General features: G+C 57.0%; 52 protein-coding genes and 1 pseudogene (1 of these 53 running past the window's edge). 20 read left to right on the forward strand and 33 right to left on the reverse strand.

Going from position 1 to position 57259, the window contains the following annotated elements:
* Window positions 1-22: 22 nt before the first annotated feature.
* Window positions 23-607 (reverse strand): DUF308 domain-containing protein, encoded by a 585-nt coding sequence (locus tag K7H94_RS19295; RefSeq protein ID WP_222952287.1) that lies wholly within the window; start codon window positions 605-607, stop codon window positions 23-25.
* A gap of 419 nt (window positions 608-1026) precedes the next feature.
* On the reverse strand, window positions 1027-1950 hold the full coding sequence (locus tag K7H94_RS19300) for a LysR family transcriptional regulator (protein ID WP_058758897.1): 924 nt from the start codon (window positions 1948-1950) through the stop codon (window positions 1027-1029).
* A gap of 359 nt (window positions 1951-2309) precedes the next feature.
* On the opposite strand from K7H94_RS19300, the gene K7H94_RS19305 reads away from it, so the two are divergent.
* Window positions 2310-2996, forward strand: a complete 687-nt coding sequence (locus tag K7H94_RS19305) for an SDR family NAD(P)-dependent oxidoreductase (RefSeq protein ID WP_058758874.1) — start codon at window positions 2310-2312, stop codon at window positions 2994-2996.
* A gap of 298 nt (window positions 2997-3294) precedes the next feature.
* Here the strand turns inward: K7H94_RS19305 and K7H94_RS19310 are convergent, their stop codons facing one another.
* The 3 genes from K7H94_RS19310 to K7H94_RS19320 all read right to left on the reverse strand — a co-directional run bounded on the left by K7H94_RS19310 (window position 3295) and on the right by K7H94_RS19320 (window position 5432).
* The gene (locus K7H94_RS19310; protein ID WP_058758873.1) at window positions 3295-4011 is read right to left on the reverse strand and encodes an SDR family oxidoreductase; all 717 of its coding nucleotides are present in this window, start codon (window positions 4009-4011) and stop codon (window positions 3295-3297) included.
* Between the two features lie 54 nt (window positions 4012-4065).
* Window positions 4066-4734, reverse strand: a complete 669-nt coding sequence (locus K7H94_RS19315; RefSeq protein ID WP_058758872.1) for a peroxiredoxin-like family protein — start codon at window positions 4732-4734, stop codon at window positions 4066-4068.
* 65 nt (window positions 4735-4799) lie between these two features.
* Window positions 4800-5432 carry a glutathione S-transferase family protein gene (locus tag K7H94_RS19320; protein ID WP_058758896.1) on the reverse strand — a complete coding sequence of 211 codons (633 nt, stop codon included), beginning with the start codon at window positions 5430-5432 and terminating at the stop codon, window positions 4800-4802.
* A gap of 122 nt (window positions 5433-5554) precedes the next feature.
* Here K7H94_RS19320 and K7H94_RS19325 point away from each other — a divergent pair, with 122 nt between their 5' ends.
* The 3 genes from K7H94_RS19325 (at window position 5555) to K7H94_RS19335 (ending at window position 8559) form a co-directional block, all read left to right on the forward strand.
* The gene (locus K7H94_RS19325) at window positions 5555-6442 is read left to right on the forward strand and encodes a LysR family transcriptional regulator (RefSeq protein WP_058758871.1); all 888 of its coding nucleotides are present in this window, start codon (window positions 5555-5557) and stop codon (window positions 6440-6442) included.
* Between the two features lie 116 nt (window positions 6443-6558).
* Window positions 6559-7326 (forward strand): enoyl-CoA hydratase/isomerase family protein, encoded by a 768-nt coding sequence (locus K7H94_RS19330; RefSeq protein WP_058758870.1) that lies wholly within the window; start codon window positions 6559-6561, stop codon window positions 7324-7326.
* A gap of 96 nt (window positions 7327-7422) precedes the next feature.
* The gene (locus K7H94_RS19335; protein ID WP_058758869.1) at window positions 7423-8559 is read left to right on the forward strand and encodes an alkene reductase; all 1137 of its coding nucleotides are present in this window, start codon (window positions 7423-7425) and stop codon (window positions 8557-8559) included.
* Between the two features lie 448 nt (window positions 8560-9007).
* Here the strand turns inward: K7H94_RS19335 and K7H94_RS19340 are convergent, their stop codons facing one another.
* Together K7H94_RS19340 and K7H94_RS19345 are read right to left on the reverse strand one after the other, a co-directional pair.
* Window positions 9008-9388, reverse strand: a complete 381-nt coding sequence (locus K7H94_RS19340) for a SecDF P1 head subdomain-containing protein (RefSeq protein ID WP_222952288.1) — start codon at window positions 9386-9388, stop codon at window positions 9008-9010.
* An 816-nt stretch (window positions 9389-10204) separates the two neighbouring features.
* Window positions 10205-10882 (reverse strand): helix-turn-helix transcriptional regulator, encoded by a 678-nt coding sequence (locus tag K7H94_RS19345; RefSeq protein ID WP_245001432.1) that lies wholly within the window; start codon window positions 10880-10882, stop codon window positions 10205-10207.
* Window positions 10883-11121: 239 nt separating this feature from the next.
* Here K7H94_RS19345 and K7H94_RS19350 point away from each other — a divergent pair, with 239 nt between their 5' ends.
* Window positions 11122-12201 (forward strand): zinc-binding dehydrogenase, encoded by a 1080-nt coding sequence (locus tag K7H94_RS19350; RefSeq protein ID WP_222952289.1) that lies wholly within the window; start codon window positions 11122-11124, stop codon window positions 12199-12201.
* A 111-nt stretch (window positions 12202-12312) separates the two neighbouring features.
* On the opposite strand, the gene K7H94_RS19355 is transcribed toward K7H94_RS19350, so the two are convergent.
* The 5 genes from K7H94_RS19355 to K7H94_RS19375 form a co-directional block, all read right to left on the reverse strand.
* Window positions 12313-12540 carry a YgdI/YgdR family lipoprotein gene (locus K7H94_RS19355; RefSeq protein ID WP_021508704.1) on the reverse strand — a complete coding sequence of 76 codons (228 nt, stop codon included), beginning with the start codon at window positions 12538-12540 and terminating at the stop codon, window positions 12313-12315.
* Between the two features lie 22 nt (window positions 12541-12562).
* Window positions 12563-12790 (reverse strand): YgdI/YgdR family lipoprotein, encoded by a 228-nt coding sequence (locus K7H94_RS19360; RefSeq protein WP_021508703.1) that lies wholly within the window; start codon window positions 12788-12790, stop codon window positions 12563-12565.
* Between the two features lie 187 nt (window positions 12791-12977).
* Entirely contained in the window at window positions 12978-13232 is a 255-nt protein-coding gene (locus K7H94_RS19365; protein WP_125310694.1) for a biofilm development regulator YmgB/AriR family protein, read from the reverse strand.
* A gap of 18 nt (window positions 13233-13250) precedes the next feature.
* Entirely contained in the window at window positions 13251-13454 is a 204-nt protein-coding gene (locus K7H94_RS19370) for a hypothetical protein (RefSeq protein WP_021508701.1), read from the reverse strand.
* Between the two features lie 142 nt (window positions 13455-13596).
* The gene (locus K7H94_RS19375) at window positions 13597-14214 is read right to left on the reverse strand and encodes a TetR/AcrR family transcriptional regulator (protein WP_058775115.1); all 618 of its coding nucleotides are present in this window, start codon (window positions 14212-14214) and stop codon (window positions 13597-13599) included.
* Between the two features lie 188 nt (window positions 14215-14402).
* On the opposite strand from K7H94_RS19375, the gene K7H94_RS19380 reads away from it, so the two are divergent.
* Together K7H94_RS19380 and K7H94_RS19385 are read left to right on the forward strand one after the other, a co-directional pair.
* Window positions 14403-15131, forward strand: coding sequence for a YoaK family protein (locus tag K7H94_RS19380; RefSeq protein WP_010615793.1), 729 nt, complete (start codon window positions 14403-14405; stop codon window positions 15129-15131).
* Window positions 15132-15142: 11 nt separating this feature from the next.
* Window positions 15143-15715: a pyridoxamine 5'-phosphate oxidase family protein gene (locus tag K7H94_RS19385; RefSeq protein WP_222952290.1), complete on the forward strand. Its 573-nt coding sequence runs from the start codon at window positions 15143-15145 to the stop codon at window positions 15713-15715.
* A 3-nt stretch (window positions 15716-15718) separates the two neighbouring features.
* Here the strand turns inward: K7H94_RS19385 and K7H94_RS19390 are convergent, their stop codons facing one another.
* The 5 genes from K7H94_RS19390 to treZ all read right to left on the reverse strand — a co-directional run bounded on the left by K7H94_RS19390 (window position 15719) and on the right by treZ (window position 25471).
* Complete coding sequence (locus K7H94_RS19390) at window positions 15719-16915, reverse strand: MFS transporter (RefSeq protein WP_222952291.1); 1197 nt, start codon at window positions 16913-16915, stop codon at window positions 15719-15721.
* Window positions 16916-17102: 187 nt separating this feature from the next.
* On the reverse strand, window positions 17103-18746 hold the full coding sequence (locus K7H94_RS19395; protein ID WP_141496084.1) for a methyl-accepting chemotaxis protein: 1644 nt from the start codon (window positions 18744-18746) through the stop codon (window positions 17103-17105).
* A gap of 313 nt (window positions 18747-19059) precedes the next feature.
* Window positions 19060-21135 carry a glycogen debranching protein GlgX gene (gene glgX / locus K7H94_RS19400; protein WP_104093542.1) on the reverse strand — a complete coding sequence of 692 codons (2076 nt, stop codon included), beginning with the start codon at window positions 21133-21135 and terminating at the stop codon, window positions 19060-19062.
* A gap of 59 nt (window positions 21136-21194) precedes the next feature.
* Complete coding sequence (gene treY / locus K7H94_RS19405) at window positions 21195-23690, reverse strand: malto-oligosyltrehalose synthase (protein ID WP_222952292.1); 2496 nt, start codon at window positions 23688-23690, stop codon at window positions 21195-21197.
* On the reverse strand, window positions 23687-25471 hold the full coding sequence (treZ, locus tag K7H94_RS19410; RefSeq protein WP_222952293.1) for a malto-oligosyltrehalose trehalohydrolase: 1785 nt from the start codon (window positions 25469-25471) through the stop codon (window positions 23687-23689). Before treZ ends, treY begins: the two co-directional genes overlap by 4 nt.
* A gap of 328 nt (window positions 25472-25799) precedes the next feature.
* Between treZ and K7H94_RS19415 the strand changes: the two genes are divergently transcribed.
* Window positions 25800-26009 carry a CsbD family protein gene (locus K7H94_RS19415; protein WP_021509571.1) on the forward strand — a complete coding sequence of 70 codons (210 nt, stop codon included), beginning with the start codon at window positions 25800-25802 and terminating at the stop codon, window positions 26007-26009.
* A 224-nt stretch (window positions 26010-26233) separates the two neighbouring features.
* Here K7H94_RS19415 and K7H94_RS23325 read toward each other — a convergent pair whose 3' ends face one another.
* The 4 genes and pseudogenes from K7H94_RS23325 to K7H94_RS19430 all read right to left on the reverse strand — a co-directional run bounded on the left by K7H94_RS23325 (window position 26234) and on the right by K7H94_RS19430 (window position 30110).
* Window positions 26234-26782, reverse strand: a complete 549-nt coding sequence (locus K7H94_RS23325; RefSeq protein ID WP_420874738.1) for an MFS transporter — start codon at window positions 26780-26782, stop codon at window positions 26234-26236.
* A 57-nt stretch (window positions 26783-26839) separates the two neighbouring features.
* Window positions 26840-27517 (reverse strand): annotated as a pseudogene (locus tag K7H94_RS23330) (MFS transporter); the annotation flags it as partial.
* A gap of 135 nt (window positions 27518-27652) precedes the next feature.
* Window positions 27653-29086 (reverse strand): glycine betaine/L-proline transporter ProP, encoded by a 1434-nt coding sequence (gene proP / locus K7H94_RS19425; protein WP_222952295.1) that lies wholly within the window; start codon window positions 29084-29086, stop codon window positions 27653-27655.
* A gap of 484 nt (window positions 29087-29570) precedes the next feature.
* Entirely contained in the window at window positions 29571-30110 is a 540-nt protein-coding gene (locus K7H94_RS19430; protein WP_150059093.1) for a nuclear transport factor 2 family protein, read from the reverse strand.
* Between the two features lie 120 nt (window positions 30111-30230).
* On the opposite strand from K7H94_RS19430, the gene K7H94_RS19435 reads away from it, so the two are divergent.
* The 4 genes from K7H94_RS19435 (at window position 30231) to K7H94_RS19450 (ending at window position 34694) form a co-directional block, all read left to right on the forward strand.
* Window positions 30231-31124 carry a LysR family transcriptional regulator gene (locus K7H94_RS19435; protein ID WP_222952296.1) on the forward strand — a complete coding sequence of 298 codons (894 nt, stop codon included), beginning with the start codon at window positions 30231-30233 and terminating at the stop codon, window positions 31122-31124.
* Between the two features lie 230 nt (window positions 31125-31354).
* Window positions 31355-32674: an MFS transporter gene (locus tag K7H94_RS19440; RefSeq protein WP_222952297.1), complete on the forward strand. Its 1320-nt coding sequence runs from the start codon at window positions 31355-31357 to the stop codon at window positions 32672-32674.
* 1 nt (window position 32675) lies between these two features.
* Window positions 32676-33869: an enolase C-terminal domain-like protein gene (locus K7H94_RS19445; protein ID WP_222952298.1), complete on the forward strand. Its 1194-nt coding sequence runs from the start codon at window positions 32676-32678 to the stop codon at window positions 33867-33869.
* 126 nt (window positions 33870-33995) lie between these two features.
* On the forward strand, window positions 33996-34694 hold the full coding sequence (locus tag K7H94_RS19450; RefSeq protein ID WP_058758854.1) for a GntR family transcriptional regulator: 699 nt from the start codon (window positions 33996-33998) through the stop codon (window positions 34692-34694).
* A 39-nt stretch (window positions 34695-34733) separates the two neighbouring features.
* Here the strand turns inward: K7H94_RS19450 and K7H94_RS19455 are convergent, their stop codons facing one another.
* Window positions 34734-35309, reverse strand: a complete 576-nt coding sequence (locus tag K7H94_RS19455) for a TetR/AcrR family transcriptional regulator (protein ID WP_222952299.1) — start codon at window positions 35307-35309, stop codon at window positions 34734-34736.
* An 88-nt stretch (window positions 35310-35397) separates the two neighbouring features.
* Between K7H94_RS19455 and bdcA the strand changes: the two genes are divergently transcribed.
* Window positions 35398-36111 carry an SDR family oxidoreductase gene (gene bdcA, locus K7H94_RS19460; protein ID WP_222952300.1) on the forward strand — a complete coding sequence of 238 codons (714 nt, stop codon included), beginning with the start codon at window positions 35398-35400 and terminating at the stop codon, window positions 36109-36111.
* Window positions 36112-36113: 2 nt separating this feature from the next.
* On the opposite strand, the gene K7H94_RS19465 is transcribed toward bdcA, so the two are convergent.
* The 4 genes from K7H94_RS19465 to gcvA all read right to left on the reverse strand — a co-directional run bounded on the left by K7H94_RS19465 (window position 36114) and on the right by gcvA (window position 39251).
* Window positions 36114-36359, reverse strand: a complete 246-nt coding sequence (locus tag K7H94_RS19465; RefSeq protein ID WP_159377511.1) for a hypothetical protein — start codon at window positions 36357-36359, stop codon at window positions 36114-36116.
* A gap of 173 nt (window positions 36360-36532) precedes the next feature.
* On the reverse strand, window positions 36533-37423 hold the full coding sequence (locus K7H94_RS19470) for an oxidoreductase (RefSeq protein ID WP_222952301.1): 891 nt from the start codon (window positions 37421-37423) through the stop codon (window positions 36533-36535).
* 19 nt (window positions 37424-37442) lie between these two features.
* Window positions 37443-38270, reverse strand: coding sequence for a DMT family transporter (locus tag K7H94_RS19475; protein WP_104093550.1), 828 nt, complete (start codon window positions 38268-38270; stop codon window positions 37443-37445).
* Window positions 38271-38345: 75 nt separating this feature from the next.
* Window positions 38346-39251, reverse strand: coding sequence for a transcriptional regulator GcvA (gcvA, locus tag K7H94_RS19480; RefSeq protein ID WP_222952302.1), 906 nt, complete (start codon window positions 39249-39251; stop codon window positions 38346-38348).
* Window positions 39252-39523: 272 nt separating this feature from the next.
* On the opposite strand from gcvA, the gene K7H94_RS19485 reads away from it, so the two are divergent.
* Window positions 39524-40225, forward strand: a complete 702-nt coding sequence (locus K7H94_RS19485; RefSeq protein ID WP_136548303.1) for an OBAP family protein — start codon at window positions 39524-39526, stop codon at window positions 40223-40225.
* Window positions 40226-40239: 14 nt separating this feature from the next.
* Here the strand turns inward: K7H94_RS19485 and K7H94_RS19490 are convergent, their stop codons facing one another.
* From K7H94_RS19490 to K7H94_RS19505, 4 genes are read right to left on the reverse strand one after another with little or no spacing between them, the layout of a single operon-like run.
* Window positions 40240-41019: an SDR family oxidoreductase gene (locus tag K7H94_RS19490; protein WP_141496072.1), complete on the reverse strand. Its 780-nt coding sequence runs from the start codon at window positions 41017-41019 to the stop codon at window positions 40240-40242.
* A gap of 10 nt (window positions 41020-41029) precedes the next feature.
* Window positions 41030-42109 carry a M24 family metallopeptidase gene (locus K7H94_RS19495; RefSeq protein ID WP_222952303.1) on the reverse strand — a complete coding sequence of 360 codons (1080 nt, stop codon included), beginning with the start codon at window positions 42107-42109 and terminating at the stop codon, window positions 41030-41032.
* A complete protein-coding gene (locus K7H94_RS19500; RefSeq protein WP_222952304.1) occupies window positions 42102-43745 on the reverse strand; it encodes a GMC family oxidoreductase in 1644 nt (547 codons plus the stop codon). The genes K7H94_RS19495 and K7H94_RS19500 overlap by 8 nt, the downstream gene beginning before the upstream one ends.
* Window positions 43746-43755: 10 nt before the next feature.
* Window positions 43756-45075: an MFS transporter gene (locus K7H94_RS19505; protein WP_222952305.1), complete on the reverse strand. Its 1320-nt coding sequence runs from the start codon at window positions 45073-45075 to the stop codon at window positions 43756-43758.
* Between the two features lie 207 nt (window positions 45076-45282).
* On the opposite strand from K7H94_RS19505, the gene K7H94_RS19510 reads away from it, so the two are divergent.
* The gene (locus tag K7H94_RS19510) at window positions 45283-46455 is read left to right on the forward strand and encodes an ROK family protein (protein WP_222952306.1); all 1173 of its coding nucleotides are present in this window, start codon (window positions 45283-45285) and stop codon (window positions 46453-46455) included.
* A gap of 102 nt (window positions 46456-46557) precedes the next feature.
* The gene (locus K7H94_RS19515; protein WP_159377504.1) at window positions 46558-47994 is read left to right on the forward strand and encodes a sugar porter family MFS transporter; all 1437 of its coding nucleotides are present in this window, start codon (window positions 46558-46560) and stop codon (window positions 47992-47994) included.
* A gap of 61 nt (window positions 47995-48055) precedes the next feature.
* Here the strand turns inward: K7H94_RS19515 and K7H94_RS19520 are convergent, their stop codons facing one another.
* A complete protein-coding gene (locus tag K7H94_RS19520; protein WP_222952307.1) occupies window positions 48056-48805 on the reverse strand; it encodes an SDR family oxidoreductase in 750 nt (249 codons plus the stop codon).
* A gap of 143 nt (window positions 48806-48948) precedes the next feature.
* On the opposite strand from K7H94_RS19520, the gene K7H94_RS19525 reads away from it, so the two are divergent.
* Window positions 48949-49854, forward strand: a complete 906-nt coding sequence (locus K7H94_RS19525) for a LysR family transcriptional regulator (protein ID WP_222952383.1) — start codon at window positions 48949-48951, stop codon at window positions 49852-49854.
* 213 nt (window positions 49855-50067) lie between these two features.
* Window positions 50068-50931: a DMT family transporter gene (locus tag K7H94_RS19530; RefSeq protein ID WP_222952308.1), complete on the forward strand. Its 864-nt coding sequence runs from the start codon at window positions 50068-50070 to the stop codon at window positions 50929-50931.
* 29 nt (window positions 50932-50960) lie between these two features.
* On the opposite strand, the gene K7H94_RS19535 is transcribed toward K7H94_RS19530, so the two are convergent.
* Window positions 50961-52775, reverse strand: coding sequence for a glycoside hydrolase family 15 protein (locus tag K7H94_RS19535; protein ID WP_222952309.1), 1815 nt, complete (start codon window positions 52773-52775; stop codon window positions 50961-50963).
* A gap of 74 nt (window positions 52776-52849) precedes the next feature.
* Window positions 52850-53743 carry an SDR family oxidoreductase gene (locus K7H94_RS19540; RefSeq protein WP_058770520.1) on the reverse strand — a complete coding sequence of 298 codons (894 nt, stop codon included), beginning with the start codon at window positions 53741-53743 and terminating at the stop codon, window positions 52850-52852.
* 303 nt (window positions 53744-54046) lie between these two features.
* Here K7H94_RS19540 and fdhF point away from each other — a divergent pair, with 303 nt between their 5' ends.
* Together fdhF and K7H94_RS19550 are read left to right on the forward strand one after the other, a co-directional pair.
* Window positions 54047-57019: a formate dehydrogenase subunit alpha gene (gene fdhF / locus K7H94_RS19545; protein WP_222952310.1), complete on the forward strand. Its 2973-nt coding sequence runs from the start codon at window positions 54047-54049 to the stop codon at window positions 57017-57019.
* Window positions 57019-57259 carry the beginning of a DUF1641 domain-containing protein gene (locus K7H94_RS19550; RefSeq protein ID WP_222952311.1) on the forward strand. It continues 245 nt past the right edge of the window, so the window shows 241 of its 486 coding nt (coding positions 1-241); its start codon is at window positions 57019-57021; its stop codon lies off the right edge, out of view. Before fdhF ends, K7H94_RS19550 begins: the two co-directional genes overlap by 1 nt.

Raw genomic sequence — 57259 nt, forward strand, 5'->3', positions numbered from 1 at the left:
GCAGGAATAAATAGCAAAGAAATCAGCGCATAGCAACTTTAGCATTATCTCTGCTATTTTTAATTAGTAATGAAATTGCTGCTATAAGGAAATAAAATACACCGAACGCCGCATAGGGAACAACGGTTGTCACACCCAGGGAGATATCACTGCTGGCCTGATTGAACATAAATAGACCGGCCAGGCAGGATTGTGCACCACTTAAAATCATTGGCCATTGACCATTAGACGTTTTCCAGCGGCGGGCTGAAGCTAAAAGTTGCAACACGCCGGAAAAAATGGCCCATACGCCAAATACTTTAATGGTCGTACTGATGCCAGCGAAGAGTGACCCGATAATGGCCAGCGAGACAATAACGCTCACAATAAAATTAAATTTTTGCGGGGGATTTTGACGCAACCCTCCAGAACGTCGTGCATCAATAAAGTTGGCCAGCGCATCCCAGGCCGGATACAAAACAAAAAGAATGGCAGCCAGCGTTGGGTTACCTTTACCGATAGAGATAGCCAGCAAAATCCAGATTACAGATCCAGCTGCGCGTATAAAGAAATAGGTTTGCAGCCACTTATTTTGTGTATTACTTAACTGATCAGAACGGGATGTCATAATATCTCTCCGGTTTAAGTAACGTCGGCTTCAATTTTTGAGTGCCGGATCTAAGCGTTGCCACGTTTAGCATATACCCACTAGGCTACCTACTAAATGGTAGGCTGTCAAATTACGTTTTTGTTCTTTTGCGGCGTAGTTCAATGAATTGAATTTACTCATGAAACTTTGGCTTCCACTGCAAATCAACATCGAAGCCACCCGGTTCAGAAAGTGTCGGCGCATTTCTTTCAGGTAGCATAATGCCAGCGTGAGGTATTAAAGCAGTAATATAGACAGGATCGTTGCCGCGCGGAAAATTCAATGTTTCCTCCTGCGGAAGGCCAGCCTACTTTGACGTCGCTAAATCCACCTTTAATCTTGCGGCTTCTTACCGGGACCGGACTGTTGCCCTATCGTCACTCCGTTGCAGACATGCATCAGGTTCGGATAACAGGTTCGGTGACAATCGCTGAAACAAAATTCAGAAAAGCAGATATTTTTGCCGGCAGATAGGTGCGTGAAGGGTAGAGTGCATAAAGCGGAAACCTTTCGTCGGGCCACTCCGGAAACAAATCAACCAGTTTACCCTCTGCTAATAGCTGCTCAGCACCCAATTCCATAATCTGCGCTATGCCATACCCTGCAAGACAGGTGCCGTGCAGGGTACCGACATTGTTTACAATTAGCTGTCCCTGTAAATTTAGCGATTTGATCTCATTTCCGCGCTGGAATTCCCAGGTGAAAAGCTTGCCCGTTTCAGGTGAACGAAACTGAATGCATGTATGACGAGGTGAGGAAAGTTCGTCTGGTGACATGGGTTTGCCATGCTCTGTAATATATGCAGGCGAAGCAACTGTGAGAATACGGGTGTCCAGAAGCTTACGTGCAACCAGCGTTGACGACCGATGTTCGCCAAAGCGAATGGCCAGGTCAAACCCCTCTGCAACTAAATCGCCCAACTCTTCACGCGTGGAGAGTTCAACCTGTAAGTCAGGATGTTGCTTTAAAAACTGTCCTAACCGTGGGCCAAGTATCAGCCTCGAAAAAAACGGATGAACATTGACCCGCAGACGGCCACGAACGGAATTGCGACCATCAATCGCACACGCAGTAGCCTCCTCAAGCCCCGCCAGTAAGGGGACGATTTGCGTATAAAATCGCTGCCCCTCGTCCGTTAACGCGATAGATCGGGTGGTTCGCTCAAACAGCCGGATACCCAGACGATTTTCCAGCCTGACAATTGCCCGGCTGACACCTGAAGGTGACATATCCAATGCTTCCGCTGCTGTGGCGAAACTTCCCCCTTTCACCACAGCGGTTAATACTCCCATACCCTTTAGCATCCGCTCGTCAAATGCCATGCTTGCACCTCTATACAAATTCAGAAAGAGAAGTTTTTGCCTCGAAGGCTGAGCATTTTCCCCTCTCTTCTCGTTCAAACAGGTTAGCAGCCTGAACGCCATCGTTTAATGACTTTTTGTCACTTGAGTTATGACGTTCATGATATGGATTAACGAATCACGAGACCATAAACTTTTTTTTCATCCTCTCAAGCTTTCCGGTAAATGTTCACTTTCATGAATATCCTGCAGGTCAGGCCTGCTCAGGACATGAGGGTTTTAAAGCATTTAATACCCGGCCTTAACAGGCATGTAATAAAGGTGGCAGAGCCAGGCTGGCCTGAGAAAGAAATGATTACTGCACAACCCGAGGTATATCTATGCTGGAAAATAAATCTACCGCGTTAATTATTGGAGCCAGTCGCGGTCTGGGGCTGGGAATGACAGAACGGTTTCTGGAACGTAGCTGGCAGGTGATTGCTACTGAGCGCAACGGCGCTTCCCGCTCCCACCTTCGCGAGCTCGCCGGGCGTAATTCTCTGTTATCTGTTGAAACGCTCGACATGACCAGCGATGAGTCTCTAAAAACCCTGAGCGGCAGGCTGACGGGAAGAACACTGGATCTACTTTTGGTGAATGCCGGAACGGCCGGGTCGCCCGATGAATCATTCGCTCAGCGTTTACTCACTGTCATGCTTACCAATGTAGCGGGGGCCATGTCGGCATTACATATTTTTTCACCTCTGGTTCGGGCAGACGGGGTGGTTGCTGTCATGTCATCAGAACTGGCTAGTATTGCGGATAATGTGCAGGGAGGATGGGAGCCTTATCGATCCAGTAAATCAGCACTGAATCAGTCAATGCGAAGTTTTATCGCTGAAAATCCACAGGTGCCCTGGTCACTCACGGCGGTCGCGCCGGGGTGGGTTCGGACTGAAATGGGCGGTCCGGATGCGCTACTGGATGTCGAAACCAGCACTCGCGGCGTGACAGACATGCTCATGACACGCTTTAATCAGCGAGGTATTGCTTTCCTCAATTACCAGGGCAAAACGCTGCCATGGTAAGTTTGAGCGCTGGTTAATGACGCAAGCTGCCTGATGTGTAAACGCCGGGGAACTTTCAACGGCAGTCTTTCATCAGATCGTCTGTTGCACCGCGCTCTGTTCCTGACCGGAACATCTTTTGTCATCCCTGCGCTTTGTGGGGTTACCCGAATGCATGACGCGCATGATTAAACAGTGAAAACAGGCATAAATGTCCGCTTCCCACCTGAGCCAGAGCTGATACGCCTGGTTTTCAGGCGCGGACATTTAACTGCCGCTACAGGAGCCACAGGAAAGTAAATCCGCGATGACTGTCGCGTTAAAAAAGCTGCTGACCCACTGATGCCCCGCCATCGACAAAGAGGGTCTGGCCGGTTATAAAGCCGGCATCCTGTGACATCAGAAAAGCAATAGTAGCCGCAATTTCGTCTGGCTTGCCAAATCGCCTCATTGGTACTCCCCTGAGATAGCGCTCTTCACCTGCGCTGCCTGGCGGGTTATTCGCCCGAAAAAGCTCTGTTTCAGTCGGCCCCGGTGCCACCGCGTTCACCGTAATACCTGTCTGAGCGAGTTCCAGTGCCCAGTTACGGGTGAAGCTGATCAGAGACGCTTTTGCAGCGGCATAAGCTGTCCGTTCAACACTGCCAAGCACCGTCAGGCTGGAAATATTGATGATTCGCCCCCAGCCCCGGTCTTTCATGCCAGCGAGAATGGCCTGTGTTCCCTGTACAGCGGGATAGAGATTGACGCGTATAACGTCTTCGAAAGTCGCTAAATCTATATCGCCGAGACGCTGAGGTTTAACCAGACCCACATTGTTGACGATCCCGTCAAATGCGAATCGCTGACTTAACTCTTCGAAAGTCTGTTGTGTCTGCCTGGCGTTGGAAAGATCTGCGCTGATTAAGGTGCCTGGGAAATCGTCCCGGGAACCTCGTGCTATACCGACCACCTCATGACCTGCCCCGGCGAGACGGCGGGCAAGCGCCAGCCCGATGCCTTTGCTGGCGCCTGTGATTAAAAATGTTCTCTTCATTTTTGACTCCTGTTAATTCGCTCCGGCATTTTTTTGCGAGAGGTCACGATGATTTCACATGCTGCGGATGCGACGCAGTGAGGGCAGCATCTCTTCCGGCTCCGGCCGGCGCGTATAGTCGGGATTCACTTCAGCATAAATAATCGTGCCTTCCTGATCGATGACATAGCGGGCAGGCATAGGAAGCGTCCAGCTCTCATCTCCGTTGAAAATAGGCAGGTCGTTCTTCAGTCCTTTGTACAGTTCAATCAGATAATCCGGCAGGTTAAAACGCAGCCCAAAGGCATCCGCCACGCTGTTGTGTGGGTCAGATAGAATCGGAAAGCTGAGGTTATTGTGACGCATGGATTTACGGCTGTTAGCCGTCGTCTGGGGGGAGAGGGCGACAAGTGCTGCGCCCAGCGCCTGAAATGTGGGAAGCGCTTGATTGAGCGCCTGCAGTTCCATATTGCAATAAGGGCACCAGACGCCACGGTAGAAACTCAGCACAAGTGGACCTTTTGACAGCAATCCGGCAGAGGAAACGGCATGGCCCTGCGGATCGTTTAACGTAAACAGAGGCGCCTTATCTCCCGCCTTAAGCGCATGCGTAGCGGCGCCGGACTGAATCAGTTCATCCGTCGCGCGGCGCATAATTTCCGCCACCGGTTGAGGGATATTATAGGGGGGCTTACCTGCTTCAAAATCCGCCTTAAAAGCGTCAAGCTTTGCCTGCAGCATCATGATGTTTTCTCTGAAAAGTTATTTAGGGTGATCTCTTAATTTCCGGGCGGCTTTACAACAGTCACTTACCGGGGGACAAGCGCGTTAATGCGTTCTGTGGCGCGCTGTACGGCGGGACGGTTAATCATTTCATCAAACCAGCGAGCCACATTTGGTGTGTTTTCAAAACTGACCCCGGCAAACTCCCGACGCCACAGCCAGCCGAAGTGCGCAATATCAGCAATGCTGTATTCCTTTCCGGCAACAAACTGGCGGTCAGCCAGAAGGGTATCCAGCACCTTAAGGGTGCGGTCTGCTTCTGTAGTGAAACGCTGAATTGCCAGCGGCTGTGGTTCGGATGCCTGACGCTGGAAAAAACCTGCCTGACCGAAAGCCGGTCCCAGTCCTGAAGCATGAAAGAACAGCTGCTCAAATACCCGTGACCTGGCCGGGCCTGAAGCGGGTAAAAGCTTCCCCGTTTTTTCAGCAAGATAGATAAGGATGGCGGCCGACTCCGTCAGTACCAGCGGCTCAGATAAGGCGTCAGTATCAACAAGCACAGGGACTTTGCCGTTGGGGTTTAAGGCCAGAAATTCAGCTGACTTCTGTTCCCCTTTACGAACGTTCACCGGGTGTAAAACATATTCAAAACCGAGTTCTTCGAGTGCGACAGGCACCTTGATGCTGTTAGGCGTGGCGAAAGCATAAATATCAATCATGATCATTTCCTGCTGAGAGGTTTGCCGGGCCAGCCCCGGCAAGCTGAAAATGATAATGGCTGGCATGAGACAGGAATGGTAGATATGCTCAACGGATAACATCTATTCTTCAGAGGAATAAAATGGATCGCTTTCAGGCAATGGCCACTTTCATTCGGGTTGTGGATACAGGCTCCTTCTCTGCAACTGCCAGACAGCTAAACGTGGGCCAGCCTGCGGTCTCCAAAATTGTTGCTCAGCTGGAGTCGCGATTACAGACCCGTTTACTGACCCGATCGACCCACGGCCTGACGCCCACCGAGGCCGGGCAGCGCTATTATGAGCGTGCGTGGGCCGCCCTGCAGGAAGCCGAAGAGGCTGAACTGGCCGCCCGGGGAGCAGGAAAAGGCCTGTCCGGAAAGCTGCGGATTTCAGCCGCAACCACTTTTGCACGGCTGCATATCATTCCCCGCCTTCCGGCGTTCCTTGATGAGCATCCGGAACTGGATGTGGACGTGATCCTGGATGACCGAGTGATCGACCTGATTGCTGAAGGTATTGATATCTCATTGCGTATGGGAAATCTGCCCGACTCAGGTGTCGTCGCCAGAAAGCTGGCAACAGGACCCCGCTCAGTGATTGCCACGCCGGAATATCTCTCAGAAAGGGGGGAGCCGAAAACGCCGGCTGAACTCGCAGAACATCAGGCAATTCTCTATAACCCACAGCCCAGCCTCTGGTCATTCACCCGGCAGGGTGCCGTTGTGTCCACTGCCGTGAGCGGTCGCATCCGCGTCAGCGCCGCTGAAGGACAGCGAGCTGCCGTGCTAAGCCATATGGGGTTGTGTATTGCCTCCGACTGGATGTTTGCCGAGGAATTAAGAAATGGAACCGTTCAGAAGGTGCTGACGTCATGGCAACTGCCTGACATTGACCTGTGGGCCGTATTCCCTAACGGACGACTGGCGAGTGCCAAAGCCCGGCAGTTTGCTGGTTTTGTTGAAACCATCATGGGGGAGAGTAGAACATGATATTCCATTCAGGAATAGTTGTTATCTAATCTCCGGGCGATCCCAATGTAACTGGAATGGAATAGTGTTGTTTCATGTCCAGCCACTCCGGTCTGGTAACAACAAGGATCGCCACTATGTCTACGTTTGAAACTTATCGTTATGCCTTTCCTAATGCCCGCCTGACCCGTAAACCCAATGGCGTACTGGAGGTTAAATTCCATACTGCCGGTGAAAAACTGGTTTTCGATGGCCATACCCACGAGCAGTTCGTCGAGCTCTTCCATGCCATCGGCGAAGACCGTGAAAACCGCGCAGTGATCCTGACCGGTTCGGGTGATGCCTTTATGGACGCAATCAGTCCGGAAGGATTTGATTTCTTCACCCCGGCAGGTTTCGACAAAATTCTGCGCGAAGGCAGAAAGGTGCTGAACAACATTCTGGATATCGAAGTTCCGATGATTACCGCGCTAAACGGCCCGGTGCTGCTTCACAGCGAATATGCCCTGCTGACCGATACCATTCTGGCCACCCCGGAAACCGTTTTTCAGGATAAACCGCATTTCGAATTCGGGATCGTCCCCGGTGACGGCGTGCACATTCTGTGGCCAGAAGTTATTGGATCGCTCCGGGGCCGCCACTTTTTGCTGACCCGTCAGGTGCTTGATGCGGAAACGGCGAAAGACTGGGGCGTAGTAAACGAAATTGTGCCCGCTGATAAGCTTCTGGCCCGCGCTCACGAAATTGCCGACGGGATTGCTGCACTTCCGCCACTGACCTCGCGCTACACCCGGATTGCACTGACTCAGCGTCTTAAGCGTCTGGTAGATGAGGGGCTGGGTTATGGCCTGGCGCTGGAAGGTATCAGTGCCGCGCAGGTTGCCCACACACTGGCCCGGCAGTAAGCCTGTCGGATATTGACTTAGATTATTTGGCATCACTGAATTCATTTGATATTGCGCCAGGGCCCATGTGCTCTGGCTCAACGTGAGGTAGATTTAATGAACCCTTTATTCTCACCTGTGACTGCAGGAAAACTGCATCTGAACCATCGCGTCGTTATGGCGCCCACCACGCGCATGAGGACCGAACCGGGCGGTGTTCCCGGCAAGTTGATGAAAGAATATTACCGCCAGCGAGCGAGTCTCGGAGGGCTCCTTATCGCTGAGGCCACGGCGGTTTCGCCCTATGCGAATGCCTATGAAGATGCACCGGGAATCTTTACTGACGAGCAACAGGCGGGATGGCAGCGCCTGGTGGAAGCCGTGCATGCCAGAGGCGCTCAGATTGTACTGCAGTTGTGGCACCCGGGTCGTCAGTCCCTGCCTGAACTGTCAGCGGGACGTCAGCCCGTCGCGCCTTCAGCGCTCATGGCCAGAGATACTTATGGCGTGGTGAAAAATGAACGGGGATCCTATGAGGGCAAGCTTTTTCCCGTTCCTCGCGCTCTGGAACTGGATGAAATTCATGAGCTCATGGAGGAGTTACGGCAGGCAGCCATTCGGGCCAGAAATGCAGGATTTGATGGCGTTGAGCTACATGCCGCCAACGGTTACTTACCTGAACAGTTTCTGCTGGATGGCAGCAATCAGCGCACTGACAGTTATGGCGGCTCCCTTGAAAACCGTGCGCGCTTTCTGCTTGAGTCCGTTAGCGTACTGACTGATGTCTGGGGGCCGGGGCGCGTTGCTGTGCGTATTTCTCCCAGCGGGATATACGGTGATATGCATGACAGCGATCCGACAGCCACTTTCCGTTATCTGGTCGGGCGGCTGAACCTGTTTGACCTGGCCTATCTGCATGTTATCGAGCCCCGCATCGTGGGGCCGGAAGACAGGGAGGCTGGCTATTATGCGGAGCCGGTAGCCAGCCGCGATTTGCGCGCTTTTTATCAGGGGAAAATTATTGCGGCGGGCGGCTTTAAACCAGAGGATGCCGGGAATACGCTGCAAAAAGGTGAGGCCGACCTGATTGCTTTTGGTCGTCTCTTTACCTCCAATCCGGACCTGCCAGAGCGTATAAGAAACGCATTTCCTCTCGCTGCCTACAATCGTGACGCTTTCTTTGGCGGAGATGAGCGGGGCTACAGTGATTTTCCTGCTTATTCACTGCCAGCACCAAAAGAACGCCCGGTCTGAGTATACAACCATCAAAAGTTAACTGAGATTCGGTATTCCCATGGAATGCCGGATTTCAGATGAATGATCTTCAATCAAATATGAGTTTTTCAGACTCTGCAGCACTCCGCTTTCCGCTCATTGCGGAAATCAGAACGTCTTTCACCAGGGGGGCAACAAGTGAAGCCATGACAGTCCCAACCCTCGTGAATATTTATCGCTGGACGGTACCACGGCCAATTATGCCTGGCTTTTGTATCTGCAACACAAAGGACTTTTTAAGGGCTAATCTGGTTTGACCGAATTTGTCCGATAGAGCCGAAAAAAATCTAACTGTCTGATTATAAAGAGATGATTTGATAAGTCCATAAAAGCATCATTTGCAAGGTCAGATTTTCGCCTGTCCGTAAATTTGCAAAGCACGATTATCCTTTTGCGTTCTTCTCTGCTGTGTGCTGCTACATTCCCATTAATTATGCTTAACCCCGTAATCATAAAGAAGCTGCATCAGAACCATGCGTGGCATATCTTTACTGGAGAATCTGAAATTGTTTCTGAGTACAGAGACAATATTAGCGCTGAAAAGTAAATTGCCTTTGTAATAAACAGACAACTTCTTACCAATATTCTGCTTCGTAGTTTTATAAAATATTTTCCCACACTCATCACTTAAGGAGAAATTTACATTCTCAGAATCAATTTCATCACCGGCCAGGTAACTTATTGATTTTATACATTCTGGTGAGTATGTTTCCTTAGTGCCATTTACTTCAAATATGAAACTACCGGGCCCGGCGACAGAGGCAAAAGGAAAGAAAAGGGCAGTGAGAATGAGCGCGGTCTTAAGCATGCAATATCCATATTTTGAGCATATAAAGTAATGATAAAACAATGAAGCTGCTTATGCATCCCGGCTGATATAAGGCAGCACAAAGCGGCCAGGTGAGACAGCTGATTCAGTCTTACCCGACCTTATGCTGGCGGACATAGGCTTTTGTTTAGTACCCATTACGTCCGTCGTCATGGTTATGAATGTTGCCCACCGTTGCGGTCACCGGATACCAGGTAAAGGCGGACTCAGGCAGCGCGCTGTTCCGCGCAATATCTGCAGCTCGCGCCGGTGAGCTATCATGGCTCAGCCACTCCCGGACCGCGTCTGCAGTTATCACCAGTGGACTACGGTCTGAATGTCTAGCATGCTCGGATTGCTGGCTGCGGTGATGATAACGACGCCTTCGCGCCCGTGTTACAGATCAAAGGGTGCCTTACCGATAGCCACAAAGAACAGCGGCTGCCTGGCACGGTGGTAAATGAAGTAAGGCTGTTTTCCGGCTCCACTTTTTTGTCATTGAAACCAGCCGTCTGCTGGCATGACGGCACGGCCGTGATCCCACAGCGGCTTAAAATGCGCCCTGACGCAGCGGTTTCACCGCGGGCGTTAATGAGTGGCGCCTTATCTCATCACTCCGGATCTTAGCTCACAATAGACCGGGTCTAACACCAGATTCCAGGTGAAATGGAGCGGCAGCAGCCTGAAGAAATGTGTAATTACATCCGCGAACGCCTGGCATGAAGTTAATGCGTATTTTTCGTTTCATGGCAACGCCCCCTGATTAAGATAGCGTTGCACCGACCCGTTGAACTCACAGCGCAGAGCGGCCTGAGATTATATCGATTGCTCTGCTGACATGCGGACGTCAGCAGATAACAGCGGGACATAAATTGCCAGTTTGAGTGCAGGGGAGTCATTTGACGTAAACGTTGAATAGCTGAATGTCCGCGTTATCCCGTCTTTCCCTGTGAGTTTTTTCTCTCCGGACACCGGCGCCGTTATCACATGCTCACTCCACCATGTATCAAACTCCGGGCATTCACGGCTTAAGCGTTCTACCAGCGCAGTGAAGGTCTCATTGTCTGCATTTCGTGAATAACTGGAATGAAACAGGCCAAGCATTCTCTGTGCCTCTGCAGGCCAGGTGTCGCCAAAAAGGTATCTGGCCTCCTCTGTAGTGAACATGAAAACCATGATATTTCGCTCATTTGCAGCCAACAGGCTGAAGTCCGTGATGACCTGTTCTGCTGCAAAATTCCACACCAATACATCCCATCTGTCATTGGTGACGTAGGCAGGCTCACTCAGCGCCCTGACCAGATGCGATAAGCTAGCCGGGACTTCATGTTCAACATCTGCACTTTTTTTCCGGCCTGTCAGTGTTTTCAGGTGCAGAAATTCTGCCTTGTTCAGCTGCAGAGCTTTACCCAGGGCGTTAACTATCCGTTCGGAAAGCGTGTTGACCCGTCCCTGTTCGATTTTGGTATACCATTCCGTACTTATTCCCAGCATCGCCGCAACTTCCTCACGCCTTAGTCCGGGCGTTCGCCGTCTTTCAGGCCCGGCAGAGGGGGACGCTCAGGCTTCACCCTTGCACGTCGTGAACGTAAAAACTGGCTGAGCTCAGTATTCTTAACCATTTTTTGAACCTGGTAGTAAATTATACCTGTATAAAACTAGTGTATTTTACGCCGTTTTTGGTCGCCCTATGATGGTTTCATATTGTTCTATGCCCTCAGGAGAATATGACCATGAAAGCTGCTGTGCTTACTGCCTTTGGCCGTCCGCTGGACGTTAAGAATGTGCCTGCACCGGTGATGGGAACCGGGGAAGTCATTGTCGATGTGGTTGCGGCGCCCGTTCTTTCCTACACGAATGAAGTACTGAGTGGGGAAAGAAAATATCTTTTACCTGTGCCGGTCATCCCGGGCTGTGGTGCCATCGGAAAGGTTCGCCAGACCGGCCCTGACTCAGCCTGGCTGAAACCAGGAGACTGGGTATTCTGCGATCCGACGGTGCGTTCCCGTGACAACGCGCTGTCGCCAGAAATTGTCCTTCAGGGATGGAGTGCCCGTGGTGAAGGAGGACAAAAAATCCAGCAATATCACCTGAATGGCAGTCTTGCTGAACAAATACGCATTCCGACTGAAAACGCAGTGCCCATTGGCGACATATCGCCTGCAGATGCGGGGCGATGGTGTGCCATCAATACGCTGCTTATAGCCTATGGCGGATTGTTATCTATGGATTTGAAAGCGGGAGAGCGCCTGCTGGTCAGTGGCGCAACCGGTAATTTCGGCAGCTCCGCTGTGCTTGCTGCCCTGGCCATGGGAGCCCATAAAGTCATCGCACCGGGCCGTAATGAACGGGTGCTGAACGATTTGAAAAAACGTTTTGGATCGCGTGTGGAAACAGTAAAGCTCACAGGTACAGCAGAGATCGATATTGCTGCCATGAAGCACATGGCCGGGGGATCCATTGATGCGGTCCTTGATTTCCTTCCGCCGTCTGCGCAGGCCTCTGTCGCCCGGAATGCGATTATGTCAGTCAGACCTTATGGTCGTGCAGTCCTTATGGGCGGTGTTGGCATGCTGGGTGGGGACGATCTTTCGCTACCTTATCCCTGGATAATGCGTAACCTCATTACCGTAAAAGGGCAGTGGATGTATGAACCTTCGGCAGTCCATACGCTCTGCGGCCTTATACGCGCGGGACTGCTTGATCTCAGCCACTATGACGTAACCGAGTTTCCGCTTGAGAGAGTGAATGATTCAGTCGCGTATGCTGCGAAAAACAGCGGGCCGTTTAAACTCACCGTCGTGCGTCCCTGACCAAAGGCGCCGCGTTGGACCGGATTGCTCTCCTACGACGGCCCTGCGTATGGGTTCAATCACAAAGTTCTGGCACAAAAAAGCCCGCTGCGCGGGCTTGATAAGAACCGATTAATGCGGAATCTCAGAGACCTCTTTAACATCCGCTTTGTTGATCTGCTGTTTGACACCATTGGCATCAACGTAGCCGAGCAGTCCGCTTTCCGCTTCCTGCGGTTTACCATCGCTGACAATGGTACGGCCATCATTGGTATGAATGGCGTAGCTGGTACGGGTACAGCCGGTCAGGGCGCTCAATGCCACAATGGCTGCCAGTGGTAACAAAATCACTTTTTTCATGTCGCTCTCCCTATCGAGTAGATCAGTTGTTCAGTTCACTCATATTGGTGATCTGGTCACGGTTAATCTGTTCTGTTTTACCGGTTTGCGCATCTTTATATGAGACCAGGCCAGTATCACTATCCACCTGTGGCTTACCATCGGTGACGATAGTGCGTCCGTCGGTGGTTTTAATCGCCTGATTCGATGAACAGCCGGCGATGGCAAAAATCGATGTCAATAACACAGCCGCTACAGTCAGTTTCTTCATAGTAATTTCCCTGATTGGTCTGAAGTCCAGCTATAAGCGTAGAACAAAATCCGGATTCTGGTCTGACCTGACCCGCTTTCTTTGCACAATTAATGCGGTTTAACGTGCAATTGATGAGGAGGAAATTACCAGGCGCGGCTAATGTGTTTCGCCGCGTATATTGGGAAGGCAGGATAGCGTTGCGATATTACTCAGCGGCCAGGCGACCAAGCAGCAGAGAAAAAATAGCCTCGTAATGCGTTTTCAATATCACATCGTCGCACTGGTCGAGACGTGCTATTAGCGCGACAAACAGGGTTTTTCGGTTCAGCAACTTGCCGCTACACAAAATTTCCTGCACCAGCGTGCCAAGTAACTCATGCTGCTTTGCCTGCAGCGATCCACCAGTCCATGGTAATGCATCTTCAGAATTATTATGAAAAGGATCGTATCGCATCATCATTACCCTGATAGCAGTGCGTTAATTCAGCTTTTTGGCCAGCAGCCTGATCGCATTATCGCAGGCCTGCTGGATGGCCGGATTCTCAGAGCGCAAGCCCGTGCGATACAGCGCGCCAATTATTTGCTGAACAGATAAGGTTTCACCCGGTTGTACAATCTGTGTGACGACTTTGCCCAATAAAAGATAGATCTCATCGGCATCTTCTAATTCATCGTGCTTCACTCAACCCCGGAACAAATAAACATAAATCTAAGTAATATGTTACTGACTGATAAATATTATTAAGCGCGCGATTCCAGGGTTTAGAAAGTTATCGCGGCGAATATTAATTAGGAAACGCCTATTTCCTAATAGGCCAGACGAATCAGTCCAGAATGCTGAGCACCATATTAATGGTTTCTTTGCCATTAGTCACATCCTGAATTTTGCCTACCACACGCATACCAAATGCCACGCAAAGCAGCAGTCCGGCGGCGGTGTCGGCATCCAGTCGTGGCGAAATCGATCCGTCCTCTTGCCCCTGCTCAACCAGCGAAGTCAGGAAGTTGCGGTTGCGTAATACCGCTTCACGCACCAGCTGGGATAACTCTTCATCCAGCGTTTGCAGTTCCACGGTACTGCCAACCACCAGGCAGCCGCGTCTGCCCTCGATCTCGCTGGCTGAGTCGAGATAAAACTGCAACAGCTCAGCAATGCGCGCCCGGCCGGTCGGGTACTGTTGCAAACGGGTGCGCAGGTCCACATTGCGCAGCAGGATGTAGCGCTCAAACACCCGCAGAAACAGGGAACGTTTATCCTGAAACGCTTTATAGATACTGCCCGCCGTCAGGTTCATCGCTTCACCTAAATCGGCAATCGAGGCCGCATGAAAACCCTTCTGGCGGAACACGATCATAGCGCTGTCGAGCGCTTCGTCGATATCAAAGTTGCGCGGTCTGCCGCGCTCTCTGGCAGCCGGCGCCGGATTGGGTTTACTGGTCATAATGCGTGCTATTTAGAATGAATCGTTTCCAAATTATCCGGCTTATCGGTGACAGGGTCAAATCCTGCACAAACGCCTGGCCCGGCGTGCACTGATCGACAGCGAGCCGCGTTAATGTTCAGCCCAGCTAGTTGAGAATTTTTGACCGCCGGAGGATGATAAACCTTTTGCCGGGCCAGGACCTTTTCATGCTGATCTCCACTGAGGATACGCGCACTTTCAACACCGACATCCGCCTGGCGGCGACGCTGGCCGCCGTGGCGGGCGCACTGAACACTGCGGCGTTCGAAACGGTTGGTTTCTTCTCCGCCAACATGACCGGTAACGTCTCATCCCTGTCCGATCATCTGGCGAAAGCCAATCTGCATATCGGGCTGTTCTTCCTGCTGATTGTGCTGTTATTCATCGCCGGTTCGTCGGTCTCGACGCTGATCATCAATTCCGGCCGCAGGCGGCAGATACGCGGCATCTACGCCATCAATATTCTGCTGGAGGGCATAGCGTTGCTGGTACTGGGGATTGTCGAAAGCGGCTTTCATTTCAGCGAGGGCGGCGTGTTACTGATTCTCAGCCTGAGCTTTCTGATGGGCCTGCAAAATGCGGTGGTAACGCGCATCTCCAATGCCCGCGTGCGCACGACGCACGTTTCCGGCACGTCAACCGATATCGGCATTGAGCTGGCGATGCTCTTCGACGTGCTGCGTCGCAAAGAGTCACCAAAAGACGCGCCGCTGTACATTGAGCGGCTAAAACTGCATTGCTACACCGTGCTGGCGTTTCTCGCTGGCGGCGTGCTGGGCATTCTGCTGCTGCAGTGGCTAAGCTACGCGCTGCTGATCGTCATTGGGTTACTGCTCAGCGCGCTGGCGCTGTCGGCGCTGAAACGTGCGGGCAGCAACCCGCTTCACGCCCGCTAAGGAAGGGAATCATGATCTCGCTCGACGACCGCCTGCAAGCCATCTGGCAGCTGCTTAGCACAGTCACCACATCGCGTTCGGCTTTCACCCTGATGCAGCTGGCAACGGTGACCGCTGACGGCCAGCCCAGCATGCGCACCGTGGTGATACGGCAGTTTTTGCCCGCGCTGCCGGCCCTGCGTTTTACCGCCGATCGGCGCAGCGCCAAAATGCAGGATATTGCAGCCCAGCCGCAGGTGGCGTTACTGGCTTATGATGCCGCCAGGCGCGTTCAGCTCAGGCTGGCAGGCACGGCTCAGCGCGTTGACGATGCACAACAGCGTGCCGCAGCCTGGCATGCATTGCGCCCGCATTCGCACGCGTTGTTTCAGTCACCGGTCAGGCCGGGCAGCGTGATTGCTCATCCTGATGACGCACTGCCTGCCAGCGCGCAAAAGGCGGGCACCGGGCCCGACGAGCACTTCGCGCTGGTGCAGATCACCTTGCATAGCGTGGAGTGGCTGGATGTCAGCCGCGAGCCCCATCAACGCGCGCGATTTGAGGCCACTGCGGATGGCTGGCAGGGCAGCTGGCGCGTGCCCTGAGATTTATTGTTCCGCCGGTGTTTTTGCCTGACGCGGGCGGCCAGCCGCACCGGCGCACACCAGCGCCAGCAGCACCATGATCAGTACCGGCAGCATCGCCATGCGCAATCCGGCATGTTCGCCGATAAAGCCCAGTCCGGGCGGGCCGACCAGAAACGCCAGATAGCCCAGCGTGGCGGCAATCGTGACGCGCACCGCGCTGTTATGGCCATCGCCCGCCGCCGAGACCGTTAGCGGGAAGCCGAGCGACGCGCCGACGCCCCAGAACAGCACGGCCGCCGCCGCCAGCCATGGGTTATCGGAGAAAATCACCAGCGTCAGCCCCAGCGCGGCGGAGAAAGCGCTGGCGCGCAGTACCCAGACGCGGCCCAGACGATCAACCACCAGCCCACCGAGAAAGCGCCCCAGCGTCATGCCAGCGGTGAAGCCCGCGTAGACCAGCGTGCTTTGGGTATGATTGAGGTTATGGCCGTCGATCATCAGTAACGGCAGCCAGTCGTTAGCCGAGCCTTCCGCCAGCGCCATCGCCAGAATCACCACGCCGAGCACCAGCAGCTGGCGGTCACGCAGTTCACGTCCAACCTGGGCCAGAAAGCCGCCGTGATGCGGCTGTTCGCTGCGTTCGCTGTCGCTGGTGGCGGGCAGATGGCGCAGCGCCAGGGCGGCAATCAGCAGGTTAACCAGCAGCACCACGCTAAAGTGCCAGTGGGTGCTGATATCGGCTGCGGTCATGGCCAGCCCCGCCAGTGCGCCGATCAGCGTGCCGAAACTGAAGAAGCCGTGAATGATGGTCATGATTGACTTGCCGATGCGCCGCTCAAACGCTGCCCCTTCGACATTAACCACCACATCCATCAGCGCGGTTCCGCCGCCCAGCAACACCAGACTGGTAAACACCAGCCCGCTACTGGCGAGCGTTAACGCGACAGTCATCAGCACCAGGCCACCGAGCAGGATCAGGTAACCCGAGCGCATCACCCGGCTGGTGCCAAAGTGCGCGACCAGCTTACCGGCCAGCAGCACGCCCAGCATGGAGCCACAGGAGAAGCCAAACAGAATCAGACCCATCATTTCCGTCGAGGCGTGCAGCACATCGCGCATAAAGGGCGTGCGGCTGACCCAGGAAGCCCAGGTAAAGCCAGGGATAAACATCAGGCCAAAGATGGCCCATTTACCGCGTGTCTGTTGCTGAGGGTGCATAAGGTTCCTTTAGGGAGCGGCGGGCATGCGGAGGTGAAACGCTTTCGTTGCTGATGACCGTTAGCATGGTTCACAGAATAGCAGTTTTGCTGGCGCTCGTTGAGGCAATGTCGCTCGCGCCAGCTCGCCGGGGGAGTTCGTCAGTGGGAGAAAGCCCCTCCGCGCGACGACGCGGAGGGCAAAGGGATTAGAAACTCTGCCAGTCGGCATCGCTGGCCAGTGCCAGGCGTCCCGGCTGTGGCGCTTTATGGCTCGCCGGCGCAGGCTTGATGATCGGCGTTGTGCCGGATTCCGCCAGCACGAAGCGGGTCACCAGCTGGTTGAGCGTCTGGGCCTGCTCCTGCAGCGATTGCGACGCGGCTGAGGCCTGCTCCACCAGCGCGGCGTTCTGCTGCGTCACATCATCCATCTGATTCACCGCCTGCTGTACCTGGCTAATGCCCTGACTCTGCTCAACCGCGGCTGCGGCGATTTCGCTCATCAGTTCGCTGACCTGATGGATAGCGTCATTCATCACCTGCATGTTGCTGCTGACGTCGCTGGCCTGGGCGGCCCCGGCTTCGGTCAGTCGATGCGACTCTTCAATCAGTCCTTTGATTTCGCGTGCGGCCGAGGTTGATCGCTGCGACAGGCTGCGTACTTCACCCGCCACCACCGCAAAGCCCTTGCCGTGCTCACCGGCGCGTGCGGCTTCGACTGCCGCGTTGAGCGCCAGGATATTGGTCTGGAAAGCGATGCCTTCGATCATTGAGACGATGTCCGTGACCTTGCGCGAGCTGCCACGAATGTCATCCATGGTCGAGAGCATGGTGCTGAGCGAGGTACCACTTTTTTCCGACAGCGAACTGGCGTTAGCCGCCAGCTGGCTGGCCTGACGCGTGTTATCGGCGGTCTGACGTACGGTTTCACTCAGTTCAGTCATGCTGGCCGCGGTCTGCTCCAGCGAGGCGGCCTGCTGTTCGGTACGCGCAGAGAGATCTTCATTGCCGGCGGCGATTTGCACCGATGCGCTGCTCACCGAATGCGACGCGCTGCGCACGGCACTCAGCGAACCGGCCACGCTGCGCATCAGCTGATTAAAGGAGCGCGCCATATTGCCCACCTCATCGCGACGGCTTTCGTCTGCGCTGAGCGTCAGGTCGAGATTTTCACTGGCGCGCATCATCACTTTGCCGACATCCGCCAGGCTGCGGCGGATGCGCAGTACGGTGAACAGGGCGAACAGACCGAATACCAGCACCGTTGCAACCACGCCGCTGATGGTCGTCCACAACACATTATGGAAGGTGCTGCGGTTGGTGGCGCGTAACTCGTCGCCAATGGCGATGTTCAGCATCAGCTGTTTCTGATAATCGGCAATCAGCTGACGAATGGCGGCACCGATGCCGCTCTGGCCCTCAATCAGGTCGAGGCTGATGGCATTCTGGTGTGCACGCGACGCACTGAGAAAGGCGGGCAGCCGCTCAGTCACGTGCTGAATATTGCTAAAGGCCACCTCAGTCAGGCGCTTATCTTCCTCGCTGGAGATATCATGCTTTATGTAGTAATCGGTGAGCGATTTCAGCCCGCCGATCTGTTTATCAATGTCCGCTTCGACGGCGGGCATGTTGCTGTCCTGCAACTGGGTCTGGTGTTTGTACAGCGTCAGCGCCAGCTGGTTGCTGCGATCAATCAACGTGTTGAGGTCTTTGATTGAAGGGATGGCGTTGGTTTGCACATATTCAAAGCGCTCCTGAAAGCCGGAAAGCAGTGAGATGGCGAGCACGGCTTGCAGAATGATGGCGCCAAACAGCATGGAAAAGGTCAGTAACAATCGTTGGGAGATGTTCATCTTATTATCCTTAATCTAAACGCACCCCGACGCCTGACGCGGCGGGTACAAGGGCAGATTAAAGAACATCGGCAGATTGTGGTTTTTAGTTAATGAAATTTTAGCGCCGGGTAGCAGAAGAGGCTGGCGGGTTAACAGTGGAGCCGGTCGTGGAACAGGTCGCCGTGAACGGCGACCCTGAGGTGGTGCAGGTTTAACGATGGGTGCAGAATGCGACAAGGTCGCCGTGAACGGCGACCCTACAGTGCATGTCCCGTGATTTCCGTCGGGTGCGTATTCATGCGCACCTGGAAACCGGCACCCCGCGTTCCACTCACGGTCGGCGGAATAGCGCCAGGCTGCGGCCCTCCAGCTCAAAATCCTTCTCTTTGGTAATCACTAATCCCTTGCTGGCGCTGTCGGAGGTGGTCAGCTCCAGCACCCAGCCGCCTTCGCCAAACTGCGGGATGCGGAACGGCACATTGCCTTCAAACGGATTGAACAGCATCAGCACATCGTGCCAGATACCCTCTTCGGTTTGCAGATCCGGACGCCCGATGTACACGCCGAGCGTCGAGCCCTCGTCCCACTGTTCCGCCTGCTGGAAACCGCCGCCAGCGTTAAACCATTTAATCTCCATGCCGTCGCGCCAGCTTTCACGTCGCAGCAGCGGCTGCTGTGCGCGCAGTGCAATGATTTGACGGGTGAAATCGCGTAACGCATCAGCGGAAGCCGGCAGATCTTCCCAGTGCAGCCAGGAAATCTCGCTGTCCTGACAATAGCCGTTGTTGTTGCCCATCTGGCTGCGGCCAAACTCATCGCCCGCCAGCAGCATCGGTGTGCCGTGAGAGAAAAACAGCGTGGCGAGGAAGTTACGCTTCTGCCGCTCGCGCACCGCGTTGATGCCTTCGTCGTCGGTGGGGCCTTCGGCACCGTAGTTGTATGAACGGTTATCGTTATGGCCGTCGTTGTTATCTTCCCCGTTGGCATCGTTGTGCTTGTCGTTGTACGAGACCAGATCGTTCAGCGTAAAGCCATCGTGCGCGGTGATAAAATTGACGCTGGCCCACGGGCGGCGGCCGCGTTGATCGTACAGATCGCCGGAACCAAGCAGGCGCGCGGCAAAGTCGGTTGAGACGTTGTCGCCTTTCCAGTACTCACGCACCGTGTCGCGATATTTGTCGTTCCACTCAGCCCAGCCGGGCGGGAAACCACCCACCTGGTAGCCACCGGGGCCGATGTCCCAGGGTTCGCCGATCAGCTTCAGTTTAGAAAGCACCGGATCCTGCGTCATGGCATCAAAGAAGCCGCCACGCTGATCGAATCCTTCCGGCTCGCGACCGAGAATGGTGCCGAGGTCGAAGCGAAAACCGTCGATATGCATCGATTCTGCCCAGTAGCGCAGCGAATCCGTCACCAGCTGCAGCACGCGCGGATGGGAGGTATTCACCGTGTTACCGGTGCCGGTATCGTTGATGTAATAACGGTGCTGATCCGGCAGCGTGCGGTAGTAGGAGAAGTTATCAATCCCTTTAAACGACAGCGTCGGCCCCAGTTCGTTGCCTTCCGCGGTGTGGTTATACACCACGTCGAGAATCACTTCGATGCCGGCATCGTGGAAAGCGCGCACCATGTCGCGAAAGCCCTGAATACCGCGCGGACCGAAGTAGCGGCTGGCAGGCGCAAAAAAGGCCAGCGAGTTATAGCCCCAGAAGTTTTTCAGTCCGCGATCCAGCAGGTGCTGGTCGTCCGGGAACCAGTGCACCGGCAGCAATTCCACTGACGTCACGCCGAGGCTTTTGATGTAGTCGACGGTGGATTTGTGGCTCATGCCGTCATAGGTGCCGCGCATCTCTGCCGGAATCGCCGGATTAAGCTGGGTGAAACCTTTGACGTGGGTTTCATAAATCACCGTACTGGACCACGGAATGCTGGGCCGGTTATGGTCCTGCCAGTCAAACTCATTAGTGTCAATCACCCGGCACTTAGGGGTAAACGGCGCGCTGTCACGGGTATCCAGCGTCAGATCTTTATCTTCGTGCAGTAAATCGTAAGCGAAGTGCGCTTCATTCCAGTCGATGTTGCCCTGCAGCTCGCGGGCGTAGGGATCAATCAGTAATTTGCTCGGGTTAAAACGATGACCGTTTTCCGGATCGAACGGTCCGTGAACGCGATAACCATACAGCGCGCCGGGTTTCAGCCCGGGCACGTAGCCGTGCCAGATTTCGTGGGTATATTCCGGCAGATCGAAGCGGGCGATTTCATGCTGACCGCTCTCATCGTACAGACAGAGTTCGACCCGTTCCGCGTGTGCTGAAAACAGCGCAAAATTGACGCCGTCCCCATCAAAGTTGGCGCCGAGCTGGTGCCCCGATCCAGCGGTGATTTCTAAAGGTTTACCGTTAGACATTCAATCCTCTCCATCCAGTGAATAGATAGTCATGTAAAACAACAGGTTTATCGGGGACGCTACTGGCTAATCAGCACCAGCGGCGCGCTATAACTCACATTGTCCAGCGTAATATCGTCATTAATCACTACGGTCTCGCCGGTCAGCACATTGCGATAGTGGCGATGCGCCAGCGATTCCGGCAGTGCCAGTCGGGTATGACTCCACTGTGCACCATTGAAAATCAGTCGTGGCGTAATCACCAGCAGCGCGTAGTCGCTGTCCTGACGGGCAAAGGCGATCACTTTTTCCGCATGTTCGCCCGATGCACTGAGCGGTTGATAATCACCGAAGCGGAACAGCTGCGCATGGTCGCGGCGCAGATGCAGCAGGCGCGCAACCATCTGCTGCTTCAGCCGGCCGCTCAGCCAGTCCTGCTGGCTGGCGAAGTCCGGCGCGGCGTGGACATCCAGCTGCGCCGTCAACTGAGCGAAATCCGGCTCGCGTCGGTTGTCCGGATCGACCAGGCTGAAATCCAGCGCTTCGCAGCCCTGATAAATATCCGGCACGCCCGGCGCGGTCAGTTTGATCACCGTCTGGCTCAGGCTGTTAACCAGTCCGGCCCGGATGAACGGCTGCAGTGCGTGGCTGAAGTCCTGCAGGAACGCCGGATTGGTGGGTGACAGCAGCTGGCGGGCATACTCCAGCACGGCATTTTCATAAGCTTCGTTGCTGTCCGCCCAGTCGGTGCGTAACTTCGCTTCGCGCAGGGCTTTTTCCACAAATGGCAAAAAGCGATCGCGCAGCGCGTCCAGTGCCGCCTTGTCCTCCGGCTGCAGCGTGGTGGGCCAGATGCCCGCCAGCGCCTGGTACAGCATCCACTCAACCGGCGGTTCGGGCGCCGGGCCGTCCGCCAGCGTGACCACGTGCGGCTGATTCATCTGGCGCCAGCGCGTCACATTCTCCGCCCACAGCGCCGGCGCTTCACTCAGGGTATACAGCCGTGCACGTGCATCCTCACCGCGTTTGGTATCGTGCGTGGAGGTACCCGACAGCCCATCCGGCTGGTGCTGCAGGCGGGTTTGCATTTCGCGATGAAAGCGTTCAAGCGAAAACGCGTGCGGCAGCGGTTCGGCACCCACTTCGTTGATCGCCAGCGCCACGTGATTGCGGAAAAACAGCGTGTCTTCGACCGATTTCGCCATCAGCGGGCCGGTCAGCTGCTGGAAGCGGGCGCGGAATTCCGCCGCATCCTGCTCGCCCTGTTCAGTGATCGCCCCCAGCAGTAATGCCTGCAAAAAGCTCAGCGCCGCAGGCGAGGCGCTGTGTTTAACATGCTCCAGCACCTGTAACAGCAACGCTTCGCCTTCCAGCGGCATACCGGCTTTCCGGCCGTAGGTGCGATACACCGGGAAGGCGATCAGCAGTTCGCGCAGCGCCACGTGCAGCTCAGCCTCACTGAAGTTGCGATGCACCAGATCGGCTGCCTCGGTAGCCAGCGCCAGCAGGCGACTGAATTCCCCGGCAAAGTTGCGATCGACCATCAGTTCACGTGCCGCACGCAGGCCAGCCGCCACGTCGTTACGTTCAGCGGATACCGCTTCATAGGCCAGATGCAGCATATCGATCTGATTATCATCAATCAGCGCATGTGACAGCGCGGCGATAAACTCGTAACCGGTGGTGCCGGACACTGGCCAGTCGGCGGGCAGTTGCTCACCGTCAGCGAGAATCTTCTCCACCGTGATATAGCACGCGTCGCCTGCGGCCTGACGCAGCTGTTGCAGATAACCGAGCGGATCGGCCAGCCCGTCAACGTGATCGACGCGCAGCCCGCTCACCACACCGCTGTGTACCAGTTCGAGAATCAGGCGATGCGACGCCGCGAACACCTCTTCATCTTCGACGCGCACGCCGACCAGCCCGGTAATTTCAAAGAAGCGGCGGTAGGAGAGCGCGCTGCGCGCCTCACGCCAGTTCATCAGCTGCCATGGCTGTTGCGCATGCAGTTCCGCGATGGCCGCGCGATCGCGCAGCGCCAGCACCTCGTCTTTACGCTGCTGCCAGCTGGCGGGCGTCAGCGGATAGTAACTGTCGTAATAGACCAGCGCCGGATTGCCGCTGTGCGGATCGGCCTTAATGCTGAGTTCATCATTGGCCAGCACGCGGTCAAAATCATCGCCGAGGAACGGCAGCGTCAGCCTGCGCGACCAGTCGATATCAAAGTAACGTGCGAAGCGGCTGGCTTCCCCGTGTTCAATCACATCGCGCCACCAGGCATTTTCCAGCGACGCCGCCATGTGGTTAGGCACAATATCGAGGATCAGGCCAATCCCGGCCTGCTGCAGCGCCGCGCTGAGGCGGTCAAAACCGGCGCGTCCGCCAATCGCCGGGTCAATCTCATTGGCATCGGTAACATCATAGCCGTGCGTCGAGTCGCGCGTGGCGGTAAAGATCGGCGAGGCATAAAGATGGCTGATGCCCAGCTGCTGCAGATAGGGCACCAGCTGCGCTGCGCGGTCAAAGGTCATGCCGTTACGGAACTGAATACGGTAGGTTGCGGTTGGAATGCTCATTGCGCTGCTCCTTTTGCCAGACGCACGATGAGAGAGTGCTGCGGCAGCTCGCCGCTTTCCTGTGGCCACGCAAAGAGCGTCTCGCCGGGCATAGCGGGCAGCGGCTGGCTCTGCTGTCCAATATTCAGCGCCAGCGACAGCTGGCCCTGCGGGAACTGCCAGCAGACGGCGACAAAGCCTGGGGCGGTGCGCAGCACCTGGCCGTTATGCCTGTGGGCATCCGGCAGCAGCGGCACGATGTGCTGCTGGCGCAACGCCAGCAGCTGGCGCGTAAGCGTCAGCCACGCCTGGCCTGCGGGATTTTCCACTTTGCGCCAGTCCAGTTTCGAACGCGTGAAGGTCTCTTCAGCGTTGGGATCCGGTACCGTATCGTCATGACCGGCGTGACCGGTAAACTCGCGCGCACGTCCTTCGCGCACCGCTTTCGCCAGATCGCCGTGGAAATCGGTAAAGAACAGGAATGGGTTGGTTTCACCGTACTCTTCGCCCATAAACAGCAGCGGAATATGCGGTGACAGCAGCAGGGTGGCGAGCAGCACTTTGGTGCGATCGGTACCGGCCAGGTTAATCAGGCGTTCGCCCTGGGCGCGATTGCCCACCTGATCGTGATTCTGGATGAAATCGACAAACGCGACCGGCGGCTGGCCTGCGCTGGGTACGCCGCGCCGCTGGCCACTCTGTGGTGACAGCTCGCCCTGATAAGCAAAGCCCTCGGTGAGAATGCGCGCGATTAATTTCTCCGGTACGTCGGCAAAATCCTGGTAATACGCGTGCGTCTCGCCGGTGGCAAAGACGTGAATGGCATTATGAAAATCGTCGTTCCATTCACCGCTGAACAGTGGCGCGTTACCGTCCGCATCGCGCGGATGCAGGAAGATCACGTTGCGGCTGTCTTCGGTGGTGAGATGGATCGGGCGAGAGTGGATTTCGCTGCGAATGCGTTCGGCAATCTCGATCAGCACATGCTTGCTGGACGTATCCTCAATCTGGTCGATGGCATCGAAGCGCAGGCCGTCGAGGTTAAACTCTTTCAGCCAGTAGAGCGGTGCTTCGACGATATAACGCCGCGCGGCATCAACATCGTAAGCAATCCCGGCGCCCCACGGCGTCATGCGCTCTTCGTGGAAAAAGGCCGGTGCCAGCAGCGGCAGGTAATTGCCTTCCGGACCAAAGTGGTTGAGCACAATATCCAGCACCACCGACAGTCCCAATGCGTGCGCGGCATCGACAAAGGCTTTGAAATCATCTGGTGAGCCATACGCCGCGTGCGGCGCATACAGCAGAACGCCGTCATAGCCCCAGCCGCGCGTGCCGCCAAACTGCGATACCGGCAGCACTTCGATCATGGTGATACCGAGGTCGGCCAGCGCGGGGAGTTTTTCGATAGCCGCGCGGAAGGTGCCTTCGGCGGTAAAGGTGCCGATGTGCAACTCGTAGACCACCGTTTCGTGCCACGGCCGTCCCTGCCAGTCACGCTGTTGCCAGTCGTAATGGTGAGGGTCGATAACCAGAGAAGGGCCGTTGACATCGGCGCGTTGTGCCCGCGCGGCCGGATCGGGCACCATGCTGCCATCGGCCAGCTCGTAGTGATATTCGCTGCCGTGACCAGGCCCGCGCAGCGTCAGGCTGAACCAGCCATCCTGCTGCCGCTGCATGGCATGCTGCTGACCATCGGCGTGAAGGGTAATTTGCTGCTGACCGGGTGCCCAAAGGCGAAACCGCACGCTGCCGTCAGCAAGGATTTCAGCACCCCAGGATTTTTCCAACGTTGTGGATTCCATTCTATTGCCTCGTTAAGCCCCGCACGGGGAATGGACGACATCAAGCGATTCGCGTTCCTTAAAACCATTTACTCTCTGAATACAAAAGACTAAATGCCCTGGTAGCAAACGGGTACGCAGATAAATCACTGAGTACCCTGAAAAATCATAGCCTATATTTTCAGATTTAATTCCCGCTGCGCTTTAAACAGTACCGTTACGTAAATTTTCCGATTTGTTCGCTTAAGCACCTTTTAATCTCAGTCATAGGCTACGCTTATCTCTGCGCAGTTAACCGCTGCGCGAAATAATGCCAGGCGGCACTGTCACTTAAATGAGGAGAACACTGATGAACGAAGATCGTATCAGCGGAAACTGGAAGCAGTTCAAAGGAAAAGTGAAAGAGAAATGGGGCCAGCTTACAGATGACGATTTAGACGTAGCCGAAGGGAAACGCGATCAATTAGTCGGCCGCATTCAGGAGCGCTACGGCTACGGTAAAGATCAAGCAGAGAAAGAAGTCAAAGAGTGGGAAGATAGTAATAAATTTAACTGGTAGTGTTGGTTATCCCCGGCACACTGATGTGCCGGGGTTTTGTTATTTATAATGGCACTGTTTTCGAGTCGGATAAAATATCAGGCATATCTTGCTTTATTTTCTATGTTATTTAAGACATAAATAAGCTTATGTATTCATCACTCCTGTAAAAAATCTTTCGGCCCCTGTAGGGTCGCCATTGATGGCGACCAATGACAGGTGCTTACCTGCACAAACGCTTTTTCTCAAAGGGGTCTGCGGTGATCGTCCTTATTAAGCGAAAGCAGCGCGACAAAACTCACTACGGCGGTGGCCATCACATACCAGGCGGGAATGTCGGCGTTGCCGGTTTGCTTCATCAGGCCGGTAATGATCAGACCTGCGCAGCCGGAAAACAGCGCGTTGGAGAGCGAATAGGCCAGCCCCAGCCCGGTGTAACGCACGCGGGTAGGGAACATCTCGGCCAGCATCGCCGGTCCCGGTCCGGCCAGTATGCCCACCAGCGCACCGGCGATAAATACCACCAGCGCTTTGATCGCCATACCGCTCTCCGGATGCTGCAAAACTTTCAGCAGCGGGAAAGCCAGTACCAGCAGCAAAAACGTCGCCAGCAGCATTACTGTGCGGCGGCCATAGCGATCGCTGAGTATGCCGGCCGGCAGGATGGTGGCGGCAAAGCCGAGGTTAGAGATCACCGCAATCAGCAGCGCCTGGTTGAAGCCGGTGTGCAGCGCGGCCTGCAGATAGGTAGGCATGATTACCAGGTAGGTATAACCGGCGGCCGACCATACCATTAGCCGCCCAATGCCCAGCCCGATAGCGCGTAGCGTGACACCCAGCGATGCCTGCTGTTGCGGTGCCGCCGGTGTCTGGCGGAACTGCGGTGATTCATCGAGGCCGGTGCGCAGCCACAGCGCCACTGCGCCGAGCGGCAGCGCCAGCAGGAAGGGAATGCGCCAGCCCCAGGCGTTCATGGCGGCATCGCCCAGCAGCAGCGGCAGTACTGCCACCACGCCCGCGCCCGCCAGCAGTCCGAGCGCCACCGTTAGCGACTGCCACGCGCCATAAAATCCGCGCTTGCCGGGCGGCGCCGATTCGGTCATCAGCGAGACCGCACCGCCGTATTCTCCGCCCGCAAACAGTCCCTGCAAAATGCGTAGCAGTGTAATCAGCAGCGGCGCAGCCACGCCAATGCTGGCATAAACCGGGACCAGACCGATGGCGACGGTGGCCAGCGTCATCAATACCAGCACCGCGATCAGCACCGGTTTACGGCCATAGCGATCGCCCAGGCGGCCAAACAGCACCGCCCCTAACGGGCGAAAAAAGAACGCCACCGCAAAGGCCGCATAGGTGAGGATCAGGCTGGTGAGGGCGCTTTCTCCTTCCAGCTGGAAGAAATGTTTAGCGATTAGCGTGGCCATGAAACCGTATACGGCGAATTCATACCACTCGATAAAATTGCCGACGGATCCGGCAATCAGTACGCGTTTTTGATTAACGGCGGGAGCCACGGCAGATGACATCATTATCCCTTAATGAGTAAAAAACAGTCAGAGAGGGGCAGTCTACCGCAGCCCGGGGCGATTATCTGAGTTATAAGTCTGACGCAGGGCACAAAAAAGGTGCGCATTGAGCGCACCTGATGTGAATATCAGCGAGGATTATGCTGGCTGCTGTTTTTTACGGCTGCGCTGTTTACGCAGTTTATCAATCAGTTTATGCGCTTCGGCTTTGGTCGCCACCGCAGGGGATGAACCTTTCAGTGGCTTACGTGCTGTCTCACTCAGCGTTAATACTGTTAACAAACCAATCACGCCGGCACCCATCATGTAATACGCCGGCATCATGGTGTTGTGCGTGGTGTCGACCAGCCATGCGGTAATTAACGGTGTGGTGCCACCGAACAGCGAGACTGACAAATTAAAGCCGATAGCCAGCGCGCTGTAACGAATATCGGTGACAAACAGTGCCGGTAATGTCGCTGGCATGGTGCCGCTAAAGCAGGTATGCAGTAAGCCCAGCACGGCCAGACCGGCAAATACCCATAGCATGTTGCCAGAACCAATCAGCATGAACGCCGGGATCGCCAGCACTAATAATCCCAGTGCGCCGAAACCAATCACCGGTTTACGGCCGATGCGGTCGGTAAAATGGCCCCACATTAAGGTCAGCGGCATCATGATAAACATCACCACCATCACCAGCAGCAGACCGGATATTTCGCTCAGCCCCAGAATGCCGGTTAAATAACTTGGCATATAGGCGGTCAGCATATAATTAGACACGTTAAACAGCAGCACCAGACCAATACACTTCAATAGCGGCTTACTCTGCGTGCGCAGCATTTGCCACAGCGTGAGCTGCGGCTTGTTATGTTCGACCTCTTCACGCTTATCCATGTGCTCTTTAAACGCGGGTGTCTCTTCCAGCTTCAGGCGGATATACAGGCCAAACAGCCCCAGCGGCGCGGCCAGGAAGAACGGAATGCGCCAGCCCCAGTCCATCATCGCCTGATGCGGCAGCAGCGCAATCATACCTGTCACCAGGCTGGCGCCCAGCAGATAACCGGCGAGCGTACCAAACTCCAGGAAGCTGCCCATAAAGCCGCGGCGTTTGTCGGTGGAGTATTCCGCAATAAAGGTGGCGGCACCGCCATATTCACCGCCGGTGGAAAAGCCCTGCACCAGACGCGCCAGCAACAGCAGGATCGGCGCGGCAATACCGATACTGGCATAGCTGGGAATCAGGCCAATACAGAAGGTGCCAATCGACATCATAATCATGGTGAAGGCCAGCACTTTCTGCCGGCCAAAGCGATCGCCGAGTGGACCAAATACCATGCCGCCAATCGGGCGCACTAAAAACGCGGCCGCAAAAGTACCAAACGACGCAATAAGCTGCGCAGTATTACTGGCGTCCGGGAAAAATACCTGGCCGATAATCACGGCAAGGTAACTATAAACGCCGAAATCAAACCACTCCATGGTATTACCCAGCGCTGCGGCGCTTACGGCGCGTTTCAATAATTTGTTGTCAATGACGGTAATATCGTCAACGGTCAAATCAGGTTTATTGGTCATCGTTCCGGTGCTCATAAACTCCCCATGAGTAAAATTGGAGCGATCTTATAGCTTTCGCAGCCGGCACTTCACAAAGGGAAATGAAAGCTATAAGAGGCTGAAAGGCGGTCACCTTAGGAAATATTTTATCTTTACGCAAGTTTGCGACATATATCCTTGCAATTAAGCGTAGCGTTAGAGTATGAGACTGTCAAAAGGCGCAGCGGCTGAAATAACCCATTATGCTGATGCTTAAAGCTGATAGCATTCTGCACATGATATTCTTTGGTGAGGCGATGATTTACAGGGAAATATGCTGCGTTGCTACAGGATAAGAATGTCGGCTTTGATAAATTTCATACGTTACTGGCAAGTACATCACCAAAGGATTTGGCTGAAAGGAATAGCCAGACCGTTGCCATGCTGGACACCAACCTGCGCCGCCAGTCTCGTAGCGGATTGTCGTTCATGACGTAGCTGCACATCGTGGTCTGGCTCAATAGCTGTCTTGTCGCGTTAATTATCGTGATTGTCGGCTGAATACATCTTTCAGACCCTGGGAAAGCAATGCGCGTGATAAACCGCTACCGTCCACAGGAATCAACGTCCTGCGATGAATTTTCCATTGATCCGCAATGCGTTTTAACTCCCAGCGATTCACGACAACACGGTGTATGCGATACCCAGGAGAGCTGCCGTGATTGGCCAGCATACGTGATTCGCCTTTATCATCCAGATAAATTAACTGTAAATAAGAGGTCACTACCGCGCTGTCTCCGCGCAGATCAATCAGGGGTAATCCGGTAAAATGTGCTAATCCGCTAGCCAGTGCTTCCTCATGCTCAGGCCGCAAAATAAAGGCGGCTATCGCCTCTGCACCCTCCGCGCCATCAAGATGAGGGCCGCGATTGAATTCACTCTTTTCCAGATAAACCGATAATGTATATTCCGCCATTGCAGTATCTGCGCTGGGAGGATGTGACGCAATCAATTCATAAATCGCCAGTTTGTCTTCGATAATTTGTAATCTCTGCGCTAATTCAAGGTTTTCCTGCAGCATAAAGTGCTCCTAATATTATTTATTAATTATGATTTGAGTGATTATAACGAGATACTTACAGGCGTGAAGTTCCTGTATCTTAATGGTGTGTTAAGTGGCAATTAATAAAGGACATCAATAATGATTAACAGCGCGGAGTATCTGGCTTTACGGGCTTTTGTCGTGGTTGCTCAGCAACTGAATTTCAGAGCCGCTGCGGAAATACTAGGGGTATCCGCGTCAGCCGTCAGTCAGCAAATCACCGCGCTGGAAGCACAACTCGGGCAACGTTTGCTGAACCGGACCACCCGGGCGGTATATCTTACCGATGATGGCAAGTCCCTGTTTCTTCAGACTGCACCCATTATGGCTAATCTGTATGAAACCCTGCAGCAGGCACACGCCAGAAGCCAGGATATTAAGGGGCTGATTCGCGTTCATGCTTTTCGATCGGGTGCTGAAATGTTTCTTGATCACAATATTGCCGGGTTTCTTACTGATTATCCCAACGTGCAGCTGGATATCACAACCAGCGATGCGCCGGTCGATCTGAGCCGCGGTGGCTATGATTTATCACTGCGCTTAGGCGAGGTGCTGGAACCGGGATTTGTTGCTATTCCATTAGGCAAGCCGCTCCATCAGATTGTGGTCGCTGCGCCAGCATATCTGGCAAAGCATGGTGCGGTTGAAGTCCCGGAAGATCTGCTCAATCACAATTGCATCGGCTGGCGCTGGCCGGGAAGTAGCAGGGTAGAGCCCTGGCAGTTTTTAAATGAGGGGAAAATTTTTGATATTCCCGTGCATGGAAATCTGGTGGTAGACGATCGCGAAAGGCAGCGGCAGGCCGCTATTGCTGGCGCAGGGATTGCTCAGTTAACGGCGGAACGGGTCAGTGCATCGCTGGCCGCCGGCAAGCTTTGTCGCCTTCTGCAACCCTGGGAGATGGAATTCCCGGGTTATTCACTTTGCTGGATAGCAGGTAAAGCCATGTCACCTGCCATGCGCGCGTTCATACAATGGCTGCGCATAAAATAACCCTGCCCGGAGTGTGCCAGCGCACTCTGTTCACTTCGATTAATCACCACGTTTTTGGCTCATCTTCGCCCGGCTCAACCCTCTTATAAACGTTTACCAGCGGCTTCACGCTGAAACGTTTCATATCTCATTTCCTTACTCAGCCCATTGAAGAGTGGTCAGTTGATGTATACAACAGAACTTGTATACAAGTGCATTTTTTATCCATGACACCAACATCGGGAAAGACCATGCAAAGTACAGATACTGAAATTGAAAAGCGGGTGATCCGTAAACTGTCGTGGCGACTGATTCCGCTCCTGATTGGCTGCTACGTGATTGCGGTGATCGATCGCGCCAATATCGGCGTGGCTGCCCTCACCATGAATGCCGATCTCGGCATCAGCGCCGCCAGTTTTGGCCTCGCCGCCGGTCTGTTTTTCCTGCCTTACGCCATCCTTGAACTGCCCTCCAATCTGCTAATGGAAAGGGTGGGCGCGCGCTGGTGGATCGCCCGCATTATGGTGACCTGGGGCATCATCTCCGGTGCGCATATGTTTGTGTGGAGTGAAAACAGCCTCTATGTGATGCGCGCGCTGCTGGGTGCCGCTGAAGCCGGTTTCTTCCCCGGCATCGTGTTTTATCTCACCCTGTGGTTTCCGGTGGCGTGGCGCGGACGCATTATCGCCTCGTTTATGACCGGCATTCCGATTGCGCTGATTATCGGCACGCCGGTTTCCAGCCTGTTGTTAGAACTGCACGGATGGCTGGGGCTGCGCGGCTGGCAGCTGATGTTTCTGCTGGAGGCCATTCCGGCGATTATGCTGGGATTGATCGTCCCCTTTGCGTTGCCCGATCGGCCGGAAGATGCCCGCTTCCTCAGTGCAGATGAGCAGCACTGGCTGGTGACAACACTGGCTGCTGAGCGGCAAAAACTGCCGTCGCGCGGCCATGGCGGTCTGCTGAAAGCGCTGTTCAGCCCGCTGGTGTTATTGTTCAGCCTCACCTATTACGGACTGGCGAACCTCAACGGCGCGGTGAGCACCTTCCTGCCGCTGATCATCAGCGAAACCGGCTTAAGTCATGTTCAGACCGGATTCATCACCATCATCCCTTACGTATTTGGTCTGGCCGGCATGCTGGTGCTGGGACGCATAGCCGATCGTCCCGGGTCACGGCTGCTGGCCAATTATCTGGCGCTGATCTTCTCCTTTGTCGGGCTGTTATGCGTCGCGTGGTTCGATAACTCGCTGGTGAAAATGATGTTTTTGTGCTGTTCAGCATTTGGCTTTTTCGGCGCGATGCCGGTGTTCTGGGGATTACCCGCGCAGTTTATCCCGGCGTCCGTGGTGGCGGGCGGCCTCGCCCTAATCAATGCGCTGGGCAGTATTGCCAGTGTGGTGAATCCGTGGGTCATCGGCGTAATACGCGACCGCAGCGGCAGTTATAACGGCGGATTTTACTGGCTGGCGGCGATGGCCATGCTCTCGATCATTACCCTGAGCCTCATCTTTCGTCGCCAGCGTTTACCGGCTTACCAGGCCAGCAATGAACAACGTGAGGGGCAGTAGTATGAAGATTATTGATGTCCGGTTACTTCAGGTGAAAGGTGTGATGCCGGGAGAGGGTGATTTCTGGGAGGAGCGTCTCGCGCGTCCCACCGATGTCTATGCGCAGTTTCGTACCGTGAATAATCATGACGGTGGCGTTCAGCTGGAAGACGGTTTTGCCATTACCACTGTGTTTCTTGAGATCGTTTCTGATGAGGGCGTGGACGGGCTGGCAGGACCGGTGCCGCATGCCGTTGCATCAATCATTCATGGCCAGCTGCGACCGTTGTTGCTGGGTCAGGACCCGCGCGACACCGAGCGTTTGTGGGATCAGATGTACCGTGCGCAGATTCATGGGCGTCAGGGCGATGGCATGCTGGCGATCAGCGCGGTGGATTGTGCCTTGTGGGATTTGCGTGCCAAATGGATGCAGCAACCGGTGTTTCGCCTGCTGGGCGGTTCGTTACGGGAAGAAATACCGGCGTACGCATCAATGCTGGGCTTTGCGGTGCAGGATATGGCGCGGGTGCACGAGCGGGCGCTGGAGTATAAGGCGCTGGGATATCGCGGACAAAAATGGTTTTTCCGCCACGGCCCGATGAGCGGCAGGGAAGGGCTGAAGAAAAATATCGAACTGGCAAAAACGCTGCGCGAAGCCGTAGGGGATGATTACGATCTGATGTTTGATTGCTGGCAGTCGATGGATGTGACGTATCTGCTTGAACTGGCAAAAGGCATCGAGCCGTATCGCCCGCGCTGGCTGGAAGAGTGCGTAATGGCCGACAGAATCGGCAGTATGCAACGACTCAAAGACAAACTGTCCATCCCGATGGCGGGAGGCGAACATGAGTACACGCGCTGGGGTTTCAAACGCTTCTTTGAATCCGGGGCGCTGGATGTGATTCAGCCCGATATTTACTGGTGCGGTGGGCTTTCAGAAACGTTAAAAATTGCCGCTATCGCCACCCTGTACGATCTGCAGGTGATCCCGCACGGTCATTCCAGCATCGCGACGGCCCATTTCAGCACCACGCAATCACCGATCCACACGCCTTATCAGGAGTATCTGGTGAAATGGAACGATATTCATCAGTACTTCCTGCGCGATCCGCTGGTGCCGCAGAACGGATTAATCCCGGTACCGCAGGGACCCGGCATGGGCATGGCACTTAATCCAGCGCATATCCAGCAGCAGACATACTTGTTCACCCCATAACCCAACGTTCCCTCAAACAGGCCCGTTATTGTTTGGGGGATCTGTCTCTTGTATACTACAAAACACAGTGCCCATCGTCATTCTGACCCCCTAAATGCTCGCTGTTTAAAGGACGCTCGCCACGCTATGCCCGCCGATAAACTCATCATTGACTGGTCATCGAAAAACATCCTCCGCCCGCAGTCATTGAGCAGCATTCTGGCCGATCATATTCGGGATCTGATCGTGAATTGCCAGATTGCACCCGGTGCATTAATTTCCGAGAACGACATTGCCACCCAGCTTAACGTGAGCCGGACGCCGGTAAGAGCGGCGCTGCAAAAGCTGGAGATGGAGCGTCTGGTGCAAATTATCCCGCAGCGCGGCACTTTTGTGTTTTCGTTTAATGAGCGGGAGATGCGCGAAACCTGTGAGATGCGGCAGATTCTGGAGTCAGGCGCATTAAAGCTGGCGCTGCAACACGATCGTCAGGCGCTGATCGCGCGCCTGAACGAACAGCTGGCGCGTGGGCGCGATGCATTACAAAACGCGCCGGAGACCTACCGCGAAACCGATGCGGCGTTTCATATGGCACTGATTGAAGCCAGCCAGAACAGCGAGCTGGTCGGTTTTTACAAAACCAGCATCAACCGCATTCGCGCCTTTCTCAATCACCTGACGCGCACGCCGGATGAGTTTCAGGGTTCGCAAAACGATCATGAAGCGATCGTGGCGCGGTTAACTAATTACGAGGATGAACAGGCGCTGGAACTTCTGCACTGGCATCTTGGCGGCATTATGCGCATGTTCCAGCGGTCGGTGGCGGACACCGACTCAGCCAGTTAACCGGCATCACTTCGCAGTCAGAACATCGCTGAAAAGCGGTCACGCCTCAAGGGCTGCAACCACCGCCAGACCCGCCAGCTCCGCGCTGGCCAGCAGTTGCTCAACGCTGTGACCCTGACGCGCTCTGGCAGAAAGTCCGGACATCACGGTACTGACAAAATCGGTCAGGCGCTGTGCCTCCTGCGGATAGCGGACGGCGATGTAGCGCCGGATGGTATCCTCAGCGGCGCGATGAAACACTCTGGCCGCCTCGCGCGCCTGCTGATCCTGACAGCGAATTCCTTCCAGCACCAGACAACCCGCACACACCTCATCCCGGGCATAGTGCAGCGCCGCCGCTTTCAGTAATGCATCGAGGGCTTCGGCCACCGGGCGGTCGTCGCGCAGTATCTCAGCCAGGGGAATCGAGCCGGTAGCGGCGTAGCGATCGAGAACGCGGGCATACAATCCGGCCTTATTACCGAACGCGCTGTAAAAGCTCGGCGGGTTGATGCCCAGCGCGTCAGTGACATCGGCGACGCTGACGGCGTCATAACCTTTGGCATGGAATAACCCCTGCGCGACTGCTACGGCGTGTTCGGGGTCAAAGTTACGGGGACGACCAGGTGATTTCATATTTTATAGTGCTCGCTACAAAATCGCATTGACATTAATTCGGGCTCATTTTGTAATGCATACTAAGAAATCACACGTGGAGATGCAAATGAGCGTATTTAAAGATAAGCAGGTTCTGGTTCTGGGCGGCAGTCGCGGTATTGGTGCGGCTATCGTGCGTCGCTTTGCTGATGAGGATGCCAGCGTGACCTTCACCTTCTCCGGTTCGCCTGAGGCCGCCGAAAAACTGGCGCACGAAACCGGTTCGGCTGCCGTTCATACCGACAGCTCAGAGCGCGATGCGGTGATTGCTACCGTGCGCGACAGTGGACCGCTGGATGTGCTGGTGGTTAATGCTGGTATCGCCCTGTTTGGCGATGCGCTGGAACAGGATCCGGACGCGGTCGATCGCCTGTTCCGCATTAACATTCACGCGCCGTATCATGCTGCGGTTGAAGCCGCCCGACAGATGCCAGCCGGCGGCCGCATCATCATTATCGGTTCGGTCAATGGCGACCGTATGCCAATTCCCGGTATGGCGTCTTATGCGCTAAGTAAATCCGCTTTACAGGGGCTGGCGCGCGGCCTGGCGCGGGATTTCGGCCCGCGCGGCATCACCATCAACGTGGTGCAACCGGGCCCGATTGATACCGATGCCAATCCGGAAAATGGTCCGATGAAAGATCTGATGCACAGCTTCATGGCCATTAAACGCCATGGCCGTTCTGAAGAGGTGGCTGGCATGGTGGCGTGGCTGGCAGGACCCGAAGCCGGTTTCGTCACCGGTGCCATGCACACCATTGATGGGGCGTTTGGCGCATAACATCAGTGTCTGAACAGGGCGCTGACCACCGCGCTGAATACCGAACCGGTGGCAAAAGCGTGTTCGGTCATGTGCTCCTCATGGCGAATATCAGCCAGCCGCCGCAGCGCCGCCTGCGCGCTGGCTGCATTAATTTCTTCATCCATCTTGCTGTAACCGTCCGCCATCAGCAACCGGGCACGTTCCACATCCGATCGTTCCAGCGTGGCGATAACCTGTTGTTTGCGGTAAAAAACGTAATCTGTCATAAGCGCGTCCCGTTGCCGTCATCGTGATTATGCCGGGAAGGCGATGGTTTAAATCAGCTGAACATCGCATCCTATTTATCGCGCAACACATTGCGCCGCGATCAAAACCTGGCCGTTGTATAAACAATTCGCAGCATAGCTGTTTCTCCCCGCGCGTCAGGCAACCTATTTTATCAGCCCGGCCCTTCGCTGCCCGCTGCCAGCAGCGGCACCACGACATCGCTAATCGGCGTAGCAATAGCATGCTGACGGCCATAGCGCTGTACCACACCATTGCGGGTATCCCACTCCAGCGGGCGGTTGGCCTGGCGATCGGCCAGGATCGAGGTGCTCAGATCGGGCGGCGCGCGATGAAAGCCATCAATAATTTCCTGCGGCACGCTGTCGTCGAGCACCGCGCCGGCCGCGCGTGCCACCGTCAGGCACTCCTGTAAATAGGCTAATCCCAGCTGCGTGATATCGCCGCGGCTAAACATGCCGGCGCGACGGTTGGCCAGCACCATCAAACCGGCGACGGCATTTTGTAACAGCTTGCGCCAGGCGATGGAGAGAAAATCCGCGGCCAGTGCCACCTCACAGCGCGTATCGCGTAGCGCATCCACTACGCGCGCGGCCTGCGGCACATCCGGCAAGGTCAGGCGAGGCTGGGCGCGCAGCCAGACTGACGCATCCGGCTCGCGCTGCGCCGGAAACCACACCACCGAAGGTAATACCGTGGCGCCGTTGACGTAAGGCGCCAGCTGGCTCTGCTGCTCGACGCCATTTTGCAGCGCGCACACCACGGTTTTTTCATCACACAGGGTGGCCAGCCACGCGGCGCTGTCCGCGACCTGGGTGGTTTTAACCGCCACGAACAGCAAATCGCAGCGTTGAGTAACCTGCGAGGCATCATGCAATACCGGACCGGGCACGCTGATTTCGCCCGCATCGTGGCGCAGCGTTAACTGGGCATGGGCCGTGCGGCCGCACAGCAGCGGGGTGCGCCCGGCTTCATGCAGTACCGCTGCGACGGTGGTACCAATTGCACCGGGGCCCAGCAGGGCGATTTTACAACGTTCAGACATGCTGCCATCTCCTCATCGCTTAACCGATCATCAGCGTGCCGAGTGCAATCACCGCACACGCCAGCATTTTTCTTACCGTTAATGCTTCACCGAGAAACAGCGCGCCCAGCACGGCGGCAAACAGCACGCTGGTTTCACGCAGCGCCGACACCGCGCCCATCGGCGCTGCCGTCATGGCGTAAATGATGATGCCGTAGGCAAGCAGCGAAACCAGGCCACCCGCCGCGGCGCTCAGCACGCCCGGTCGCCACTGCAGCAGGCTTTTGCTGTCGCGCAGCGCGATGTAGACCGCCGGCATTAATATGCCCCACAAGCTGCACATCCACGCGGTATACGCAAACGCATTGCCGGCAACGCGCACGCCCATGCCGTCCACCACGCTGTACGCGGCGATAAAGGCACCGGTCGCCAGCGTGTAGCGCAGGCCCGGCAGCGCCAGTTTGCCGCCGCGCAGCGCCAGCGACACAATGCCAGCGGACACCAGCACGATGCCGCACAGCGTAGTAAAGGCGATGTGCTCGCCGGCAAACAGCGCGGCGGCGCAGGTCACCAGCAGCGGAGACGATCCGCGCGCAATCGGATAGGTCTGGCCGAGATCGCCGCTCTGGTAGCTGCGCACCAGGCACAGGTTATAGCCGACGTGCAGCAGCGCCGACAGCAGCGCATATTTCCAGCTGGCGCGCGCCGGCAGCGGCAGAAACAGCGTACTGAGCGCACACACCAGCGCGATCGCCACGCACATAATGGTCATCGACCACAGGCGATCGGATCCGCCGCGCAGTAAAGTGTTCCAACTGGCGTGCAGCAGCGCGGCGCACAGCGTTAAGACAATAATGTAATCAGGCATAGGCTGATGCTATGCAGCCGCAAAAGGATTGGAAAGCGAAGATTTATCATTGCGCTATGAGTAAATACTCATACTTCACTGATAATCCTGCTGCGCCTGACGTGATTCGGCGAGCAGCCAGCGTCGAAAATCAACGATGTGCGGCTGGCTTTCAATACCCTGCGGACAGACGAAATAGTAGGCGGCGGGCGAGGAAAACGCGACGTTGAACAGCCGCACCAGGCTGCCGTCGCGCAGCTCTTTTTCAACATGACCGCTGCGCGCCAGCGCCACGCCTTGCCCCAGCAGCGCGGCTTCCAGCGTCATATTGGTGTCGGCAAAACGTACGCTCTCCTGTAAGGCATCCAGCGTCAGGCCGACCTGTTTAAACCAGATCTCCCACTTTGGCACCAGATCGGCGCCATCACGCATCAGCAGCGGGTAGCGCAGCAGTTCTGCCGGTTCCTGCGGCGTGCCGAAGCGCTGCAGCAGCGCCGGGCTGGCGACCGGAAACAGCTGTTCACGAAACATAAATTCGCTGTGCAGCGCCGGATAATTGCCATGGCCAAAGCGGATCGCCACATCAGAATCCTGGCGCGAGAAGGTGATGGCATCATCGGTGCTTTCCAGCGTTACCAGAATTTCCGGGTGCTGGCGCGTCAGGCCCGGCAGGCGTGGCAACAGCCACTTCAGCGCAAACGAGTAGGTGGTATTCACGCGCAGCCGCACGCGGCCTTTCTGCTCGCGTAAGTCGGCTAAGGTAGTTTCCAGATTACTGAAAAACTCGCGCACGATCGGTGCCAGCGCCGCACCGGCCGGCGTCAGACTCAGCGTTTTGCCGCGCTGAAACAGCTGCACGCCCCAGATCTCTTCCAGGTTTTTGAGCTGATGGCTGACGGCGCTTTGGGTGATAAACAGCTCTTCAGCCGCGGCGGTAAAGGTCGGATGGCGCGTCGCCACTTCAAACGCGCGCAGCATGGCGGTAGGCGGTAACTCTCTCATCAGTGCAGCCTTGTTTTATGAGCGTTCACTCATGATAGCGGAATCGTCTGTTCACTCACGAAACTTATTCACCCACCCTCCAGCTTCGCCTCACAGCCTGTCAGTCTGCTAACAATGACCGACACATTCATCACTGAATCGGCGGCCAGCTGAATGGTTGGTTATTTACCGCGTGGCAGTTTTAATCCGCCGCCTGATAGTGTTCCCGCTGCGCTCGCGTCCTGACGCTGATTAACTATGTTTATCACTCAATATAAGAATGGGGTGATGAAATGCGAAACCGTGTATTTAGCGCGCTGGCGTTATTGTTATTATCCGGCTGTGGCGCGAATAACAGCGCCTCGCCGGTTACGGCACCTGGTGCGCCGGAGGCGGGGAAAACCGCGCTGCTGGAGAGCGGGGCGGCGGCGTTGCAGTCGCGGCCGCCGATTGAGGCGATCAATACGTATCTGGATGGTTTTCATTATTACTGCGGAAATCAGCAGGGGCAGATGGAGGCCCATCACTACGTCACCATTCTTAATGATGATGTGATGCAGGCGGTTATTTTTGACGGTAACAAAAAAGACGCCAAATTAATGGGCGTGGAATATATCATCAGCGAACGTTTATTTAAGCAGCTGCCGGCGCAGGAAAAGCAGTACTGGCACAGCCATCGCTATGAAGTGAAATCCGGTACGCTGATTGCGCCCGGCCTGCCGCCGGCCGCGGAGCACGCGCTGATGAGCAAAATCGTCAACACCTACGGAAAAACCTGGCACACCTGGCATACCGACCGCGATAAAACGCTGCCGCTGGGCGCGCCGACGCTGATGATGGGCTTTACCGCCGACGGCCAGCTCAATCCGGCGCTGCTGGCTGACCGCGACAAGCGCTTTGACGTCGATACTGCGACAATCCGCGCCGACCGCGCTGATATCGCCGCCCATCCGGTGGCGGCCGGTGCCGATCATTGCCGGCGCGTGCATCCGTAACCCGTGCTTCCGCTTTACTCGTGATACATCTGGCTGCGGCCGCCGTCGATCAGGATATCGGTGGCATTGATAAAACGCGCCTCGTCGCTGGCGAGAAACAGCGCGGTGTAGGCCACTTCATCCGGCTCGCCAATGCGTTTACACGGTAACAGCGCCGCCTGATGCGCGCGCTCGGCCTGCGGATCCGGACAGCTCGCCAGCCAGGCTTCAGCGGCTGGCGTCATGATCAAACCGGGCGAAATACTGTTTACGCGGATGCCCTGCGCGGCGTACTCCACGCCCAGGGATCGCGTCAGGCCGATCAGCCCGTGTTTAGCCACCGGATAAGGGAACGCGCCTGGAATGATTTTGTGCCCGTGCACCGAGGCAACGTTAACGATGTTGCCGTACTGACGGGCCAGCATCGCCGGCAGGACGCTGCGTATCAGGTTGTAAGGTCCTTTCAGATTGGTGTCCATGCAGCGCTGCCAGTCATCCTCGTCCAGCGTCAGCGGATCGCGAAAAACGTTTACGCCAGCGCAGTTGATCAGGATATCAATATCCCCCAGCGCCTGCTGCGCCTGCTGTACCGCGCGGCTAACCTGCTGCGGCTGCGTGACATCGGCTGCGCAGGCCAGACAGCGCTGGCCGGACTGCTGCTGCAGCTGCGCCGCCAGCGCTTCGCTGCTGTGTGCGTCGCGATCGAACAGCGCCAGGCGGGCGCCTTCGCGTGCAAACAGGGTGGCGATGGCGCTGCCGATGCCGCTGCCGGCACCGGTAATGATGGCGGTTTTATTGGCTAAACGTGGGGACATAGTCGCTTCCTTATGAGGATGTCGGGAGAATCAGCCAGTCGGCCAGCTCTAAGGTATTATCACCGCGCTGCAGGCGAATCAGCGGCCAGCTGTCGCTGCGCGTGAGCGGCGACAGTCCGCTGCGGCTGAGCAAAAAAGTGTCTTCGCTTTTCACGCCGCTCAGCGTCGGGTTCCACGCCACGGCGATGTCGGGCTGCACCTCGCCTCGACTCTCCGGGGTGATAATCCAGTCGCGGCAGCCGTAACCGGCCGGACCGCCCTGATGATGATCGCGCCACGCCTCAGCGTGACCGTGGCGTTGATAAGCCTGAGTGATGTCGGCAAAAACCGCTGACCAGCTGCGCTGCGCCTGAGTGGCATACAGCATATCGGCGTGGATCTCCGCCAGCGTCAAAATGCGCTGGCGCAGCGCCGGGTCGGGTTCGCCGAGATGCACCAGGCGCGTCAGGCTGACATGCAAACCGTGCCGTTCGGCACCGAGGGTGATCAGCATCATGCGCTGCAGCGTTTTGTGCGTCGGCACCGGATGTTTAAATGCGGCGATGCGCTCATCGGCGGCCACCAGCGTGCACATCGGGCGAATGCCGCGCGCCAGACAGCCGGCGGCAATGTCGGCTTCGACCTGCCATTCGCTAACGCCCGCGCGCAGCTGGCGCGCCACCGTTTCGACAACCTGCGCCGTCTCCTGTCCCAGCGTGCGAAAGCGCTGCTGTTCCGCTGCGCTCAGCCCCTGGCGCAGCGTGATCATCTGCGGCTGGATATCGCTCAATCCTGCCATGGGCGTATCGCTGCCGATATTGCCCGCCGGCAGCACGCTGCTCAGCGACTTGTACCACGGATAGTGCCGGGTCGCACAGCTGAACGGCAGCGGCTCTTCGGCCAGAATGCGCGGTAGCTCATTGTCCGGTGCCAGCAGCAGCACGCTGTCGCGGCCAATCAGCAGGCTGGCAACGCCAGTCTCGGCGCGATCCACTACATAATAGCTGGCCCCGTCGGTCAGCCAGGCGATGTTATCGCGGCGCGTCAGCAATACCGCATCCAGCTGCCAGTGCGCCAGCGCCTGTTGCAGGCGCGCCAGTTTGTCACTCATACACGGCCTCCTTGTGCTCAACAATCTGCGACTGCAGAACCAGCTCCGCAGCGCGATGCGCCACGGCCATCACCACCGCATTGGTGTTGCCACTGATAATATTCGGCATCATCGAGGCATCCACCACGCGCAGCCGCTGTACGCCGCGCACGCGCAGGTCGTCGTGCAGCACCGCCAGCGGATCGTCATCGTGTCCCATGCGGCAGGTGCCGACCGGGTGATAGCCGGTTTTCACCATGCGCCGGCAGTGGGCGCCAATCGCTTCATCACTGGTGACTTCCGCACCAGGGAAGATCTCCTGATCGACCATCTCGCGGATGGGCGCGGCCGCCAGCACCTGACGCGCAAAGCGAAAGCCGGCGAGGGTGCGCGCTAGATCGTCCGGATGGCCGAAAATCTGCGTATCGATCACCGGCAGGCTGCTGGCGTTGTTATCGCGTAGCGTCACTTCACCAGTGGCTTTCGGGCGCAGCAGCAGGGAGTTCACCGTGACACCGTCACCGGGATCGGCACCCATCACATCGCGATCGAGATAGACCGTCGGCACGCAGAACATCTGAATGGTGGGCGTTGCCGTGAAATCGAGCGGATCGAAAAAGGCGCAGGTTTCCACGCCGGTGGTGGTCACCGGGCCGCTTTTGAACAACAGATATTGCAGTCCGGCTTTGACCATCGGCCAGCCGCGATCCTGACCGTAGTAGCCAAACGCACCGCGCGTGCTGGCAACCACCGGCACTTCGTAATGGTCCTGCAGGTTTTTACCCACGCCCGGCAAGGCATGGCGCACGGCTATGCCGTGCTGTTTCAGCTGCTCCTGCGGACCGATGCCAGAGAGCATCAGCAGTTTTGGCGTCTGGTAGGCACCGGCAGCCAGAATCACTTCGCGGCTGGCGCGCGCCTGTTGCGGCTGGCCATCCTGACGATAGCGCACGCCGCTGGCACGGGTGCCGTCAAACAGCACTTCTTCAACCTGTGCACCAGTAACCAGCGTCAGCCGTGCGTCATGGCGCAGCGGGTTGATAAACGCATCGACCACGCTGCAGCGCTGCCGCGTCTGACCGTCGATGGTGTGCTGCATGAAGCCGACGCCAGACGGATTGCCGCTGTTAAAATCCGGCGTGTAGGGAATACCCAGCCCTTGCAGAGTTTTGACATAGGCGCGGCTCAGCGGACTGAAATGGCCGAGATGCGACACCTTCATCGGACCGCCAACGCCGTGATTGGGTGCGCCGAGGTGATCGTTATCTTCGATGGCGGTAAAGTGCGGCAGCAGCGCCTCCCACGACCAGTCGATGCCCTGATCGCCCAGCGCCTGGTTCCAGTCGGCGTAATCCTGTTTATGGCCGCGCATGTAGACCATGGCGTTGACAGTCGAACCGCCGCCCAGCACTTTGGCCTGCGGCACGATCACGCCGCGTCCGTTGAGCTGCGGCTGCGCTTCGGTTTGATGCATCGTCAGAAACCGGTCGCTGGCGAGAAACTTCATATAGCCGGCGGGCATTTTCAGCACCGGATGGTATTCGTCGCGCCCGGCCTCCAGCAGCAACACGCGCGCATTTCCTTCGCTGACCAGGCGCGCGGCAACGATACAGCCCGCGCTCCCGCCGCCCACCACAATGTAATCGTACTCTTTCATAACGCTCCGTTTACTCCGATGCGATGGAATCTAACCGGCGCAGGCGCTGCGCCGCCGGGTTGTGCTGCTCGCCCGGATCGAGCGGACTGAGCAGATAACGCCACGAGATAAACGCACTCACCAGATACAGGAAGGCGTAGCCCCAAACCACCCCGAGTGTGCCGAGCAGCGCATTGATTGCGCCGTACAGCGCCGGTCCAAAGAAAGTGGACAAGCCGGCGGCGAAGCAGTAAATCGCCATGGCGTTACCTTTATCCTTCGGCTGGCACAGCGAGGAGAACAGCGCGGCGGCGGGCACGTAGCCGCACAGCGTGATGCCGTACAGGCAGGCGCAGATCACGCTGAGCACAAAGCTGCCGTGACTCCACTGCGGCACAAAGTACATCAGCAGCATCGAGACGCCGGAACCCAGGCCGCCGAACACCGTCAGCACTTTGCGCCAGCCGATGCGGTCGCTCAGCTTGCCAACGATCGGATTAAAGCTCATGCCCACCATTCCCATGATGGTGATCAGGCTGAGGTATTCGGTCTGGGAAAAGCCAATCTGTTCGGTGAAAAAGCCCGGCAGAAAAATAAAGAAGCCGAAATAGGGCGTGGTGTTGATGATGCGCACCACTGCCGCGGCTGTGATGCGCGGCTCACGCCACAGAATATCGATGCCGCCCATCAGCGTGCGCAGCGAGCCCTGCTGACGATGTTCGGCATCCAGCAGCGACTGATAACCGCTGCGCTCTTTCAGCGCCAGCAGCATCACCAGCAGACCGATCGCCACCAGACCCAGCGACAACCAGAAGGTGGCGTATTCGCCCACCAGGCGGATAGAGAAGATCGCTACCAGCGAACCGAGCGTCGGCAGCCCGCCGGTAAATGCCAGCCAGAACCAGCCGGTGGCGGAGCCGCGCATCTCCGCCGGGGCCGCCGACTGAATCCACACCAGAAAGGCGTAGGCAAACATCGGGTAAGCCACGCCGCGCAGGCCATAGGTTAGTGCCAGCAGCAGCACGCTGTGCGACGGCAGCGCCACGGCCAGGAACAGCACTTCAAACACAATCCAGATCAGGCCGCCCGCCAGCATCACTTTACGCGGGCCAATCAGCGTTGACAGCGAACCGGCCAGCCATGAGCCCAGCGTGACGGTGACGCCGTAAAAGGCGATTACCCATGCAGCGATATTCAGGGAAAAGCCGTTTTCGTGCAGATAGGGCGCGAGATAGTTGGACTCGACGCCGTCGCCAATCATAAACAGCAGGACCGCCAGATAGCCCCAGGCCAGCGCGGGCGGAATGCCGAGGCGGATCAGCCACGGATGGGTTGCAGGTGATGTTGTCATTATGTTTTCTCTGTAGGGTTGGTGTCAGCACAGCCAGATAAAGCGTTCGCCCGGCATTATCAGAACGTTTTTTACCGGGATAGCGCGAACGGGTTGTTATGAGCAGGGACTCTAAAGCACGGCAGGCGCGCAGGATGGCGCAACCATCACAGAAGTCAGTAAACACTGTTTAGTAAGATGAGCGCGGATGAAGCGAAAGGAGGCCGCGTGAAAACCGTCGGACTGAATAATTTCCAGGTGCGTAAGCACAATAAAGCGCTGTTTATGCAGCTGATGTGGCGTCATAAACGTCTGAGCAAATCGCAGCTGGCGCAGCTCAGCGGCCTGACCATACCGGCAGCCAGCAAGATTTTGCAGGAGCTGCTGGAGCAGGGCCACGTGCAGCACTCCAGCGCCACGCTGAGCACGCGCGGCAACAGCAACGGCAGTTTTCAATTGCCAGCGCAAGGCGCGTGGACGCTGTGCCTGTGCGTCAAGCCGACCAGCATTGAACTGCAGCTGGCGGATTCGCAGCTGGTGGCGCAGGGCGACTATCAGCAAATCAGCATCAACGCGCAGACGCCAGAGCAGCTGCTGGCGGAGATTGAAACGGTGTGGCGCGCGACCTGTAAACGCTGGCCGAAGCGGCAGATTAATCTGGCGCTGGCGGTGCACGGGCAGGTCGATCCGATAACCGGTGTCTCGCAGCATATGCCGCAGGCGGCGTGGCGCAGCCCGCTGCAGTTGAAGTTTCTGCTGGAGGAGAAGCTGGCGGTTGACGTCCGCGTCGATAACGACTGCGTGATGCTGGCGCTGGCGGAAAAGTGGCTGAACCGCAATGCGCTGGCCGAATTCTGCGTCATCAATGTCGATTACGGCATCGGCTCATCATTTGTCATCAACGGTGAGATCTTTCGCGGCAACCTGTACGGCAGCGGGCAGATTGGCCACACCATTATTGATCCGCACGGGGAGCGCTGTAACTGTGGACGGCAGGGCTGCCTGGAGACGGTCGCCTCGCTCAGCACGCTGAAGCGGCTGGCGCATCAGCGCGCGCCGCAGGCGGTGCAGCCCACCAGCCGTCAGCTGCTGACCGCCTGGCAGGCCGGCGAGCCGTGGATCGTCGAGTGGGCGCAGCGCAGCGCGGAAGCCATCGGCATGAGTCTGTACAATTTCCTTAATACGCTGAATATCAATCAAATCTGGCTGTACGGTCGCAGCTGTACTTTTGGTGAGAGCTGGCTGCAGACCATCGTGCACCAGATTGATTTCAACCCCTTCGATCCGCGCGATGCGCTGAAAAGCAAAGCCACCAACGTGCATTTTGGTCAGCTTGACCGCGCGCGTCAGGTCCTCGGCATCGGTTATCTCTATGTCGAGGCCGATCCCGGTACGGCGTAGTTTACTAAACTCCTGTTACTAAAATCTGTGAGGGCCTGAACTTTCACCCTGCGGTATCGGTGGTGAGATAGCCGCACTTTGACCCTGGTGTGGAGAGTGGCCGTGAACAATCATCAACATCTGAATATGCGTTACGTGTGGAGCATCTGTCTGGTGGCTGCCTGCGGCGGTTTGCTGTTTGGCTATGACTGGGTGGTGATTGGCGGGGCCAAACCCTTCTATGAGGCCTGGTTCAACGTCACCGATCCGGCGGCATCCGGCTGGGCGATGAGCTCGGCGCTGGTGGGCTGCGTGTTTGGCGCGCTGGTGTCCGGCTGGTCAGCGGACAAGCTGGGGCGGCGGCTGCCGCTGATTGTCGCCGCACTGCTGTTTGTGGTGTCGGCGATCGGCACCGCGCTGGCCAGCAGCTTTACGCTGTTTGTCTGGTGGCGCATTCTCGGCGGCGTCGGCATTGGTATTGCCTCGGCGCTCAGCCCGATGTACATCGCGGAGATCAGCCCGGCAGACAAGCGCGGCAAGTTTGTCGCGGTTAACCAGCTGACAATCGTCATTGGCGTGCTGGCGGCGCAGCTGATCAACCTGATGATTGCCGATCCGGTCGTCGGCGCATCAACCCATGCGGCGCTGCGTGAAACCTGGAACGGTCAGGTTGGCTGGCGCTGGATGTTCGCCTCGGCCGCCGTGCCGTCGCTGGCATTTCTGCTGCTGATGATGTGGGTGCCGGAATCACCGCGCTGGCTGATGCTGGCGGGCCAGCCGCAGCGCGCGCTGGCGATGCTGAATAAAATTGGTTCGCCTGCTTATGCGCAGCAGACGCAGCGCGAGATTGCCCGCGCGCTGGAACAGGATCGCCAGCAAACGCGTGCCCGCGCCGGCTCGCTGCTGGCACCGCGCACGCTGCCAATTGTCATCACCGGCATCGTGCTGGCGATTTTCCAGCAGTGGTGCGGTATCAACGTGATTTTCAACTATGCGCAGGAGATTTTTGCTTCGGCTGGTTTCGATATCAACGGTACGCTGAAGTCGATCGTGGCCACCGGCCTGATCAATTTGCTGGCAACAGTGCTGGCACTGCCGCTGGTGGATCGGCTCGGTCGCCGCAAACTGATGCTGATCGGCGCCGGAGGACTGACGCTGTGTTATGCACTGATTGCCGGTGCCTACACGCTGGGCATCACCGGCTGGCCGGTGCTGATTCTGGTACTGGCGGCGATTGCGGTTTATGCGCTGACGCTGGCGCCGGTCACCTGGGTGCTGCTGGCGGAAATTTTCCCCAACCGGATTCGCGGTCTGGCGATGTCGGTCGCCACGCTGGCGCTGTGGATTGCCTGTTTTGTACTGACCTACACCTTTCCCATCCTCAATGCCGGACTCGGTGCAGCGGGCAGCTTTATGCTGTATGGCGTGATTTGTGCGGCGGGCTTTGTCTTTGTGCTGCGTCGCGTGCCGGAGACCAAAGGCATATCGCTGGAGCAGCTGGAGCAGCAGCTCACCGCAGGCGAGCCGGCTGCGGTAGCAGGTGAGCATTCGCTGCGGTAACCGCAGCCATGCTTCAGGCAGAAAGCCGGTGCGCCAGGCGGCGCACCGGTACAACACCCGCTTACACCTGCGCCATACCGCCATCGACAAACAGTTCGGCGGCGTTGATGAAGCTGGCGGCGTCGGAGGCGAGAAACGCCACCACCTTGCCAATCTCTCCTGGCTCACCCAGACGACCGAGCGGCACCTGTGCGGCCAGCGCATCGAACAGCCCCTGGCGCTGATCTTCCGGCACCAGTCCGCCTAAGCCTGGCGTCTGCACCGGGCCGGGGCTCACCACGTTAATGCGGATGCCGCGGTCTTTCACATCCAGCGCCCACGAGCGGGCAAAGTTACGCACCGCCGCTTTACTGGCGCTGTAGACGCTGAAGCCCGGCGTACCCTGAATCGCGGCGGTGGAGCCGGTGAGAATCACCGACGCCTTATCGCTCAGCAGCGGCAGCGCTTTCTGCACGGTGAACAGCACGCCGCGGACGTTGGTGCTGAAGATACGATCAAAATGTTCTTCTGTGATGGCCCCCAGCGGCAGCATGTCGCCGCCACCGGCGTTGGCAAACAGGATATCCAGCCGGCCGGCCTGGCGCGCAATCTGCGCATAGACGGCGTCGAGATCGCTTAACTGTGCCGCATCGGCGCGAATGCCGGTGGCGCTGGCGCCGATGCTGGCGACGGCCGCATCCAGCTCAGCCTGACGACGACCGGTGATAAACACGCGTGCGCCCTGTGCAGCCAATTCCTGGGCGGTGGCGAGGCCAATACCGGAGGTGCCGCCGGTCACTAAAGCAATTTTGTCTTGAAGAATCAGGTTCATAGTACGTACTCCACAGTTGAGCAGGTTAAATGGTGACGGCCTTGCCGTCGCTGAAGTGCACTGTAGCGCTGCCGCTTTTACGGATAAATGGTGTAAAATCGAAAGGACTATTTCTCTGGGTGGATAATCAGATTGGTGCGACAATGGATCAATTGCTGGCAATCCGGGCGTTTGCCCGCGTGGTTGAGGCAGGCAACTTTACCCGGGCGGCCAATTCACTGGATATGCCTAACGCCACCCTGAGTAAGCTGGTGCAGGAGCTGGAAGCGCATCTCGGCGTGCGCCTGTTGCAGCGCACCACGCGCCGGGTCACGGTGACGGCAGAAGGGCGCGATTACTACGAGCGGGCGCTGCGCATCGTGCGCGATCTCGAAGATATCGATTGTGCGTTCAATAGCGTCACGGCAAAGCCGCGCGGTCAGCTGCGTATCGATATCGGCGGTTCAACGGCGCGTGATGTGCTGCTGCCGGCGCTGCCCGATTTCGTCGCCAGGTTTCCCGACATCACCCTGGACCTTGGCGTGTCCGATCGTACCGTGGATCTCATCAGTGATAACGTGGACTGCGTAGTGCGCGGCGGTCCGCTGAGCGATTCGTCACTGGTGGCACGGCACTTAGGCAATGCGCAAATGATCACCTGTGCCACGCCCGGCTATCTGCGGACCTACGGCATTCCGGCCTATCCGCAGGAGCTGAACAATGGCCACCGCATCATCAGCTATCTGTCGCCGCAGAGCGGGCGCGCATTTCCGCTGCGCTTTCGCCACGGTGAAGAGCGAATCGAGATCAAGACCGCGCACCGCGTTGGCGTCAATGAGAGCAACGCGCACCTTGCCGCGGCGGTGGCGGGTCTGGGCATCATTCAGACGTTCCGTTACGCTGCGGCCGCGGATTTGCAGGCCGGACGGCTGGTGGAGATCCTCGCCGACTGGCGTCCGTCCGACTATCCGTTCCACGTGGTTTATCCGCAGAGCCGCCACCTCACCCAGCGCCTGCGGGTGCTGATCGACTGGCTGCGTGAGGTGTTTCCGCAACGGCTGAATGGATGACAGGGTGTAAACAATCTGTTAACGTTTGGCCTCAACCCCATGCTACAGGCGCGTTTATGACACTCTCTGCTGATTCCGCATCGTCATCTGACTTTCGCCTGTATGCGCCTTGCTGCCCGCCACCTCCGGCACGCGTTGTGATTCGCTAAGTATCGAACTTTCTGCGCCTCGCTTAGCGAGCGCGCTAACAACGTTTGTTTCAGGAGCAATGCTATGCGTTCTTCTTCTTCGCTGACTTCGCAGGCAGCGACGTCAGGCTTTGTGCTGCTGTGGGGCAGCGCAGCCATTTTCTCGCGTCTCGGGCTGGATAATGCCTCACCGCTGGCACTGCTGGTGGTGCGTTTCAGCATCGCGCTGGTCGTGCTGTTGCTGGTGGGACTGTTTCGCCGCCGCTGGCTGCCGCAGCCCGGTACGCGCCCGCGCGTGATGCTGACCGGCCTGGTGTTAATCGGCGCTTATTCGCTGTGTTATTTCCAGGCGATGGCGGAGGGCGTGACGCCAGGGCTGATCGCCACCATCATGGGCATCCAGCCTATTCTGACGCTGTGCCTGGTGGAGCGGCGTCTGCCGGGCAGGCGATTGCTGGGCTTAACGGTCGCGCTGGCGGGGCTGATACTGCTGGTGTGGCGTAGTCTGGCGGCGTCACAGCTGCCGCTCAGCGGCGTGCTGTTTGCGCTGGCCGCGCTGCTGTGCATGACCTTCGGTGCCATCATGCAGCAGCGGGTGACGCAGCATCCGGCGCAGGTGCTGCCGCTGCAGTACGGCGTGAGTTTACTGCTGTGCCTGCTATTGCTGCCGGTTAAACCGGTTTATGTCAGTTTCACGCTGCATTTCTGGCTGGCCGCGCTGTTCCTCGGCGTGATGATCTCCGTGGTGGCCCAGCTGCTGCTGTATCGCTTACTGAGTGCGGGCAGTATCGTTAACGTTACCAGCCTGTTTTATCTGGTGCCGGTAATTACCGCGCTGCTCGACTATCTGCTGCTGGGTAACCGACTGCCGTGGCTGAGCCTGCTGGGCATGGCGGCGATTCTGGCGGGTATCCTGCTGGTGTTTCGTGCGCCACAACCTTCGCGTTAACATCATGCCCCGCCAGCCGGCGGGGCATTTCAGCCATGATCGGTCAGCGCCTGTGCGGCGCAAATCAACGCCAGATGACTGAGGCCCTGCGGCATATTGCCGCGCCACTCATCGCTGCGCACGTCGAACATTTCATTGAAGGTTTCCACGTTGCCGCGCTGGCACAGCTTGTCGAGGATCTGCTGCATAGCGCTTTCGGCACGCGTTGTCTCGCCCAGCGCCGCCCAGGCTTCCACCAGCCAGAACGAGCAGGCGATAAAAGTGCTCTCTTCCTGTTCCGTGCCGCTGTAGCGATACAGCATGGCGCTACCGTGTCCCAGTTCCTGCTCAATGGCACGGTAGGTGGCCTGCATGCGTGCCGGGTTGACGCGGCTGCCATAGGGATGCACCAGCGCCAGCGCAGCGTCCAGCCTGCCGTTGCTATCGGGATAAAACACATACGCCTGTTTCTCTTCGTTCCAGCAGTGCGCTTCAATCCAGCTGCTGATGCGGTCGCGCTCGCGCTGCCAGCGTTTCAGCCAGGTCGGTTCAATGTGGCGCGCTTCGGCCAGCGCCACGGCACGGTCGAGGGCCAGCCAGCAGGCCATCTTTGAATGCGTATAGTGCTGCTGCTCCGGCAGTTCCCAGATACCGCTGTCTTTCAGCCGCCACCGATCGGCACAGTGATTGGCCAGCGCACCCAGCATGCGCGAGGTGGCTAAATCCAGCACGTGCCCGGCGCGTATAAACAACTCGGCGGTCGCCAGCATATCGCCGTACATGCTCAGCTGCAGCTGGTCGCGGGCGTTGTTGCCCACGCGTACCGGCTGGGAATGATGATAGCCACGCAGCGGCACGAAGCGTTCGGCAGGCACTTCGTCGCCTTCCAGCGTGTAGCAGGTGCGCAGCGCGGTACCGTGGCGAATAATGGTTTTCGACAGCCAGGAGAACGCCGCTTTACAATCTTCCAGCGCACCGAGAAAAACAAAGGCTTTGATGATCAGACAGGCATCGCGCACCCATGCGTAGCGGTAGTCATAATTCTTCTCTCCGCCAATGCCTTCCGGCAGCGAGGTAGTGGCTGCCGCCGCCAGCGCGCCGGTGGGGGAATACCATAAAAATTTCAGCGACAGCGCCGAGCGGCGCACGTGCTCAGCAAAGCGCCCCTGATAGCTCAGGCTGCGGGTCCAGTCGCACCAGGCGGTATGGCTGGTTTCGATGCGGGTATCGATCGCCTCCAGCGGCGGCACCGCCAGCGGTTCGCGTTCGGTGACCAGCAACGCCACCAGCGATCGACTGCCCTCTGCGGTGCGTAGCGTGGCGCAGATTTGCTCATCGTCACGCTGTTCGATCTGCCAGTCCTCGCTGGTGCGCAGCATTGCCAGCAGATCGCCAACGTGGTAGACGTCGCCCTGTTCGGTGCTGTCCTGCCACGGCGAGCGGGTTTCGGCAACGGTGCCAAAGCGCAGCGTCAGGCGCAGTGTCACTTCGCCTTCAACGCCTTCTACGCGCCGCGCCAGCTCACTCCACGGCAGACGGCCTGCCAGCGTGCTGTTCAGCGATTCGGTCAGCAGCACGCTGCCGTCATCGGTAAAAAAGCGGGTTTCCAGCACGTTGCTGTCAGCACGGTAGGCGCGTTCGGTACGGTAAGGAGCGTCAGGTTCGATCTGGAAAAAACCGCCGATCACGGGATCGAGCAGGCGGTCAAACAACGGGGCGGAGTCAAGGTTGGGCGCGCACCACCAGTCAATGGCGCCGTCGGGCGCGATCAGCGCCACCGACCGGCCTTCACCGATGGCCGCGTAGTCGCCGAGACGGGCAAAGCCCTGATCGCGCATCGGCGACTGCAGCGTTTGATTATTCATGGATCTTCCCTGTCAGCAGAAACGGCAACGTGGCCGCCCGCGGCAGCCACGTAATCCGGATGAGCACCCGTATGTCAGAGGGTGCCGGTACCGCCATCAGAGCACCATACCTGGCCTGAGGTGAAGCTGTTGGTGGTCTCCGCAAAGGTCACATACAGCGGCGCGATTTCAGCTGGCTGGCCGGGGCGGCCCAGCGGCGCGCTGGCACCAAACTGCTCGACTTTTTCCTGCGGCTGGCCGCCGCACACCTGCAGCGCGGTCCAGTACGGTCCTGGCGCGACGGCATTGACGCGAATTTGCTGTTCGCCCAGCTGTTTCGCCAGCGCTTTGGTAAAGGCAGCGATAGCGGCTTTGGTTTGCGCGTAATCCAGCAGAATGGCGCTCGGTTCATACGCCTGAACCGACGAGGTATTAATAATGGATGATCCGGCAGGCAAATATTCCAGTGCCGCTTTGGTGATCCAGAACATCGCATAAACATTGGTCTTAAAGGTGGCGTCAAAATCTTCCGTTGAGAGCGTGCGAATTGACTCATTAAATTGCTGGCGACCGGCGTTATTCACCAGAATATCCAGACCGTCGAGTTTTTCTGCTGCCTCTTTTACCAGCTGCTGGCAAAAAGATTCTGAGCGAATATCACCCGGAATAGCCACCGCTTTACGGCCTTCCGCTTCGATTAATTGCACCACTTCAGCGGCGTCCTGCTCCTCTTCCGGCAGGTAGTTGATTGCCACGTCAGCCCCTTCACGGGCATACGCAATGGCTACTGCGCGGCCAATGCCGGAGTCACCACCGGTAATCAGCGCCTTGCGCCCGGTTAAACGGCCAGTGCCGCGATAGCTGGTTTCACCGTGATCGGGACGGGGTTCCATCTTACTGGCTAATCCCGGAATGGGCTGATGCTGCTTTTTGAATGGCGGCTTTGGATATTCCTGGGTAATCAGCGTTTTGTTAGTAAATGAAGTCATACCTATCTCCTTGTACAGTGGAACGAGTAAATTAAGCCTGGCAGAGATGTGATATTTGTCACGTCAAAAAATAAGCAGTCGCGTTTTATTAAAGCGTGGCGGCAGTGGCTGAAATGATATTTTTAGTTACAAAATCACTAACGTAATGATTATTTTAGCGCTGCGTAAGCTGTGCGCATTATTAAGCGAATCGGTCTGCTTGCGGGATAAAGATTTGTTTCTAAGCTCTATGCATAACTTTACATAATAACCGGCGCTGTCCGGCCCGAATATTTATGAGCGATGGCTTAAACGAGGCGTTAAATGAGCGAAGCACAATGTACCATTATATTTAATGGTGAACGCTTAAGCGGAACCGCAAATCAACCGTTAATTGATTTTCTGCAGGAGCAGGGAAAAAAACTGCCTCATGTCTGTTATCACCCGGCGCTGCCGCCGCTGCAAACCTGTGATGTCTGCTGGGTGGAGGTGGATGGCGAAGCGGTGCGCGGCTGCACGTTACGCAGCGCCGAGGGCTTGCGCGTGGTCAGCCAGAGTGCGGTACTGCAGGCGGCACAGCAGGAGGGCATGGACCGCATCCTCAATCGCCACGAGCTTTATTGCACGGTGTGTGAGCACAACACCGGCGACTGCACGTTGCATAACACCGTCGCGGACATGCACATTCCGATTCAGTATTACCCCTACCAGCGCAAACCGGACAGCAAAGACCACAGTAATCCGTTTTATACCTACGATCCGGATCAGTGCATTCTGTGCGGACGCTGCGTGGAAGCCTGCCAGAATGTCGAGGTAAATGAGACGCTGTCGATTGATTACAGCGCCGATCACCCGCGCGTGCTGTGGGATGGCGGAACGCAGATTGCCGGTTCCAGCTGCGTCAGCTGCGGGCACTGCGTGACCGTCTGCCCGTGCAACGCGCTGCTGGAAAAAACCATGCAGCCCGACGCCGGTCCCTTCACCGCGATGGATGAAGACCTGAAGCGGCCGCTGATTGATTTCGTCAAATCGCTGGAAAACAGCATCGGTATGGAGCCGATCACCGGAATTTCGCTGATCGATGATGCGCTGCGCAAAGTCGAAATTAAAAAAACCAAAACCGTCTGCACCTATTGCGGCGTCGGCTGCAGTTTTGAAGTCTGGACGCGCGATCGCCACATCCTCAAAATCCAGCCGGTGGCTGATGCGCCGGTTAACGGCATCTCAACCTGTGTCAAAGGCAAATTTGGCTGGGATTTTGTGAACAGCCCGAACCGGCTGACCACGCCGCTGATTCGTGAAAACGGCCAGTTCCGCCCGGCCAGCTGGGAAGAGGCGCTACAGCGGGTTGCCGACGGACTGCGCGCGGTGGCGCGCCAGCACGGCGGTAACGCCATTGGTTTTATTGGTTCCAGTAAAGCCAGCAATGAGGAAGCCTACCTGACGCAGAAGATCGCCCGTCTGATTTTCGGCACCAATAACGTGGACAACTCCTCGCGCTATTGCCAGAACCCGGCGACGGAAGGGCTGTTTCGCACCGTGGGCTACGGCGGCGATGCCGGTACGCTGCGCGATCTGCAGCAGACCGACCTGATCATCACCGTTGGCAGCAACCTGGCGGAAAACCACCCGGTTTTCGCGTCACATATCAAGCAGAGCCACAAACATCGCGGACAAAAGCTGCTGGTGGTCGATCCGCGCCGTCACGAAATGGCTGAGCGCGCCGACTGTTATCTGCGCATCCGTCCCGGTACCGACATGGTGTGGGCATCGGCGATGGCGCGCTACATGTTCGATCACGGTTATGCCGATGAAGCATTCCTGCGCACGCGCGTTAATCAGGTGGCGGAATATCGCGCCTCGCTGGCTCCGTTTACGCTTGAGATGGCCAGTGAAGTCACCGGTCTGAGCGTGGCGCAGTTGACCGAAGCCGCCGAGATGATCGGTAACGCGGGCAGCGCCTGCCTGCTGTGGGCGATGGGCATTACGCAGCACAGCCACGGTGCGGATACCAGCACCGCACTCTCCAATCTACTGCTGGTCACCGGCAACTACGGCCGCCCTGGCACCGGCGGTTACCCGATGCGCGGTCACAATAATGTGCAGGGCGCCAGCGATTTTGGCTGCTTAAGCAATGTCTATCCCGGCTACGAAAAAGTGACCGATGCGCAGGTGCGGGAAAAATGGGCGCGCGCCTGGGGCGTGGCACCGGAAGCGCTTTCCGATAAAGCCGGGCTGGATAACTTCATGATGGTGGAAGACGCGCATAAACAGCGGGTGCGCGCCATGTACATCATCGGCGAAGAGACCGCCTTTTCTGATGCGGACTCGACCAAAGTGCACGAAGCCTTTAGCCGGCTGGATTTCATGGTGGTGCAGGACATCTTCATGAGCCGTACCGCGCAGTTTGCGGATGTGGTGCTGCCTGGCTGTCCGAGCCTGGAGAAAGAGGGCACCTTCGTGAATACCGAACGGCGCATTCAGCACTTCTCGCCTGCGTTTGCGCCGCTCGGCGACAGCCGGCCTGACTGGCAGATACTGACTGAGGTCGCCGCGCGTCTCGGCCATCACTGGCACTACCCAAATCCCGGCGCCATCATGGCAGAAGCTGCTGGTATCGCCGCGCTGTTTGCCGGGGTCAGCTATGAGAACCTCGTCGGCTGGCAGTCACAGCTGTGGCCGGTAAACGCCGACGGCAGCAGCACGCCGCTGCTGTATACCGAGGCGTTCGCCTTTCCTGATGGCAAAGCGCGTCTCTACCCGCTGACATGGCAGCCACCGATGGAAGCGCCCGATACGCAGTACGACCTGCTGCTGAACAATGGCCGCATGCTGGAGCATTTCCAGTCGACCAATCAGACCGGGCAGGGCGGGCGCATCAAATCGCTGTCGCCCAACTGGTTTGTTGAGATTTCGCCGCAGCTGGCGCAGGAGCGGCAATTACAGCAGGGCGACTGGGTGGAGCTGCGTTCGCGCCGGGGCAGCGTAGAGGTGCCGGTGGTGGTGACTGAACGGATGGCCGGCAATGTGTTGTTCATTCCTATCCATCATGGCAAACCGGGGGTGAACGGGCTGACCGGTGAACACCACGATCCCGACGTCAACACCCCGGCCTACAAAGAGATTGCGGTGACGATGCGCAAACTGGCGCATGCGCCACAGCCGCACCCGATTCCGCTGCACAACTTCCGCCACGGCCAGCGCACGCCGCTGGATCATCTGCCCGTTGAACAAAAATGGCAGCAGCCTGAATACCGGCTACCGCCTGAACACGTTTCGCATCCGGAGAAAAGCTAATGGCCGAACCGCTGCACTATCAACCCGCTCCGACGCGCACCGAACCCAGCGCGCAGGAAGCGCTGAACGAACTGCTGGAGAACCTGCATCAACACGGTTTCCTGCGCCTGGCTAATGACATGGTAAAAGCCAACAATGACATCGGCAAAATCGTCGCCGCCGGGCTTAACCGGCCCGGCACGCAAAATGCGGTTCAGAACCTGTCGCTGCTGTTTATGACGCTCAGCACCGTACCGCCGG

Source organism: Pantoea dispersa (genome assembly GCF_019890955.1).
Taxonomy (GTDB): Bacteria; Pseudomonadota; Gammaproteobacteria; order Enterobacterales; family Enterobacteriaceae; genus Pantoea; species Pantoea dispersa.

Coding starts and splice junctions, on each gene's coding strand:
- K7H94_RS19380 (WP_010615793.1), top strand. CDS start 14,403: ATGCTGATCTCCACTGAGGATACGCGCACTTTCAACACCGACATCCGC.
- K7H94_RS19505 (WP_222952305.1), bottom strand. CDS start 45,075: ATGACAACATCACCTGCAACCCATCCGTGGCTGATCCGCCTCGGCATT.
- K7H94_RS19530 (WP_222952308.1), top strand. CDS start 50,068: ATGCGTTCTTCTTCTTCGCTGACTTCGCAGGCAGCGACGTCAGGCTTT.
- K7H94_RS19490 (WP_141496072.1), bottom strand. CDS start 41,019: ATGTCCCCACGTTTAGCCAATAAAACCGCCATCATTACCGGTGCCGGC.
- K7H94_RS19355 (WP_021508704.1), bottom strand. CDS start 12,540: ATGAAAAAAGTGATTTTGTTACCACTGGCAGCCATTGTGGCATTGAGC.
- K7H94_RS19330 (WP_058758870.1), top strand. CDS start 6,559: ATGTCTACGTTTGAAACTTATCGTTATGCCTTTCCTAATGCCCGCCTG.
- K7H94_RS19320 (WP_058758896.1), bottom strand. CDS start 5,432: ATGATTGATATTTATGCTTTCGCCACGCCTAACAGCATCAAGGTGCCT.
- K7H94_RS19435 (WP_222952296.1), top strand. CDS start 30,231: ATGATTAACAGCGCGGAGTATCTGGCTTTACGGGCTTTTGTCGTGGTT.
- K7H94_RS19395 (WP_141496084.1), bottom strand. CDS start 18,746: ATGAACATCTCCCAACGATTGTTACTGACCTTTTCCATGCTGTTTGGC.
- K7H94_RS19495 (WP_222952303.1), bottom strand. CDS start 42,109: ATGAGTGACAAACTGGCGCGCCTGCAACAGGCGCTGGCGCACTGGCAG.
- K7H94_RS19365 (WP_125310694.1), bottom strand. CDS start 13,232: ATGATGATGCGATACGATCCTTTTCATAATAATTCTGAAGATGCATTA.
- K7H94_RS19500 (WP_222952304.1), bottom strand. CDS start 43,745: ATGAAAGAGTACGATTACATTGTGGTGGGCGGCGGGAGCGCGGGCTGT.
- K7H94_RS19450 (WP_058758854.1), top strand. CDS start 33,996: ATGCCCGCCGATAAACTCATCATTGACTGGTCATCGAAAAACATCCTC.
- gcvA (WP_222952302.1), bottom strand. CDS start 39,251: ATGAGAGAGTTACCGCCTACCGCCATGCTGCGCGCGTTTGAAGTGGCG.
- fdhF (WP_222952310.1), top strand. CDS start 54,047: ATGAGCGAAGCACAATGTACCATTATATTTAATGGTGAACGCTTAAGC.
- K7H94_RS19470 (WP_222952301.1), bottom strand. CDS start 37,423: ATGTCTGAACGTTGTAAAATCGCCCTGCTGGGCCCCGGTGCAATTGGT.
- bdcA (WP_222952300.1), top strand. CDS start 35,398: ATGAGCGTATTTAAAGATAAGCAGGTTCTGGTTCTGGGCGGCAGTCGC.
- K7H94_RS19390 (WP_222952291.1), bottom strand. CDS start 16,915: ATGCACCCTCAGCAACAGACACGCGGTAAATGGGCCATCTTTGGCCTG.
- K7H94_RS19340 (WP_222952288.1), bottom strand. CDS start 9,388: ATGCTTAAGACCGCGCTCATTCTCACTGCCCTTTTCTTTCCTTTTGCC.
- K7H94_RS19335 (WP_058758869.1), top strand. CDS start 7,423: ATGAACCCTTTATTCTCACCTGTGACTGCAGGAAAACTGCATCTGAAC.
- treZ (WP_222952293.1), bottom strand. CDS start 25,471: ATGGAATCCACAACGTTGGAAAAATCCTGGGGTGCTGAAATCCTTGCT.
- K7H94_RS19360 (WP_021508703.1), bottom strand. CDS start 12,790: ATGAAGAAACTGACTGTAGCGGCTGTGTTATTGACATCGATTTTTGCC.
- glgX (WP_104093542.1), bottom strand. CDS start 21,135: ATGTCTAACGGTAAACCTTTAGAAATCACCGCTGGATCGGGGCACCAG.
- K7H94_RS19445 (WP_222952298.1), top strand. CDS start 32,676: ATGAAGATTATTGATGTCCGGTTACTTCAGGTGAAAGGTGTGATGCCG.
- K7H94_RS19305 (WP_058758874.1), top strand. CDS start 2,310: ATGCTGGAAAATAAATCTACCGCGTTAATTATTGGAGCCAGTCGCGGT.
- K7H94_RS19455 (WP_222952299.1), bottom strand. CDS start 35,309: ATGAAATCACCTGGTCGTCCCCGTAACTTTGACCCCGAACACGCCGTA.
- K7H94_RS23325 (WP_420874738.1), bottom strand. CDS start 26,782: ATGGTATGGTCGGCCGCCGGTTATACCTACCTGGTAATCATGCCTACC.
- K7H94_RS19310 (WP_058758873.1), bottom strand. CDS start 4,011: ATGAAGAGAACATTTTTAATCACAGGCGCCAGCAAAGGCATCGGGCTG.
- K7H94_RS19295 (WP_222952287.1), bottom strand. CDS start 607: ATGACATCCCGTTCTGATCAGTTAAGTAATACACAAAATAAGTGGCTG.
- K7H94_RS19475 (WP_104093550.1), bottom strand. CDS start 38,270: ATGCCTGATTACATTATTGTCTTAACGCTGTGCGCCGCGCTGCTGCAC.
- K7H94_RS19485 (WP_136548303.1), top strand. CDS start 39,524: ATGCGAAACCGTGTATTTAGCGCGCTGGCGTTATTGTTATTATCCGGC.
- treY (WP_222952292.1), bottom strand. CDS start 23,690: ATGAGCATTCCAACCGCAACCTACCGTATTCAGTTCCGTAACGGCATG.
- K7H94_RS19535 (WP_222952309.1), bottom strand. CDS start 52,775: ATGAATAATCAAACGCTGCAGTCGCCGATGCGCGATCAGGGCTTTGCC.
- K7H94_RS19520 (WP_222952307.1), bottom strand. CDS start 48,805: ATGAACCTGATTCTTCAAGACAAAATTGCTTTAGTGACCGGCGGCACC.
- K7H94_RS19325 (WP_058758871.1), top strand. CDS start 5,555: ATGGATCGCTTTCAGGCAATGGCCACTTTCATTCGGGTTGTGGATACA.
- K7H94_RS19350 (WP_222952289.1), top strand. CDS start 11,122: ATGAAAGCTGCTGTGCTTACTGCCTTTGGCCGTCCGCTGGACGTTAAG.
- K7H94_RS19315 (WP_058758872.1), bottom strand. CDS start 4,734: ATGATGCTGCAGGCAAAGCTTGACGCTTTTAAGGCGGATTTTGAAGCA.
- K7H94_RS19300 (WP_058758897.1), bottom strand. CDS start 1,950: ATGGCATTTGACGAGCGGATGCTAAAGGGTATGGGAGTATTAACCGCT.
- K7H94_RS19465 (WP_159377511.1), bottom strand. CDS start 36,359: ATGACAGATTACGTTTTTTACCGCAAACAACAGGTTATCGCCACGCTG.
- K7H94_RS19345 (WP_245001432.1), bottom strand. CDS start 10,882: ATGCTGGGAATAAGTACGGAATGGTATACCAAAATCGAACAGGGACGG.
- K7H94_RS19415 (WP_021509571.1), top strand. CDS start 25,800: ATGAACGAAGATCGTATCAGCGGAAACTGGAAGCAGTTCAAAGGAAAA.
- K7H94_RS19525 (WP_222952383.1), top strand. CDS start 48,949: ATGGATCAATTGCTGGCAATCCGGGCGTTTGCCCGCGTGGTTGAGGCA.
- K7H94_RS19385 (WP_222952290.1), top strand. CDS start 15,143: ATGATCTCGCTCGACGACCGCCTGCAAGCCATCTGGCAGCTGCTTAGC.
- K7H94_RS19540 (WP_058770520.1), bottom strand. CDS start 53,743: ATGACTTCATTTACTAACAAAACGCTGATTACCCAGGAATATCCAAAG.
- K7H94_RS19375 (WP_058775115.1), bottom strand. CDS start 14,214: ATGACCAGTAAACCCAATCCGGCGCCGGCTGCCAGAGAGCGCGGCAGA.
- proP (WP_222952295.1), bottom strand. CDS start 29,086: ATGAGCACCGGAACGATGACCAATAAACCTGATTTGACCGTTGACGAT.
- K7H94_RS19430 (WP_150059093.1), bottom strand. CDS start 30,110: ATGCTGCAGGAAAACCTTGAATTAGCGCAGAGATTACAAATTATCGAA.
- K7H94_RS19440 (WP_222952297.1), top strand. CDS start 31,355: ATGCAAAGTACAGATACTGAAATTGAAAAGCGGGTGATCCGTAAACTG.